Source organism: Pseudovibrio sp. Ad46, assembly GCF_001623065.1.
Taxonomy (GTDB): domain Bacteria; phylum Pseudomonadota; class Alphaproteobacteria; order Rhizobiales; family Stappiaceae; genus Pseudovibrio.
Map to the genome: position 1 here is coordinate 286,588 of NZ_LMCG01000005.1, position 57,671 is coordinate 344,258.

The 57,671-nt window shown below is 52.7% G+C and carries 52 protein-coding genes and 1 riboswitch (1 of these 53 running past the window's edge); of the genes, 30 read left to right on the forward strand and 22 right to left on the reverse strand.

Annotation, left to right across the window (positions count from 1 at the left end):
- From PsAD46_RS02885 to lpdA, 3 genes are all read left to right on the forward strand, one after another.
- Window positions 1–429, forward strand: partial view of a 2-oxoglutarate dehydrogenase E1 component gene (locus PsAD46_RS02885; protein ID WP_057462980.1) — the end only. The gene continues 2,541 nt to the left of window position 1, outside the view; 429 of the gene's 2,970 nt are visible here — the last part of the coding sequence; its start codon lies off the left edge, out of view; it ends in the stop codon at window positions 427–429.
- Window positions 430–495: 66 nt separating this feature from the next.
- Complete coding sequence (gene odhB, locus PsAD46_RS02890; RefSeq protein WP_063294245.1) at window positions 496–2,004, forward strand: 2-oxoglutarate dehydrogenase complex dihydrolipoyllysine-residue succinyltransferase; 1,509 nt, start codon at window positions 496–498, stop codon at window positions 2,002–2,004.
- A gap of 101 nt (window positions 2,005–2,105) precedes the next feature.
- Entirely contained in the window at window positions 2,106–3,509 is a 1,404-nt protein-coding gene (gene lpdA, locus PsAD46_RS02895) for a dihydrolipoyl dehydrogenase (RefSeq protein WP_063294244.1), read from the forward strand.
- 56 nt (window positions 3,510–3,565) lie between these two features.
- Here the strand turns inward: lpdA and PsAD46_RS02900 are convergent, their stop codons facing one another.
- From PsAD46_RS02900 to PsAD46_RS02925, 6 genes are all read right to left on the reverse strand, one after another.
- Window positions 3,566–3,997, reverse strand: a complete 432-nt coding sequence (locus PsAD46_RS02900; protein WP_063306091.1) for a hypothetical protein — start codon at window positions 3,995–3,997, stop codon at window positions 3,566–3,568.
- Between the two features lie 79 nt (window positions 3,998–4,076).
- Window positions 4,077–4,718, reverse strand: a complete 642-nt coding sequence (thiE, locus tag PsAD46_RS02905; RefSeq protein WP_063306092.1) for a thiamine phosphate synthase — start codon at window positions 4,716–4,718, stop codon at window positions 4,077–4,079.
- Window positions 4,702–5,514, reverse strand: a complete 813-nt coding sequence (gene thiM, locus PsAD46_RS02910; RefSeq protein ID WP_063306093.1) for a hydroxyethylthiazole kinase — start codon at window positions 5,512–5,514, stop codon at window positions 4,702–4,704. The genes thiE and thiM overlap by 17 nt, the downstream gene beginning before the upstream one ends.
- A 72-nt stretch (window positions 5,515–5,586) precedes the next feature.
- A riboswitch (TPP riboswitch) is annotated at window positions 5,587–5,689 on the reverse strand.
- A 59-nt stretch (window positions 5,690–5,748) separates the two neighbouring features.
- Complete coding sequence (locus PsAD46_RS02915) at window positions 5,749–6,708, reverse strand: tyrosine recombinase XerC (protein WP_057462974.1); 960 nt, start codon at window positions 6,706–6,708, stop codon at window positions 5,749–5,751.
- A gap of 81 nt (window positions 6,709–6,789) precedes the next feature.
- A complete protein-coding gene (locus PsAD46_RS02920) occupies window positions 6,790–7,875 on the reverse strand; it encodes a phospholipase D-like domain-containing protein (protein ID WP_063306094.1) in 1,086 nt (361 codons plus the stop codon).
- 90 nt (window positions 7,876–7,965) lie between these two features.
- Window positions 7,966–8,700 carry an endonuclease gene (locus tag PsAD46_RS02925; protein WP_063306095.1) on the reverse strand — a complete coding sequence of 245 codons (735 nt, stop codon included), beginning with the start codon at window positions 8,698–8,700 and terminating at the stop codon, window positions 7,966–7,968.
- A 356-nt stretch (window positions 8,701–9,056) separates the two neighbouring features.
- Here PsAD46_RS02925 and PsAD46_RS02930 point away from each other — a divergent pair, with 356 nt between their 5' ends.
- Window positions 9,057–9,653 carry a transglutaminase domain-containing protein gene (locus PsAD46_RS02930; protein ID WP_063306096.1) on the forward strand — a complete coding sequence of 199 codons (597 nt, stop codon included), beginning with the start codon at window positions 9,057–9,059 and terminating at the stop codon, window positions 9,651–9,653.
- Between the two features lie 60 nt (window positions 9,654–9,713).
- Here the strand turns inward: PsAD46_RS02930 and fsa are convergent, their stop codons facing one another.
- Entirely contained in the window at window positions 9,714–10,367 is a 654-nt protein-coding gene (gene fsa, locus PsAD46_RS02935; RefSeq protein WP_063306097.1) for a fructose-6-phosphate aldolase, read from the reverse strand.
- A gap of 237 nt (window positions 10,368–10,604) precedes the next feature.
- Between fsa and PsAD46_RS02940 the strand changes: the two genes are divergently transcribed.
- The 6 genes from PsAD46_RS02940 (at window position 10,605) to PsAD46_RS02965 (ending at window position 17,944) form a co-directional block, all read left to right on the forward strand.
- Complete coding sequence (locus PsAD46_RS02940; RefSeq protein ID WP_063306192.1) at window positions 10,605–12,782, forward strand: primosomal protein N'; 2,178 nt, start codon at window positions 10,605–10,607, stop codon at window positions 12,780–12,782.
- A gap of 214 nt (window positions 12,783–12,996) precedes the next feature.
- Complete coding sequence (locus PsAD46_RS02945; RefSeq protein ID WP_082596855.1) at window positions 12,997–13,557, forward strand: F0F1 ATP synthase subunit delta; 561 nt, start codon at window positions 12,997–12,999, stop codon at window positions 13,555–13,557.
- On the forward strand, window positions 13,557–15,086 hold the full coding sequence (atpA, locus tag PsAD46_RS02950; protein ID WP_063294239.1) for a F0F1 ATP synthase subunit alpha: 1,530 nt from the start codon (window positions 13,557–13,559) through the stop codon (window positions 15,084–15,086). Before PsAD46_RS02945 ends, atpA begins: the two co-directional genes overlap by 1 nt.
- Before the next feature lie 33 nt (window positions 15,087–15,119).
- Window positions 15,120–16,007, forward strand: a complete 888-nt coding sequence (locus PsAD46_RS02955; protein WP_057462967.1) for a F0F1 ATP synthase subunit gamma — start codon at window positions 15,120–15,122, stop codon at window positions 16,005–16,007.
- Between the two features lie 25 nt (window positions 16,008–16,032).
- A complete protein-coding gene (atpD, locus tag PsAD46_RS02960; protein WP_057462966.1) occupies window positions 16,033–17,457 on the forward strand; it encodes a F0F1 ATP synthase subunit beta in 1,425 nt (474 codons plus the stop codon).
- Between the two features lie 79 nt (window positions 17,458–17,536).
- Window positions 17,537–17,944 carry a F0F1 ATP synthase subunit epsilon gene (locus PsAD46_RS02965; RefSeq protein ID WP_057462965.1) on the forward strand — a complete coding sequence of 136 codons (408 nt, stop codon included), beginning with the start codon at window positions 17,537–17,539 and terminating at the stop codon, window positions 17,942–17,944.
- Between the two features lie 133 nt (window positions 17,945–18,077).
- Here the strand turns inward: PsAD46_RS02965 and PsAD46_RS02970 are convergent, their stop codons facing one another.
- From PsAD46_RS02970 to PsAD46_RS02985, 4 genes are all read right to left on the reverse strand, one after another.
- Window positions 18,078–18,293: a hypothetical protein gene (locus tag PsAD46_RS02970; protein WP_057462964.1), complete on the reverse strand. Its 216-nt coding sequence runs from the start codon at window positions 18,291–18,293 to the stop codon at window positions 18,078–18,080.
- Between the two features lie 382 nt (window positions 18,294–18,675).
- Window positions 18,676–20,304, reverse strand: coding sequence for a molybdopterin-binding/glycosyltransferase family 2 protein (locus PsAD46_RS02975; RefSeq protein ID WP_063306098.1), 1,629 nt, complete (start codon window positions 20,302–20,304; stop codon window positions 18,676–18,678).
- 1 nt (window position 20,305) lies between these two features.
- Entirely contained in the window at window positions 20,306–21,364 is a 1,059-nt protein-coding gene (locus PsAD46_RS02980; RefSeq protein ID WP_063306099.1) for an XdhC family protein, read from the reverse strand.
- Between the two features lie 199 nt (window positions 21,365–21,563).
- On the reverse strand, window positions 21,564–23,174 hold the full coding sequence (locus PsAD46_RS02985; protein ID WP_063286424.1) for a phosphoenolpyruvate carboxykinase: 1,611 nt from the start codon (window positions 23,172–23,174) through the stop codon (window positions 21,564–21,566).
- A 424-nt stretch (window positions 23,175–23,598) separates the two neighbouring features.
- On the opposite strand from PsAD46_RS02985, the gene PsAD46_RS02990 reads away from it, so the two are divergent.
- The 10 genes from PsAD46_RS02990 (at window position 23,599) to PsAD46_RS03035 (ending at window position 34,917) form a co-directional block, all read left to right on the forward strand.
- Window positions 23,599–24,297, forward strand: a complete 699-nt coding sequence (locus tag PsAD46_RS02990) for a response regulator transcription factor (RefSeq protein WP_063286425.1) — start codon at window positions 23,599–23,601, stop codon at window positions 24,295–24,297.
- A gap of 78 nt (window positions 24,298–24,375) precedes the next feature.
- Entirely contained in the window at window positions 24,376–26,205 is a 1,830-nt protein-coding gene (locus PsAD46_RS02995) for a sensor histidine kinase (protein WP_057462960.1), read from the forward strand.
- Entirely contained in the window at window positions 26,202–26,696 is a 495-nt protein-coding gene (locus PsAD46_RS03000; RefSeq protein ID WP_063306100.1) for an HPr kinase/phosphatase C-terminal domain-containing protein, read from the forward strand. Before PsAD46_RS02995 ends, PsAD46_RS03000 begins: the two co-directional genes overlap by 4 nt.
- A 108-nt stretch (window positions 26,697–26,804) precedes the next feature.
- A complete protein-coding gene (locus PsAD46_RS03005; RefSeq protein WP_057462958.1) occupies window positions 26,805–27,209 on the forward strand; it encodes a PTS sugar transporter subunit IIA in 405 nt (134 codons plus the stop codon).
- A 6-nt stretch (window positions 27,210–27,215) separates the two neighbouring features.
- A complete protein-coding gene (locus tag PsAD46_RS03010) occupies window positions 27,216–27,500 on the forward strand; it encodes an HPr family phosphocarrier protein (protein ID WP_057462957.1) in 285 nt (94 codons plus the stop codon).
- A 25-nt stretch (window positions 27,501–27,525) separates the two neighbouring features.
- Complete coding sequence (locus tag PsAD46_RS03015) at window positions 27,526–27,978, forward strand: NUDIX domain-containing protein (protein WP_063306101.1); 453 nt, start codon at window positions 27,526–27,528, stop codon at window positions 27,976–27,978.
- A gap of 176 nt (window positions 27,979–28,154) precedes the next feature.
- Window positions 28,155–29,555, forward strand: a complete 1,401-nt coding sequence (gene ahcY / locus PsAD46_RS03020; protein WP_057463237.1) for an adenosylhomocysteinase — start codon at window positions 28,155–28,157, stop codon at window positions 29,553–29,555.
- Between the two features lie 317 nt (window positions 29,556–29,872).
- Window positions 29,873–32,389: a PAS domain-containing sensor histidine kinase gene (locus PsAD46_RS03025; RefSeq protein ID WP_208981636.1), complete on the forward strand. Its 2,517-nt coding sequence runs from the start codon at window positions 29,873–29,875 to the stop codon at window positions 32,387–32,389.
- A 250-nt stretch (window positions 32,390–32,639) separates the two neighbouring features.
- The gene (tsaE, locus tag PsAD46_RS03030; protein WP_057462954.1) at window positions 32,640–34,151 is read left to right on the forward strand and encodes a tRNA (adenosine(37)-N6)-threonylcarbamoyltransferase complex ATPase subunit type 1 TsaE; all 1,512 of its coding nucleotides are present in this window, start codon (window positions 32,640–32,642) and stop codon (window positions 34,149–34,151) included.
- 31 nt (window positions 34,152–34,182) lie between these two features.
- Entirely contained in the window at window positions 34,183–34,917 is a 735-nt protein-coding gene (locus tag PsAD46_RS03035) for a nucleotidyltransferase family protein (RefSeq protein WP_057463236.1), read from the forward strand.
- A 437-nt stretch (window positions 34,918–35,354) separates the two neighbouring features.
- Here PsAD46_RS03035 and PsAD46_RS03045 read toward each other — a convergent pair whose 3' ends face one another.
- Window positions 35,355–35,681, reverse strand: coding sequence for a hypothetical protein (locus PsAD46_RS03045; protein WP_063294233.1), 327 nt, complete (start codon window positions 35,679–35,681; stop codon window positions 35,355–35,357).
- Between the two features lie 371 nt (window positions 35,682–36,052).
- Here PsAD46_RS03045 and PsAD46_RS28035 point away from each other — a divergent pair, with 371 nt between their 5' ends.
- Entirely contained in the window at window positions 36,053–36,217 is a 165-nt protein-coding gene (locus PsAD46_RS28035; RefSeq protein WP_193776900.1) for a hypothetical protein, read from the forward strand.
- Here the strand turns inward: PsAD46_RS28035 and PsAD46_RS03050 are convergent.
- From PsAD46_RS03050 to PsAD46_RS03060, 3 genes are all read right to left on the reverse strand, one after another.
- Entirely contained in the window at window positions 36,207–37,139 is a 933-nt protein-coding gene (locus PsAD46_RS03050; protein ID WP_063294232.1) for an IS110 family transposase, read from the reverse strand. The two genes, PsAD46_RS28035 and PsAD46_RS03050, sit on opposite strands and share 11 nt — an antisense overlap.
- A gap of 272 nt (window positions 37,140–37,411) precedes the next feature.
- A complete protein-coding gene (locus PsAD46_RS03055) occupies window positions 37,412–38,680 on the reverse strand; it encodes a glycosyltransferase (RefSeq protein WP_206599609.1) in 1,269 nt (422 codons plus the stop codon).
- 158 nt (window positions 38,681–38,838) lie between these two features.
- The gene (locus PsAD46_RS03060) at window positions 38,839–39,216 is read right to left on the reverse strand and encodes a VOC family protein (protein ID WP_063294230.1); all 378 of its coding nucleotides are present in this window, start codon (window positions 39,214–39,216) and stop codon (window positions 38,839–38,841) included.
- A 136-nt stretch (window positions 39,217–39,352) separates the two neighbouring features.
- Here PsAD46_RS03060 and PsAD46_RS03065 point away from each other — a divergent pair, with 136 nt between their 5' ends.
- The 6 genes from PsAD46_RS03065 to grpE all read left to right on the forward strand — a co-directional run bounded on the left by PsAD46_RS03065 (window position 39,353) and on the right by grpE (window position 48,604).
- Window positions 39,353–39,793, forward strand: coding sequence for a winged helix-turn-helix transcriptional regulator (locus PsAD46_RS03065; RefSeq protein WP_208981637.1), 441 nt, complete (start codon window positions 39,353–39,355; stop codon window positions 39,791–39,793).
- A gap of 156 nt (window positions 39,794–39,949) precedes the next feature.
- On the forward strand, window positions 39,950–40,639 hold the full coding sequence (locus PsAD46_RS03070; RefSeq protein ID WP_063306106.1) for a hypothetical protein: 690 nt from the start codon (window positions 39,950–39,952) through the stop codon (window positions 40,637–40,639).
- A 97-nt stretch (window positions 40,640–40,736) separates the two neighbouring features.
- Window positions 40,737–43,859 carry a double-strand break repair protein AddB gene (gene addB, locus PsAD46_RS03075; protein WP_063306107.1) on the forward strand — a complete coding sequence of 1,041 codons (3,123 nt, stop codon included), beginning with the start codon at window positions 40,737–40,739 and terminating at the stop codon, window positions 43,857–43,859.
- Window positions 43,859–47,329 (forward strand): double-strand break repair helicase AddA, encoded by a 3,471-nt coding sequence (addA, locus tag PsAD46_RS03080; protein WP_063306108.1) that lies wholly within the window; start codon window positions 43,859–43,861, stop codon window positions 47,327–47,329. The genes addB and addA overlap by 1 nt, the downstream gene beginning before the upstream one ends.
- A gap of 112 nt (window positions 47,330–47,441) precedes the next feature.
- Window positions 47,442–47,762, forward strand: coding sequence for a thioredoxin (gene trxA, locus PsAD46_RS03085; RefSeq protein WP_063286502.1), 321 nt, complete (start codon window positions 47,442–47,444; stop codon window positions 47,760–47,762).
- Window positions 47,763–47,959: 197 nt separating this feature from the next.
- Window positions 47,960–48,604, forward strand: a complete 645-nt coding sequence (gene grpE / locus PsAD46_RS03090) for a nucleotide exchange factor GrpE (protein ID WP_084404312.1) — start codon at window positions 47,960–47,962, stop codon at window positions 48,602–48,604.
- Window positions 48,605–48,694: 90 nt separating this feature from the next.
- On the opposite strand, the gene PsAD46_RS03095 is transcribed toward grpE, so the two are convergent.
- A complete protein-coding gene (locus tag PsAD46_RS03095; protein ID WP_057462710.1) occupies window positions 48,695–49,087 on the reverse strand; it encodes a hypothetical protein in 393 nt (130 codons plus the stop codon).
- Window positions 49,088–49,395: 308 nt separating this feature from the next.
- Here PsAD46_RS03095 and PsAD46_RS03100 point away from each other — a divergent pair, with 308 nt between their 5' ends.
- Both PsAD46_RS03100 and PsAD46_RS03105 read left to right on the forward strand, forming a co-directional pair.
- A complete protein-coding gene (locus tag PsAD46_RS03100) occupies window positions 49,396–50,064 on the forward strand; it encodes a hypothetical protein (protein WP_063294226.1) in 669 nt (222 codons plus the stop codon).
- Window positions 50,065–50,379: 315 nt separating this feature from the next.
- Entirely contained in the window at window positions 50,380–51,018 is a 639-nt protein-coding gene (locus PsAD46_RS03105; RefSeq protein ID WP_063294225.1) for a trimeric intracellular cation channel family protein, read from the forward strand.
- A 101-nt stretch (window positions 51,019–51,119) separates the two neighbouring features.
- Here the strand turns inward: PsAD46_RS03105 and PsAD46_RS03110 are convergent, their stop codons facing one another.
- The 6 genes from PsAD46_RS03110 to PsAD46_RS03135 form a co-directional block, all read right to left on the reverse strand.
- A complete protein-coding gene (locus PsAD46_RS03110) occupies window positions 51,120–52,082 on the reverse strand; it encodes an ornithine cyclodeaminase family protein (RefSeq protein ID WP_063306109.1) in 963 nt (320 codons plus the stop codon).
- Between the two features lie 43 nt (window positions 52,083–52,125).
- On the reverse strand, window positions 52,126–52,356 hold the full coding sequence (locus tag PsAD46_RS03115) for a LapA family protein (protein ID WP_063304296.1): 231 nt from the start codon (window positions 52,354–52,356) through the stop codon (window positions 52,126–52,128).
- A gap of 135 nt (window positions 52,357–52,491) precedes the next feature.
- A complete protein-coding gene (locus tag PsAD46_RS03120) occupies window positions 52,492–52,794 on the reverse strand; it encodes an integration host factor subunit beta (protein ID WP_057462715.1) in 303 nt (100 codons plus the stop codon).
- Window positions 52,787–53,794, reverse strand: coding sequence for a signal peptide peptidase SppA (gene sppA, locus PsAD46_RS03125; RefSeq protein WP_057462716.1), 1,008 nt, complete (start codon window positions 53,792–53,794; stop codon window positions 52,787–52,789). The genes PsAD46_RS03120 and sppA overlap by 8 nt, the downstream gene beginning before the upstream one ends.
- Window positions 53,795–54,016: 222 nt before the next feature.
- A complete protein-coding gene (locus tag PsAD46_RS03130) occupies window positions 54,017–54,328 on the reverse strand; it encodes a chorismate mutase (protein WP_057462717.1) in 312 nt (103 codons plus the stop codon).
- 868 nt (window positions 54,329–55,196) lie between these two features.
- A complete protein-coding gene (locus tag PsAD46_RS03135) occupies window positions 55,197–55,901 on the reverse strand; it encodes an SDR family oxidoreductase (protein ID WP_063306110.1) in 705 nt (234 codons plus the stop codon).
- A 445-nt stretch (window positions 55,902–56,346) separates the two neighbouring features.
- Between PsAD46_RS03135 and PsAD46_RS03140 the strand changes: the two genes are divergently transcribed.
- Window positions 56,347–57,549, forward strand: coding sequence for a GNAT family N-acetyltransferase (locus PsAD46_RS03140; RefSeq protein WP_208981638.1), 1,203 nt, complete (start codon window positions 56,347–56,349; stop codon window positions 57,547–57,549).
- Window positions 57,550–57,671 lie beyond the last annotated feature (122 nt).

Below are 57,671 nucleotides of genomic sequence, written 5' to 3' on the forward strand. Positions count from 1 at the left end.
CTTCACGATGATGCTCAAACGAACCCAGGTTCAACTGTTGAGTTGAAGAAGGATGAAGACATCCGTCGCGTGATCCTGTGTACAGGCAAGGTCTACTATGACCTGCTCGAAGAGCGTGAGAAACGTAACATCAACGATGTTTACATCCTCCGCGTTGAGCAGCTCTACCCGTTCCCGACCAAGTCCTTGTGCGTAGAGATGGGCCGCTTCAAGAATGCAGACGTAGTCTGGTGTCAGGAAGAGCCGAAGAACATGGGCTCATGGTTCTTCATTCAACAGTACATTGAATGGGTTCTGGAGCATGTGAATGCAAAAGTGCATCGCCCGCGTTACGTTGGCCGGCCACCAGCTGCTGCAACAGCAACCGGCTTGATGTCAAAGCACTTGGCTCAGCTACAAGCTTTCCTCGACGATGCATTCGCCGAGTAAGTACCTCGTAATCAGGTAAGTCCGACAGGCCTTTCAGGGGCCCTGAAACGAAAAGAGATAGAGACAATGGCGACGGAAATTCGAGTACCCACTCTGGGTGAATCCGTAACCGAGGCAACAATCGCTCAATGGTTCAAAAAACCGGGCGATGCGGTGAATGCAGATGAGCCACTGGTTGAGCTGGAAACAGACAAGGTAACTGTTGAAGTACCTGCGCCTGTAGCCGGTAAACTGGACAGCATTGATGTGAAAGAAGGCGATACTGTTGAAGTTGGCGCCCTTCTTGGTTCCATCGCAGAGGGCGCAGCTGGTGCTGTGTCCGCTCCTGCTGCCGAAGCTGCACCGGCTGCTAAAGCTGCGCCTGCTGCAGCTGCTGAAACAGTTGAAGTTCTGGTACCACACGCTGGTGAAAGCGTTACCGAAGCTGAAGTTGGCGAATGGTCAGTTAAAGTTGGTGACGTTGTAAAGGCTGACGATATCCTCGTTGAGCTGGAAACAGACAAAGCTGCTCAGGAAGTACCTAGCCCAGTTGCTGGTACTGTGGTTGAAATCGCTCAGGCAACTGGCGCAACTGTTGAGCCGGGTAACCTGCTCTGCAAAATCGCAAAAGGCGACGGCACAGCTGTTGCTGCTGCTGCTCCGGCAGCTGCCGCTCCTGCGCCAACTGTTTCTGGCACAAGCATGCCAGCAGCACCTTCTGCAGCAAAGATGATCTCTGAAAAAGGCCTCTCTGCTGATCAGGTTGCGGGCTCCGGCAAACGTGGTCAGGTTCTTAAAGGTGATGTTCTCGCAGCTGTTGCTGCTGGCGTTTCTGCTGCTCCGGCAGCCGCTCCGGCTCCTGTTGCAGTGCGCGCCGTTTCGGCTCCGACTGACGAAGTGCGTGAAGAGCGTGTTCGCATGACCAAGCTGCGTCAGACGATTGCGCGCCGCTTGAAAGATGCTCAGAACACTGCGGCTATGCTGACCACTTACAACGAAGTGGACATGAAGCCGATCATGGACCTCCGCAAGCAGTACAAGGATATCTTTGAGAAGAAGCACGGCGTAAAACTTGGCTTCATGGGTTTCTTCACCAAAGCAATTACCCATGCTCTTAAAGAAATCCCGGCTGTAAACGCTGAGATCGATGGCACTGACATCATCTACAAAAACTACGCGCATATCGGTGTTGCTGTTGGCACTCCGAAGGGTCTTGTGGTTCCTGTTGTTCGTGATGCAGACCAGATGTCTATTGCTGAAATCGAAAAAGAAATCGGCAACCTCGGTCGTAAAGGCCGTGATGGCAAGCTCTCCATGGCAGACATGCAGGGTGGTACCTTCACCGTTTCCAATGGTGGCGTCTACGGCTCCCTGATGTCCTCTCCAATCCTGAATGCACCGCAGTCCGGTATCCTCGGCATGCACAAAATTCAGGAGCGCCCGGTTGCGATCAACGGTCAGGTAGAAATCCGTCCGATGATGTATCTGGCTCTGTCCTACGATCACCGTATCGTTGACGGCAAAGAGGCAGTGACCTTCCTGGTTCGCGTTAAAGAGAGCCTTGAAGATCCACAGCGTCTGATTCTGGACCTCTGATGTAAACGTGCCCGGCACTGGCCGGGCACATTTGTTTTAAGGGAAATTGGCGCACTTCTCTTCGTTGCAGCCTTCTCCCGCCTACTTACAGGGATTTGCAAATGTCCTACGATCTCGTCGTCATCGGTACCGGCCCAGGCGGTTATGTTTGTGCAATCAAGGCAGCTCAGCTCGGCATGAAAGTTGCTGTGGTTGAGAAGCGTAAGACCCATGGTGGTACCTGCCTGAACATCGGTTGTATTCCATCCAAAGCTCTGCTGCATGCCTCTGAAATGTTCGAGGAAGCAAACCACAGCTTTGAAGCCCTTGGCATCAAAACTTCCAAGCCAAAAGTGGACTGGAAGGCAATGCTGGCGCACAAAGATAAAGTGATCGACGGCAATGTGACCGGTATCGATTACCTCTTCAAAAAGAACAAGATCGACGTTCACTTTGGTACTGGCCGCGTGCTGGGTGCTGGTCGCGTAGAAGTAAAAGCTGAAGACGGCTCAACTTCCATCGTGGAAACCAAGAACATTGTTATCGCAACAGGTTCTGACGTAATGCCTCTGCCAGGTATCGAGATCGATGAGAAAACCGTCGTCTCTTCAACTGGCGCCCTGTCTCTGGATAAAGTGCCTAACCGTATGACCGTTGTCGGCGCTGGCGTTATTGGTCTTGAGCTTGGTTCTGTCTACGCCCGTCTTGGTGCTGAAGTGACCGTTGTTGAGTTCATGGACAAGATACTTGGCCCAATGGATGCTGACGTTTCCAAGCAGTTCCTGCGCATGCTGAAAAAGCAAGGCCTCAAGTTCAAGCTGTCCTCCAAGGTAACTGCGGTTCAGAAAAAAGGCCGTGCTCTGGAAGTGACCGTTGAGCCAGCAGCTGGTGAAGCCGCCGCCGCAACTCTGGATGCAGACGTGGTTCTCGTCGCAATCGGTCGCCGTCCATATACGGAAGGTCTTGGTCTGGCAGAAGCAGGTGTTGAGCTGGACGAGCGTGGCCGCGTGAAGACAGACAACCACTACAAAACCAACGTTGACGGTATCTTTGCTATCGGTGATGTGATTGCAGGCCCAATGCTTGCGCACAAAGCGGAAGACGAAGGCGTTGCAGTTGCAGAAATGCTCTCAGGTCAGGCAGGTCACGTAAACTATGACGTCATTCCTGGCGTTGTTTACACCTCTCCTGAAGTGGCCAGCGTTGGTAAAACTGAAGAAGAACTGAAAGCTGCGGGCATCAAATTCAAGTCCGGCAAGTTCCCGTTTTCCGCAAACGGTCGTGCAAAAGCAATGCTGCACACCGACGGATTCGTGAAAGTGCTGGCTGACGCTGAAACAGATCGTGTGCTCGGTGTTCATATCGTTGGCTTCGGTGCCGGCGAAATGATCCACGAAGCATGTGTTCTGATGGAATTTGGCGGTTCCTCTGAGGATCTGGGTCGCACTTGCCATGCGCACCCAACCATGTCCGAAGCAGTGAAAGAAGCCGCTATGGCAACATTCGCCAAGCCAATTCATATGTAATCTGGAATTTCTGGATTTAGAAAAAGCCGCTTCAGGAAACTGAGGTGGCTTTTTTGCTACTGGCGGACCAGAATGTAACTGCGGGTCTTGTTCGGAATTGTCGGATCATGGTTTTCGGTGCGGACATATGCCTGAATACGCTCTCCCATTGGCCGCAGCTCAATATGCTGTGCTTTGAAGAAACCACCAAACCGGAACGTTAGAACGCCAGAAAAACTAAGCTGACCTGCAGCCCAACCCCATTTGCAATCGCGAGGGGAGCAGCTGGTGAAGGCACGAGCACGCACAACCAGCTGTCCGTCAAGGCATTGGCCTTCAACTTCAATCTGAGAGAGCTCTTTCAAACGTGCTTTGGGATTTTCCCAATCCCCCAGCTCCGCCATTTCTGATTTGCGGACTTCACAGGCTGTTTGAGCTTGAGCAGCAGAAACAAGAAAGGCAAACGTGCAGAAAAACATGCACAAAAATGGTGTTTGTCTAAGTTTCATGACTAAAAGCTCCCCGCCTAGTCCTCTCATATATCAATGTAGATGGGCTCTGCGAGGAGTAAATGCGTGTTTTATCCTATCACCCTAGGTCTTTTACGCTTTTGACGATATCCTGAAGCTTGCGTGTAGCTGCGGATGGACTGGATGCCCCACAGATTGCTGAAATAACTGCAATCCCATCAGCTCCAGCTTTGATCACCTGATCAGCATTCGCAAGCGAAATTCCGCCAATTCCGACCACAGGCAACTGAGATTGAACCGTTAAACCGGCAAAGCTCTGCATACCCATATCAGCCGCATCATCCTTACTGTTCGTCGGGAAGCATGCGCCTATACCAAGGTAATCACAGGCTGAAATGTCCGCAGCATCCAGCTCATCCTGAGTGCTGACCGAAAGACCCAGCAGCTTATCTGAGCCGATCAACTCCCGGGCTTTCGTGGCAACCATATCATCCTGCCCAACATGAACACCGTCCGCATCAACGGCTAAGGCAACATCTACACGATCATTGATGATTAGCGGCACATTCAGCGGTTTCACCGCTTGCATCAACCGCCCTGCCAACTCAATTTGCTCGCGTGTGCTGCCGGTCTTGTCTCTAAGCTGGATCAAAGTTGCGCCGTTTTGTGCAGCTGCAACTGCAATGTCGACGGGATCCTGACCAGGGCAGTCTTGCGGCCCCAGCACCAGATAAACGGAAAGATCAAGCAACGGTTTCATGCATTTCAACCCGTGCTGTTGTGTTGAGGATATCGCTGTTCAGCTGATAGAGGCCGTTAATGATATCCAGCTGCAAGCTTGCTGGTCCTGCTGAATTTTTTGCAGCAATCTCACCAACAACCCCGAGAAAGACCATTGCATCAACAGCAGCATCAAACGGGTCATCGCAAACAGCCAGTGTTGCGCCAGTCAAAGCTGTTGCCGTGCAACCAAGGCCGGTCACATAAGGCATCATCTTATCCCCGTTGGCGACTTCAGCAGTGCGCACACCATCAGTGATGAAATCAACCGGACCAGAGACCACAACAACAGCGCCCGTCTGCTTCGCCAGTTCTTTCGCTCCTGCCAGTGCAGCCTGAGAGCTATCCGTGCTATCAACGCCTTTTCCACCAGCACCCTGACCAGCAAGTGCCATGATTTCAGAGGCATTGCCACGAATGACGCTCGGCTTATTCTCCAGCAATTCACCAGCAAGCTTGGTGCGGAAGGTCAGCGCTCCAACAGCCACCGGGTCCAGCACCCAAGGGCGACCAGCTTTGTGGGCAGCAGCAGTTGCCAGCTTCATCGCCTCTGCCTGAGCAGGGGTAACCGTGCCAACGTTGACCACTAATGCACCTGTAACACTTGCAAGTTCAGGGGCTTCTTCTGGGCCATCCACCATGGCAGGGGAGGCGCCAATGGCCAGCAGGGCGTTGGCTGTGGTGTTCGCCACCACGATGTTCGTCATGTTATGGACGAGCGGACTGTTGTCACGAATTGCAGAAAGAGTTGCGCAAGCGCTTTCGACACGACCCATTTTTATCCTCGGTCTTGTTGTGCGAAAGAGAGCTGGTATCAGGGACTTGGCAAACTGCCAGACAATCTATCCCCCAACACGGCGTGAGTGCTCCCTTCGCTGGAATTATCCAGAGCAGGTTCTTCGAGTATGATCTCAGCCACAACACAAGTGTCGGGCACCCCGTTTCACATCGACGAACCTAGGGGATCTGCTAAGGGAGATCAAGGTGATGTGAGGGAGGGGGACAACCTATCAACGACGCGGGTGTGCCTTGTCATAAGCGTCCAACAGCTGTGCACTGTTCACTTCCGTATAAATCTGTGTGGTAGAAAGGCTTGCGTGCCCCAGTAGCTCCTGAATGCTCCTCAAATCCCCGCCTTCAGAGAGCAAATGAGTTGCAAACGAATGGCGTAAAGCGTGAGGAGTTGCGGTGTCTGGTAGACCAAGAGCACTGCGGATCTTTTGCATGGCCAGCTGGATCATGCGCGCATTCAGCGGGCCACCACGAACGCCGCGAAACAGCGGTGAGCTGCCCGACAGATCATAAGGGCACTGCTTTTTGTAGGCTTCAATAGCTTCAATTACCACTGGCAGAACCGGAACAAGCCGTTCTTTGTTGCCTTTACCGCGAATCTTCAGCGACTTATCCCCCTCCTTCGGCGCGGAGGCCGATGTCAGAGACAGCGCTTCAGAAATACGGAGACCGCAACCATAGAGCAGTGTGAACACCGCTGCGTTGCGGGCTTCAACCCAGGGAGTGTCCTCAAAAGCGAGATCGCTGCTGACAATTGCTTTGGCTTCCTCAACGGGGATAGGCTTAGGCAGGCTGCGGGGAAGTCTCGGCGTACGGACCGCCGCAGCTCCAGCCGCATTCACCTCACCGCGCTCCTCCAGAAACGAGAGGAAAGAGCGGATGCCAGCAAGGCCACGGGCCAGTGTTCGCGTTTGTGCGCCATCCCTTCGGCGGGTTGCCAGAAATGCTCGAAAGTCCTTTGGTTTCAAAGACTCCAGATGCCGCAGGGCAACCGGTTCGCCTTCATAACTGGTCATGAAGCGCAGGAACTGACGGGTGTCGCGCTCATACGCTTCCAGTGTCCGTTCAGCCAGTCGCCGTTCAGAGCCCAGATGATCAATCCAGTCTTCAATCGCTGCGGTAACATCTGGTTTGCAGATGATGAGTAAGTCTTCGCCGCTATCAAGGGAATTTGCCATTCGCAAACTGTAAGCGCCAAATCTGGCTGAATGGTTACCAAAAGATAAACATACACGCCTTTACGAAATGCTTGAGCAAATTTAGTTGATGACGATTGGCTGCCCGTGATCACTGATGATCCGGTCAATTTCCTGCCGAGCGGCCATCGCAAACCGTTTCTGGTTCTCGGTTGGCACCACAGAATCCCCCAAAACGACGATGTTCTCGTCATTAAACCGGTTCGCCGGGCCTGTGTAATTGAAGCTGCCGACAATCATAATGCTATCATCAATTACCATAAGCTTATGATGAAGCTTACCAATTCGGCTTGAACCGCGAACGAAATGCAAATCAGCACCAGCTTCCGCTAAAGGCTGAGTGGCTGCCCAGTCCTGTCCGCCTTGCCGGGCATCAAGCGCACCACGCACCTTTCGCCCTGCCTCCATCAGCAGCAACATGGCATCATCAATGCCGGAGCTTTTGGAGAAGGTGAAGATAGCAAAATCCACTCGTTCCTTAGCTTTTGTCATCTGTTTGGTGACTTCCATCTCTGGTGCGTGGTCTGGTGCAAAGCAAACTTTCACGCGGATGTCGTCAACAATCACTTCTTTCGGTGTGTTCTCGGCCTCGTTCTCATCAACGCTGTATCGGCCAAATCGCCCCCGTTTAATCTCCCTGAATTCCCGTTCAAAGATATCGGCAACTTTCTCATTCTTGATGATGAGAAGATGGTTCAGGTTGCGGTGTGTGCCGGTCTCGGTGAAGTTTGTGGAGCCGGTCAGAACAGAATTGCCATCGCGAATGATAAATTTCTGATGGAATATCCGTGGGTTAAAGTCAGTCCGAACCCATACCTTAGAGCGCAGCAACGCCGCATGAAGCTGGCGGTTCACCTCGTTCTCAACACGAGGGTCGCTTGAGTGCGGGTCGTCTGCTGGCTCATCTACGCTCAGGTAATCCGCCTCGGATACCACTCGCACCCGCACCCCGCGTCGCTTTGCGTTGATAAGTGCGTTGGTTATGCGTTTATTGTCTATTTCTTGAATTGCTATGTCGAGCGAGTGCTCTGCAGCATCAATAAACCCGATAATCTCGCCCTCAAGATCATCCAGCGGATTATCCGGTAAATGATCGAGGACTGTCTTCGGACCAACAAGGAATTTCAGATTCTCAGTTTCAACTGCCATTGTACCCTCCCACCGTCATAACACCTTACCCTAGGGTAGATGATGTGTCGGTACACAATTATGACGGTAGGAAGCGAAAAGAGGACCTGGTTAGAAACCAACTGAGATGAGTGGATTGGTGTTGCCCTGAATTTCCAGGATGCGAGCATCACGCAGCTGCTCGTCTTCAGAGACCGGATCCTCTGCCATCCACTGGTTGAACATCTCGACCTCAGTCTCTGTCAAAGGCATGCCATAGGTGGTCTGCATGTACAGATAGATCCGCGCAATATCACCACGGGTCTCAGCCATCGGCTCGGCAACTTTCCGGCTGCTGTCAATCTCAAAATCACAAGCGCCATAAGTCCGGTCTTCTCCGGTGATAACGGCCATGCGATAATTGGAGCGGTCCCCGTTTAACTCACCAACGGCTGGAACGAGGTTATGGAGATCAGCTTCCATGCGCTTGAAATCCACATCAACTTTAGAGCAGCACCGGCGGCCCTTATAGGATTTGCCCTTCTTGGTGGTGCAGGCGGGGTCACCTTCACTCCAACAGGCGCGTGTTTTGCCAAAACGCGAAGCTGGAACAATGTGCTCCCACTCAATCCGCTTGCCGCGCTTGGCGTTTTTGCGCGGGGTATACCCGCAGCTGTTTGCATCCACCTGCTTTTCTCCATTGTAGGTGCAACCACAATAGAAGGTCTCACGATACTCTTCTGATGGATAAATATGCTTCTCCAACAGACGCTTGGCCTGAGAGAAGCTGGTTGGCGGTGCAGAAAAGGCTGCAGTTGTCCAGATGCAAGCCAAAAGGGCAGCAGAGAATACGATGAGGTTACGCATGAAGAAGTCTTTCGCAAGCGTATCCCTGAAAAGTGGTCTCCGGTTTTCAGGTGAGGATACGCATTAATAAAGATCTTGAATGAGGGGCGTGAATGAAATGCACGCGACATATTCAAGATCACCATCAGAAACTGGCGAGGGAGAGTTAAGAAACCCCTGCCAACACTGTTTGACGCGGTGGATACTGGTTTGTGCCGTTCCACTTTGACCGAATGAATGGGTGTGAACCTTGCCAAGAGTGATGAGGGGAGGGGAAAACACAGGCAAACAAAAAAAGCGCTAAGAGGCTTTGTTTGAGGGCACTTTCGGGAAATACTACCTGCTTCTCATTTTGAATAGGGAGCAGTGAGAGCTAAGTGACGAAATACAATGAATTTTTGCAGAGTGTGATTTCAAAGAACAGCTTGTTGACGCTTCCGCAGATTTATCACCATGTGCGTAACATCCCATATGGATCGACTGGGAACCGTGACCCGAGGATTGTCTATACAAGCAATTTAGGTTCCTGCTCGGGGAAGCACATTTTGTTGAGAGACCTGCTCCGTGAGGCTGGATATCGGGCGGAGATCGTGACGATGTTTACATACTTTAATGAAAGCACGCCTATAGATGACAGCTTCCCGGAAGAGCTTAAAGCAATTGCGACGTATGAACGGGTCCCGGATTTTCATCATTACCTGCGAGTTTTCGAACGGGAAACATGGTTGAATTTAGATGCGACTTGGCACGATGCACTCATGAACTTCGGCTTTAGAGTGAATCATGATTGGGATGGCTCTACCCATACCAAGCTTGCTGCAGTCGCAGAGCAAGAATATCCCGTTACAGAAAACATAATTGATTTGAAGACCCGCCTTGTTGCGAGCCTCTCACAAGACCAGCAAGAATTGCGCGGGAAATATTTCCAGCTTGTGACTGAGTGGATTTCAGAGAACGCAAAGTCGAGCCCATAAAAAACGCGGACCCAAAGGCCCGCGCTTAATATCATCGCGATATGCGAAAAAACAAAGAGCTTAAACGATGCTCTGACCGGTTGCTGCCCAGTCCTTCATGAATGCTTCCAGACCTTTGTCGGTCAGTGGGTGCTTCACGAGGCCCTTCAGTGTTGAAGGTGGGATAGTTGCAACATCAGCGCCGATAAGAGCGCAGTCTTTTACGTGGTTTGCGCTACGGATAGAAGCTGCAAGAATTTCGGTGGTGAAGCCGTAGTTATCATAGATCTGACGGATTTCAGCAATCAGGTCCAGGCCTTCAATGTTGATGTCGTCCAGACGGCCAATGAATGGAGAGATGAAGGTCGCGCCAGCTTTTGCTGCCAGAAGAGCCTGGTTTGCAGAAAAGCAAAGGGTCACGTTGGTCTGCACGCCTTTGTTCGCCAGAACGCGGCAAGCCTTCAGGCCTTCCAATGTCAAAGGCAGCTTGATGCAGATGTTATCTGCAATTGCGATCAGCTCTTCAGCTTCTTTCAGCATGCCTGCAGCGTCGGTTGCGACAACTTCAGCAGAAACAGGACCATCCACAAGCTCGCAGATCTCTGCGATGACTTCTTTCATTGGACGGCCAGATTTCATGATAAGAGATGGGTTAGTGGTAACACCATCGAGAAGACCGGTTGCAGCCAGCTCTTTAATGTCGTTGGTGTCAGCAGTATCAACGAAGAATTTCATGCCGGAAAGGCTCCTGATTTCTTAGTAGCCTCTCGTAGGGTACCGGAGGCCTAGGGGGGAATTCCGGTATGTGTTTAGCCCAGAGTGTATAGAAACAACAAGAGTAAAACCCGCTAAAGCGTATTCCCGAAAACTGGATTTCGGTTTTAGGATAAGAATGCGCGGCAAAACCAGCAAGTGCTCAACAAGGAATGGAGTTTCGTGAGTCAGCAAACTGAGTTTTTTGGCAACGGCCAGATGTGTGAACCAGAGGTTATTGTACCTGTGCTGGTTCCTGTCGCTGTCGCAGGTGCTTATTCCTATAAAGTACCCGCTGACATGGACGTACGCCCCGGTTCCATCGTGCGTGTGCCTCTTGGCCCGCGTGAGGTGATCGGTGCTGTTTGGGATGGAGAACCGGACACAAAGGTTAATCCCAAAAGGCTGAAAAGCATCCTGCATGTCTACGATACGCCCCCAATCGCTGAAGATCTTAGGAAATACATAGACTGGGTTGCCGCATGGACGCTGGGCGCTCCCGGCATGGTTTTGCGCATGGTGCTGCGTTCTGAAGAGGCTTTGGAACCAGAAACGCTGCTCTCTGGTGTGCGCTACATTGATGGCATGCAGCCTGACCGCATGACACCTGCACGCTCAAAAGTCATGGAACTCGTCGAAAATGGCATGGCATGGACACGCCCCGGCTTGGCGGGAGCCGCTGGTGTCAGCTCCTCGGTCATCGACGGCCTTAAAAAGCAAGGCGTGCTGGAAGAAGCAATGCTGCCAGCAACCCCGCCACTGCCTGATCCTGATCCATCTCTTCCGGGCAGAAAGCTGACAGATCTTCAGGAAGGCGCCGCGAATCAGTTGTGTGAGTCCATCGGAAAAGGCTTCAAAGCCTTCCTTATCGATGGGGTGACAGGGTCAGGAAAGACCGAAGTTTATTTCGAAGCCGTCGCCGAAGCTCTCAGAAATAACGAGCAGGCTCTGGTTCTCATCCCCGAAATTGCGCTCACCAACCAGTTTTTGGAGCGGTTTGAGCAGCGATTTGGGGTCAGACCAGCCGAATGGCACTCGCAAGTACCTCCAAAACGACGCGCAAGAACGTGGCGGGGAGTCGCAAATGGCGAAGTGAAGGTCGTTGTAGGTGCGCGGTCAGCACTTTTCCTTCCTTTTCACAGGCTAGGTTTGCTGGTCGTGGATGAAGAGCATGATACGGCCTACAAGCAAGATGATCGCGTTCCCTACAACGCTAGGGATATGGCCGTTGTTCGGGGGCATATCTCTGGTTTCCCTGTCGTGCTCGCCAGTGCAACACCATCTGTGGAAAGTCAGGTAAATGCAAAGCTGGGCCGATACACGAAAATCGTGCTTCCAGTGCGTGCTTCCGGTGCGGAAATGCCGACAATCAAAGGCATTGATATGCGCTGTGATGGGCCTGAACGAGGCAAATGGCTGGCACCTGCACTGGTCAATGAGATTCAGGAAACACTGACCAACGGTAATCAGGTTCTGCTCTTTTTGAACCGTAGGGGTTATGCCCCACTGACCCTGTGCAGAACCTGCGGCCATCGGTTCCATTGTGAAAACTGCTCAGCTTGGCTTGTGGAGCACCGCTTTAAGGGCAAATTAGTGTGCCACCACTGCGGCTATTCACAGCCTATGCCGGATAAATGCCCCGAATGCAGCAAGCCCGATACGCTGGTTGCGTGTGGTCCTGGCGTGGAACGAATTGCTGAAGATGTCTCAGCGTTATTTCCCGAGGCACGCGTCCTTGTTCTCTCCTCGGATTTACCGGGCGGAACAGAGCGCATAAATCGCGAAATGAAGCTCGTTGAAACGGGCGAAGTTGACATTGTCATCGGCACGCAATTGGTCGCCAAAGGGCATAACTTTCCATTAATGACCCTTGTAGGGGTGGTTGATGCTGATTTGGGCCTCGCAAATGGCGATCCAAGGGCAGCAGAGCGCACTTTCCAGCTTCTGGCTCAGGTGACGGGACGTGCTGGCCGAATACACGGAAAAGGCAGGGGATTGCTGCAAACTTACAACCCTGACCAGCCCGTTATAAAGGCGCTTCTCTCCGGAAATCCCGAGGAATTTTACGCTGCGGAAATCGAGTCGCGAGAAAACGCCGGCCTGCCTCCATTCGGGAGACTCGCAGCTTTGATTATCTCTGGAGCGGATAGAACTCTCACCGAAAAATTTTCCAAAACTCTTGCAGTAAATAGTCCTAGTTCGGAAGGCGTTCAAATCCTCGGTCCGGCAGAGGCTGCAATGGCGCTGGTGAGGGGCAGATATCGGTTCCGTTTGCTCGCAATCGCACCCCGGAGTGTTGATTTACAAGGCTTTCTGAGAAACTGGTTGTCTGCCGCTCCCAAGCCAACTGGCGGTATCAGAGTGCAGGTTGATGTTGACCCCCAAAGTTTCATGTAGTGCTGCGCAGAAAGTTTGATACCTCAATGTATGCGTTGGAATACCTACGCCATGTTGCAAGGTGTTCAAGCGTGTGCTATGCGAAGCGCGGCTTTATCGGCACGGTTATCTCAGATTGTGCCATTCAAATTGAATTAGACGCGACTTATCAAGGATTTGGATTTCCGGCGAGCCAGCCGCCAGAATCTTGTATGCGCGGGAGAGCACGGATCCAGTGACTGACAACGTATCTCTCATTTCGGGCGTGGCCTTGCGTTATGCTTCTGCGCTGTTGGACCTTGCTGAGGAGCAGGGTGCGACGGCAGAGGTGGAGAAGGGTCTCGACCAGTTTGAGGCACTCTTGAACGAGAGTGCTGATCTTGATCGTCTTATCAAGAGCCCCGTTTTTAGTGCAGACGCTCAATTAAAGGCGATCTCTGCTATTTTGGAAAAGGCCGGAATTTCCGGTCTGACCGCAAATTTTGTGAAGTTGGTTGCCCAAAACAGGCGCCTCTTTGCCATTCCAGGCATGATTCAGGGTTTCCGTGAGCAGCTTGCTGCAAAGCGTGGAGAAGTTACTGCTCTAGTAACCTCTGCAACGGAATTAAACGCTGAGCATGTCGCAGCTCTTAAAGAAGCACTCAACGCTTCTACGGGCAAGAATGTGAAGATTGTAGTGAAGGTGGACTCATCCATTCTTGGTGGTCTGATCGTGAAGATCGGCAGCCGGATGATTGATACGTCACTGCGAACCAAGCTCAACTCTCTTAAGTTCGCGATGAAAGAGGTCGGTTGATGGATATTCGGGCTGCGGAAATTTCCGCTATCCTCAAGGACCAGATCAAGAACTTCGGCCAAGAAGCTGAAGTGACTGAAGTTGGTCAAGTACTTTCCGTAGGCGACGGCATTGCCCGCGTTTACGGCCTGGACAACGTCCAGGCGGGTGAAATGGTTGAATTCCCAGGTGGTATCCGGGGAATGGCATTGAACCTTGAAACTGACAATGTCGGTGTTGTTATCTTCGGTAGCGACCGTGACATTAAAGAAGGCGACACGGTAAAACGTACCGGCGCTATTGTGGAAGTTCCAGTAGGTAAGGGTCTGTTGGGTCGCGTTGTCGATCCACTCGGTAACCCAATCGACGGCAAAGGTCCGATCGAATCTACTGAACGTCGTCGCGTTGACGTGAAGGCACCAGGCATTCTGCCTCGTAAGTCCGTTCACGAGCCAATGTCTACAGGTCTTAAAGCGATTGATGCTTTGATTCCAATCGGACGTGGTCAGCGCGAGTTGGTGATTGGTGACCGTCAGACCGGTAAAACCGCTATCATCCTCGACACCTTCCTCAACCAGAAGCCTTTGCACGCATCTGACGACGAACACGAAAAGCTGTACTGCATCTATGTTGCGGTTGGCCAGAAGCGTTCAACTGTTGCTCAGTTCGTGAAAGCTCTGGAAGACGCTGGTGCTCTGGAATACTCCATCGTTGTTGCTGCAACAGCGTCTGATCCTGCTCCATTGCAGTATCTGGCACCGTTCGCAGGCACCACAATGGGTGAGTACTTCCGCGACAACTCCATGCACGCTGTGATCGGTTATGATGACCTTTCCAAGCAGGCTGTTGCGTATCGCCAGATGTCCCTGTTGCTCCGTCGTCCACCAGGACGTGAAGCGTACCCAGGTGACGTGTTCTACCTGCACTCCCGTCTGCTCGAGCGTTCTGCGAAGCTGAACGAAGATCACGGCCTCGGTTCTCTGACCGCGCTGCCAGTGATCGAAACTCAGGGTGGTGACGTTTCTGCGTTTATTCCGACCAACGTGATCTCCATCACCGACGGTCAGATCTTCCTTGAAACCGATCTGTTCTTCCAGGGCATTCGTCCAGCGGTTAACGTTGGTCTGTCAGTTTCTCGTGTGGGCTCTTCCGCTCAGATTAAAGCGATGAAGCAGGTTGCTGGCCCGGTTAAGGGTGAGCTGGCTCAGTACCGTGAAATGGCTGCGTTCGCGCAGTTTGGTTCTGATCTGGATGCAACCACTCAGAAGCTTCTGAACCGTGGTGCACGCCTGACCGAATTGCTGAAACAGCCGCAGTTCTCTCCGCTTAAAACGGAAGAACAGGTTGCAGTGATCTTCGCTGGTGTGAACGGCTACCTGGACGATCGTCCGGTTGGCGAAGTTCGCGACTTTGAAGCTGGCCTGCTGCGCTTCCTGCGTGCAGAACATGCAGACCTTCTCTCCGCTATCTGGGAGAAGAAGGCACTCGACGCCGATTTGACTGACAAGCTGAAAGCTGCAGTGGAAGCTTACGTCAAGACCCTCGGTTAATTCGAAGCAACGGGATAAGGAACGAGAGCGCCCATGGCGAGCCTCAAGGACCTAAAAAACCGCATCGCTTCGGTCAAAGCGACGCAGAAAATCACCAAGGCCATGAAAATGGTGGCCGCGGCGAAACTGCGTCGTGCCCAGGATGCTGCAGAAGCAGGTCGTCCCTATGCTGAACGCATGGGGACAGTACTTGGCAATCTTGCAGCTGGGTTCGAAGGTCGGGATGATGCGCCGAAGCTGATGACGGGTACAGGACGGGATCAGACACATCTGCTCCTCGTCTGCACAGCAGAGCGTGGTCTCTGTGGTGGTTTCAACTCGTCGATAGCACGTCTGGCACGTGAGCACGCAGACAAACTTCTTTCCGAAGGTAAGACGGTCAAGATCGTCACCGTTGGTAAGAAGGGGCATGACGCCCTGAAGCGTGGCTACGGTCAGTACATTGTAGAGAATATCGAACTACGCGGCCTGAAATCTGTTGAATTCAGCGACACAAAGCACATCGGCGATCTCGTCATGGAAATGTTCCAGGATGAGAAATACGATGTTTGCACACTGTTTTACGCGCAGTTCCAATCGGTAATCAGTCAGGTTCCGACCGCCAAGCAGCTCATCCCAGCTCAGTTTGAAGCGAAAGATGAAGCTCAGGACGGTTCCTCTGAGGACGCGCTTTATGAATACGAACCAGGTGAACAGGAGATCCTTGAGACTCTTCTGCCACGTAACGTCGCTATTCAGATTTACAGCGCAATCCTTGAAAACGGAGCCTCCGAGCAGGGCGCGCGCATGGCCGCTATGGACAGTGCAACGCGTAATGCCGGCGAGATGATCGACAAACTGACAACGACGTACAACCGTCAGCGTCAGGCACAGATCACGACGGAACTGATTGAAATTATTGCGGGCGCGGAAGCGCTCTGACCGAGTTGAGACGAGGATTTAAGTGATGGCTGACACGAAAGTCGGACAGATCACGCAGGTAATCGGCGCTGTTGTCGACGTTCACTTTCCAGGTGAACTCCCTGCAATTCTGAACGCTCTGGAAACTGACAACGGCGGTAACCGTCTGGTTCTCGAAGTTGCTCAGCATCTGGGCGAAAATACAGTACGTACAATCTGCATGGACGCGTCCGAAGGTCTCGTTCGTGGTCAGGAAGTACGCGACACTGGCGAACCTATCGCAGTTCCTGTTGGTGACGGCACTCTGGGCCGCATCATGAACGTGATTGGTGAGCCTGTTGATGAAGCTGGTCCAATTGAACATGATGCTAAACGCGGTATCCACCAGGAAGCTCCGGCATTTGTAGAACAGTCTACAGAAGCTGAGATCCTTCCAACCGGCATTAAGGTTGTTGACCTTATCGCTCCTTACGCAAAGGGTGGTAAGATCGGCCTGTTCGGTGGTGCGGGCGTTGGTAAAACCGTTCTCATCATGGAATTGATCAACAACGTTGCTAAAGCACACGGCGGTTACTCCGTATTCGCTGGTGTTGGTGAGCGTACTCGTGAAGGTAACGACCTTTACTGGGAAATGATCGAATCCGGCGTGAACAAGGAAAAAGGCGGCGAAGGTTCTAAAGCTGCTCTTGTTTACGGTCAGATGAACGAACCTCCAGGAGCACGTGCACGTGTTGCTCTGACAGGTCTGACCATCGCGGAAGACTTCCGTGATAAAGGCCAGGACGTTCTGTTCTTCGTGGACAACATCTTCCGCTTTACGCAGGCTGGTGCTGAGGTGTCCGCACTTCTCGGCCGTATTCCTTCTGCTGTGGGCTACCAGCCTACACTTGCTACCGATATGGGCGGCATGCAGGAGCGTATTACGACCACATCTAAAGGTTCTATCACTTCCGTTCAGGCCGTTTACGTTCCTGCGGATGACTTGACTGACCCTGCACCTGCTTCCACATTTGCTCACTTGGACGCGACTACGGTTCTTAACCGTGCGATCGCTGAAAAAGGCATCTATCCTGCAGTGGATCCACTGGATTCCTCCTCTCGTATGCTTGACCCGCGCATCATCGGTGACGAGCACTACGAAGTTGCGACCCAGGTCCAGGAAACACTTCAGCGCTACAAAGCACTTCAGGACATCATCGCCATCCTTGGCATGGATGAACTTTCTGAAGAAGATAAGCTGGTTGTTGCTCGCGCACGTAAGATCGAGCGCTTCATGTCCCAGCCGTTCTTTGTTGCTGAGGTCTTCACTGGTTCCCCAGGTAAGCTGGTTGCGCTCGAAGACACCATCAAAGGCTTTAAAGGCCTTGTTGCTGGTGAATACGACCACCTGCCAGAAGCTGCATTCTACATGGTTGGCTCTATGGAAGAGGCAATCGAGAAAGCGGCTAAGCTGGCTGAGGACGCTGCTTAATCTCGGTTCTTTTGAACCGGTGACTTCTTTGGGTGACGCTTTTGGCGTCACTCTTAGAAACGGATAGAGGATGAGCTAAATGGCTGAAGCATTTCAGTTTGAGCTGGTTTCACCAGAGCGCCTTCTGCTCTCGGCAAAGGTTACTGACGTAATCGTGCCAGGCACTGAAGGTGAATTTGGTGTTGGCGCTGGTCACTCGCCGTTCTTGTCAACCATGCGTCCGGGTGTTGTTAAAGCGCTCAGCGAAGATGGTTCCAAGCACGAATACTTCGTGCGGGGTGGTTTTGCTGACGTTTCCGCGTCTGGCATGACTGTTCTGGCGGAACAGGCGATCCCGATGGCCGATCTTGATGCAGGTTACATCGCACAGCAGATTCAAGATGCGAGTGAAGATGTAGCTGATGCTAAGGACGAAGATGCACGTCAGGCTGCACGGCTGGTACTTTCCCAGCTGCAAGAGCTACAGGCAGCTATCAAAGCTTCCTGATTGCACTTCGATGCCAAGAAAAACAAAAGCCTCGGCAGTGCCGAGGCTTTTTTGTATCTGCCTATGCAGAAAGCAGGCTCTTTAAACCGCTAGCGGGAGGAAAGAGCGCAGGATGAACGAGCAGCCCAGTCGCTTAGGCTGCAAGTCTCTTTTTATTTGCTGCTGCGTTTGCAGCGCGCATTTCCTCAGCACGCGCTTTGCGCTGCTCAGGTGTCTCGTAAACAATCGTGCGATGGTGGTCGCAATAAGAGCCATTTTCAGCGCGGTTCTTGCAAGGGAATGTATAGCTCCCGCTGTCACCTTCAGTCCACTTACACTGGCCCGCCTTAGGCATAACTGGTGCTTTCATTTACCTACCCTTGTTCTTTGGAGCCAGTCGATCAACACTTGCATGCACGCGGGAGGAGCGTGAATACCATGCTCGCCGTTGGATCGTTGGAACCATTTTTGATTATGGGATCACCGGAATTTTCTTTTGCTACATTAAAAGCAAACAAATTTACCGGACGGGAAAAAGATTATCTCTCCCCTTTCCAAAATGCCAGATATTTTTAGCTGTGTAAAAATGCTTACACAAGAAAATCTGGATAAAATATTTTTCTGATTTTCAATTGTGCAAGTAAAACAAATAGATAACAGAGTGGATGTGTATGCACCAATATTAACCACCACGTGAATTCTACTGAATTGTTGTGGTTACTGCACCAAATTGATTCATCAATTGTGGCGAATTATGGTTTTTCAGAGTGTCTTCCCAGCACACCACCGGCATTGTGAAGTGCTTCGGGATCATCCAAATCACGTCGCGCCGCTTCTCCAAGCTCCACGGTGTAAACCACCGAAGGATTCTGCTGAATGATTGGTTTGCCGCCAATATCACCTCGCAGACTGAGGAGATCATCAAAAAACGCACGATCCCAAAGCACTGGATTGCCTCGTTTGCCATGCGTTGTAGAGACACCGATCAGCTGATCCTGCTTGGAATCGTGATTCTCCAAAAGTTTGTTGATGTCATCCGTGGATACGAAAGGCATATCACCGAGCAGAATGAGTGCAGCCTGTGATTGGTCGTTGACGCTCTCGATTCCTTTTTTGACGGAGGATGAAATACCTTCATCGTACTCAGCATTATGTCTGAACCGGATCGGCAACCCGGAAAGCGCCTCTTCCACCTTAGAGGCCATCGCACCTGTGACGACAATCAGCTCATTCAACTCACTCGCAAGCGCATGCTCGGCAACAAGCCGGACGACAGGCTTCCCATCAATAAGCGCCAGCAGTTTGTTGTGATCCCCCATGCGAGAGGAGTTACCTGCGGCAAGTAGAATACCGCTGCAGGTGGCTTTGTCAGCCTCCTCAGAGAGAGGATGGTCTCGGGGCTGAGGACGACTATGGATTTCTTTCAAAAGCCCGCCAACCCCCATCGACATGATGTCTCTGCTGGTAACGCGGATATTGGCCAGCAAGCGCTGCAGGATCCAGTCAAACCCGTTCTCTTGCGGACTCCGCGCACATCCTGGCGCACCAATAACTGGGATGCCATTCAGCTCCCCAAGTACGAGCAGGTTGCCCGGATCAACGGGCATCCCAAAATGGATGAGCTCCCCACCAGCAGCTTGAAGGGCAGCAGGAATAACATCCCCTTGATCCACCACGGCTGAAGCGCCAAACACAACAATCAGATCAGCGTCCTGCACTTGCTCTGTGCCAAGCGCATTCGTGAGAGCCTCTTCTTCATGGGGCACACGCACATCTGCAGCAATTGTACTTGCTGCAATGTCCAACCGCTCCTGCAAAACACGAAGGCTCTTCGCAATGACTGTCTCTTTCAGATGCGGAAGCGTCGTGGAAATGACTGCAACCAATTTCGGCGCATAAGCAGCCACGGAGATAGCCTCGGAAATCTTGTCCGCAGCGCTCTGTGCCAGCTTCTGATCAACAGCCAACGGAATAATCTTCGCAGTTGCCAGCATGCGCCCTTCACGAACTTCTGTGAACGGAGGCAAGCAGGCAAACGTGATGGCCGGATCAATCAGATTAGCTTCTGTCACTTTCTTAGCATCTACCTGCAAAATCCCGCTTTGCGAGGCATAAAGGTTGGACCGTCCTGTAAAGGGCGTAGAAGCAGAAACAGCTGCGCCGCAAGCACGGTTGGCCAACAAAGCAGCGGCGTCATCTTCGTGCAGATCAGTTGCCTCAACTTGTGCAACAATAACCTCCGCAAACCCTGCTGCAATCAACTGGCTCACATCCGCATCACTGAGTTGATGTCCTTTGGAGAGGGAGAGGCCATTATGTTTGATGGAGTGGGCAAGGTAACATCCTGCACTCTCTGCGGCTGATCTGCTTCCAAATTTCACGTCAGCCCACCTTCTTCTGGTCTGCCTTGGTCCCACGCAAAGTCACAATGATCTCGGCAAGCACCGCCACCGCAATCTCGGCTGGGTTAGCAGCGCCAATATCAAGACCGATTGGCGCTTTGATGCGGGCAAGGTCCTCTTCGCTCATGCCAGCCGCGAGAAAGCGCTCACAGCGCTTTGCATGGGTCTTTCGGCTTCCTAACGCGCCAACATAAAAGCAGCCTGCTTTCAGCGCTTCCATCAGTGGCACATCATCAATTTTCGGGTCGTGGGTCACAGCAGCAACAGCGGTGAAAGGATCAAACTTCAACTGCGCCAGCACATCCTGGGGCCATTCAGCAAGCAACGGGACCTCAGGAAACCGTTCTTCGGAGGCAAACGCAGTGCGTGGATCGACAATTGTAATGTCAAACCCTGCTGTCTGAGCAATAGGAACCAGTGCCTGCGTGATGTGTACAGCTCCCACCACCACAATACGCGTGGCCGGAACCTGCATGCTCAGGAAATACTCTTCACCATCCTTCGCCTGCACCCGCCCAGATTTGCCACTGCGAACACCGTTTTCAAAAGCAACGGCAATAGCACTATCTTCTGCATCGTCGGCATAAAGCATCACAGAGGACAGGCCGGTTGCCAGGTTGGTTAGTAGCGCTGCAGGTTGGCGTGCAGCTCTGGACGTGTTCAGCAAGCGAACATGCCCGTGATCCGCCTCTGATGTCAGAGGCTCCAGATACACACCAATCTTGCCGCCACAGGAAAGGCCAACACGCCACGCAGTTTCATCGGCGACACCAAACTCAATCTTCCGCGCTTTGCCATCTTCCAGCACATCCATGGCTTCAGCAACCACAGCGCCTTCCACACAGCCGCCGGACACTGATCCCTCGAACTCTCCACTCTCGTCAATAATGAGATGGCTGCCAACAGGGCGTGGCGCTGAACCCCACGTCTCAATCACCGTTGCCAGCACCAGTCTACGCCCTTCTGATTGCCAGCGCTCAGCAACACCAAGGACGTCGAGGTTTTTGGAAAGCTCTTGAGGCAAAGTGGAAACAGACATGACAGGCTCGCAAATAAACAGGGTCCCTAAGCGTCCTCCTATGCGAAAAACCTGAGAGATCTCGCGTAGGACGATGCCCTAATAGAATGAGGAGCCTAGCCTGCTTGTTCAAGGGGATGCAACAACAGAACAGTGTTCAGTAAAACAAAAAAGCGCCGGGGCTTTCGCTCCAGCGCTCTCTTCGGGGGACTGATGATTACTATTCAGCAGCAATTTTGGTGATCGGGCCTGCATGAAGGACCAGATCATCAACGTGATCCTGGAAGATCTGGAAGTTCGCAGCGAACATGTCGACAAGCTTGCTCGCCTGCACGTCATACTCAGCCGGATTGCTCCAGGTGCTCCGTGGATCAAGGATACTGGTATCAACACCTGGCACCGCAACGGGAACCATAAAGCCGAAGTTCTCATCCTTGCGGAATTCAGCGGTGTTCAAAGAACCGTCTAATGCAGCGCGAAGCAGGGCACGGGTTTCTTTGATTGGCATACGGTGACCAACACCATACGCACCACCGGTCCAACCGGTATTCACCAGCCAGCAATCCACGCTGTGCTCGCGGATCAGATCTTTCAGCAACGCACCATATTCTGATGGATGACGCGGCATGAACGGCGCACCAAAGCAGGTGGAGAATGTCGCCTGCGGTTCAGTGACCCCACGCTCTGTGCCAGCAACCTTCGCGGTGTAACCAGAAAGGAAGTGGTACATCGCCTGAGCATCACTGAGCTTTGCGATTGGAGGCAAAACACCAAACGCATCAGCCGTCAGCATGATGATGTTCTTAGGGTTCGGCGCGCGGCCACTTTCACTTGCATTCGGAATAAAGTGAATAGGGTAGGAGCAACGCGTGTTTTCCGTTTTGGAACCATCGTCAAAGTCTGGAACACGAGCCTCATCCAGCACAACATTCTCAAGAATGGTGCCGAAGCGCTGAGTGGTCGCAAAAATCTCTGGCTCGGCTTCTGCTGAAAGACGAATGGTTTTCGCGTAGCAGCCACCTTCAAAGTTGAAGATGCCCTCTGGCCCCCAACCGTGCTCATCGTCACCGATCAGCGTACGAGCTGGATCAGCGGAAAGCGTGGTCTTGCCGGTGCCGGACAGGCCGAAGAAAACAGCAGCATCGTCGTTATCGCCAACGTTCGCGGAGCAATGCATTGGCATCACACCGTCTTCTGGCAACATGTAGTTCAGCATGGAGAAGACGGACTTCTTCATTTCACCGGCGTAGGCAGTACCGGCGATCAGAACGATCTTGTTGGTCAGATCACAAGCAATAACCGTCTCGCTCCGGCAACCATGACGCTCTGGGTCAGCCTTGAAGCTTGGCAGATCGATGATGGTCATCTCTGATTCAAAGCTTTTCAGGTCTTCGCGGGACGGGCGAAGAAGCATGTTGCGAATAAAGTGGTTATGCCATGCCAGCTCGTTATAAACGCGAACGTTCAGCTGATGCGCAGGGTCAGCGCCTCCATAAAGGTCCTGTACATACAGGTCCATGCCTTCAGCGTGGGCCAGCATGTCTTGCAAAAGAACATTGAAGTTCTCCGGGCTCATCGCGCCACTGTTGTCCCACCAGATCGTATCCTCGGTCTTGGTATCACGAACAACAAACTTGTCTTTTGGAGAGCGTCCTGTGTGAGCGCCTGTTTCGGCACAAAGAGCACCGCCAGCGGCGATCTGTGCTTCACCGTTCCTGATAGCATGCTCATAAAGTTCAGCTTCGGTCAGGTTCCAGTACACACTGTTGAGGCCCTTCAGTCCGAAGGTGTCACACCCAAACGCGGAATTCCGTAGTCCGAACTCGTTCATGTTCAGTAGTCCTTAATCGGCTCACTATTTAGCTTGCGTCATTCAATGGCACTGTGCCAGTGAATTTAGCGATAACGCCCCTTGGATGGGGCAGTCATGCTTACAAAAGCAAGACCAGAAATCCTGCGTTTTTCTATTAAACCGATTGAAATACGACCTTTTGCTGGCATAGATTTATTTTGCTTATAAAAATAAACTCTACACAAACTTGGTTTTCACTTTTAAGCGTTTAACGATACACTTCATGAAGAACACGTGGCACTTGGCAGGCGAAACCTTGTCAAAAGTAGCGCTAAATAAGGAATTTTTCCGAGTATCTTGCTAAAACAGGGTTTTGCCTTATTTCGAGGTTAGGGATCGCGCAAGTTAATCTCAAATCCCAACTAAGTAGCGAAACGTGCAAGAGAGGAATAAGGTCTCTGATATGCCAACGATTGCTCTGGTCGATGACGACCGTAACATTTTGACATCCGTCTCAATAGCTTTGGAGGCCGAAGGATATCGGGTCCAGACCTATACAGACGGAACAGTCGCACTGGAAGGGCTTCAGGCCGACCCGCCGGACCTTGCTATCTTTGATATCAAGATGCCGCGTATGGATGGAATGGAGCTGCTGCGCCGTTTCCGCCAGATGTCCGACCTGCCTGTGATCTTCCTTACGTCCAAAGACGATGAGATTGATGAGTTGTTTGGCCTCAAAATGGGCGCTGACGACTTTATCCGCAAGCCATTCTCCCAGCGTCTGTTGGTTGAGCGTGTGAAGGCTGTTCTGCGTCGTGCTGCACCGCGAGATCCTGCAAGTGCTGCGACTGAGACTTCCAAGTTGCTGGAACGTGGCAACCTTGTCATGGACAAAGAGCGCCATACCTGCACATGGCTTGCAAAGCCGGTCACGCTGACAGTGACAGAATTTCTAATTCTCTTTGCTCTCGCTCAGCGTCCAGGCGTTGTGAAAAGCCGTAATGCGCTCATGGATGCTGCCTACGATGATCAGGTCTATGTTGACGATCGCACCATCGATAGCCATATCAAGCGCCTTCGCAAGAAGTTCAAAGTGGTTGATGATGACTTTGATATGATCGAAACACTCTACGGTGTAGGTTATCGCTTCCGCGAGAACTAGTCTTAAGCAGCTCGTACAGGGCTGTCTGAAGGTTGGAAAACCTGAGAACACACGTTCCTGAGAATTCGATAAGAGCGAATGTCGGAAAATAAAGAAGAGCAAAAGCGGGAAGACATCGAAGCAGACGACGCTTCTGATACTCTTGACCCGCAACATACAGGTGCGTTCCGTTGGCTGGGACGCAGGCAAGTACGCCAACGCGTCTTTACGCGCTGGATCTCGCTCGCCGGTATCTATGCCTTTTCTTCTTTGACCCGCCGCATTCTGGTGCTCAACCTCGTCGGTCTTCTGGCGATGGTGATCTCCATTCTGTACTTGAACCAGTTTCAGGCCGGTCTGATCGATGCACGCGTTCAGTCACTGCTGGTTCAGGGCGAGATCATTGCAGGTGCCATCGCGGCGTCCACCACAAGCGATGGCGATTCTCTTATGGTTGATCCGGAGATGCTGCTGCGTCTGGAAGCTGGAGAATCCACCAGTGCTCGCTCAACGCTGGGAAGTCTGGACTTCCCGATCAACCCTGAGATTGTCGGACCTATACTCCGGCGACTGATATCGCCCACCAAAACACGGGCCCGAATCTACGACCCAGAAGGCATGTTGATGCTGGATTCACGCCAGCTCCATGCCCAAAACCAGATCTTCCGCTTCGACCTGCCACCACCGGACGAAAGCAAGGATCCCTTCTTCCAGAAGATGTGGGAGGAGCTGAAACTCTGGATCCGTCGTGGCGAGTACCCGCCATATAAAGAAGTAGGACGGACGGAAGGACGCGAGTACCCTGAGGTCGAGGCCGCTCTGGCTGGTTCCCCTGCATCCGTTGTACGTGTTGGCGCAAAAGGCGAAATGGTTGTCGCCGTTGCCGTGCCAATTCAACGTTTCCGCGGTGTTCTAGGTTCACTGCTCCTGTCGACACAAGGCGGAGACATTGATGATATCGTCGCCGCAGAGCGCAATGCGATCCTAAAGATCTTCCTCGTTGCTGCTGTTGTGGTGATGATCCTTTCCGTGCTGTTAGCCGGCACCATCGCAGGGCCAGTCCGCCGTTTGTCAGAAGCTGCGCAAAAAGTGCAGTCTGCGATCAACACCCGAGAAGAAATCCCTGAGTTTGAAGATCGTTACGATGAGATTGGTCATCTGGCGCGTGCGCTGAGGAATATGACCAAGGCTCTGTATGGCCGTATGGATGCGATTGAGAGCTTTGCCGCAGATGTGGCACATGAGCTGAAAAACCCGCTGACATCCCTTCGAAGTGCCGTTGAAACACTGCCTTTGGCGAAGAACGAGCGATCACGCGAACGCCTGCTTGAAGTCATCCAGCATGATGTAAAACGTCTTGATCGTCTGATCACGGACATCTCTGAAGCATCGCGGATTGATGCGGAAATGTCTCGTGCAGAATCTCACGATGTTGATATGGCAACGCTGTTGCAGGCTGTCGTATCCATTGCCAATGAACGCGCTTGTGATGATATCGCCCATGTCGATTTGAAGTTTGAGCCATCCAAGACTGACAAGAATTTCCAGATGCACGGCAATGACCAGCGTCTCGGTCAGGTCATCAATAACCTGATCGACAATGCGCGCTCATTTGCACCAGAAGGAACTCCTGTTACAGTTACGGCCAAGCGCAAGAGCAACCAGATTATCATCTGGGTCGAAGATTCTGGTCCTGGTATCAAAGAAGAACTCCGCGAACGCGTCTTTGAGCGCTTCTATACGGATAGACCGGAATATGAGGGCTTCGGAAACAACTCCGGCTTGGGTCTCTCGATCTGCCGCCAGATTATCGAAGCACACCGGGGTGAAATCTCGGTCATGAACCGAACCTCTGAGGAAGAGGGGCAAGAGCCGAAAGTGCTTGGTGCCCGGTTCGTGATCAAACTGAGGGCCAAAACAACCTCATGACGACACTGGATCAGAAGCAAAGTGTACAGGCAGCAGAAGGTCAGGCGATACACGCGACCTGTCTGGTGGTTGGCACGAAAGGCATTCTGATCCGCGGTCCCTCTGGAACCGGCAAATCAGCGCTGGCGCTGGAATTGATACAGCGCGCGCATCTTAAAGGCAGTTTTGCAGCCCTCGTTGCTGATGATCGTGTCTACATTGCTGAGAAAAATAGTCGCTTAATAGGGTCTTGCCCAAATCCAATTAAGGGAAAGGCCGAGCTGCGAGGCTATGGCGTTGTCGATGTTCCTTACCTCGATGCTGCAGTAATCCATATGGTTCTGGATCTGAAAGCCCGAGAGGAAATCGATAGATTGCCGGAGGAGCAGGCGCAGACCTGTGAACTTTGCTCAGTCAAATTAATTCGACAACAAGTACCTAAAGAAGATCATTTAGCCGCTCTTCGGCTCGCGAATGCACTTATTTTTACTAATCCAGTGCACAACTATTAGCCCTCTGTGTATGAGCATGCTGATTTTTCTTGCACTGCAGCGTGTCCTTCAACAAAGTAGGATTGGAATAACCTAAGAGTAGACACTCTGTTAGTTCGCGGGAAATATATGATTGGTCTAGTTCTTGTCACCCATGGTCGGTTGGCAGAAGAGTTCAAATCGGCTCTTGAGCATGTTGTAGGTCCACAGGACCGGGTAGCAACCATTAGCATCGGCCCAGATGACGATATGGAACAACGTCGTCAGGACATCCTGCGTTCCGTTGAAGCTGTCAACGACGGCTCTGGCGTTGTCCTTCTTACCGACATGTTTGGCGGTACGCCTTCTAATCTCGCTATTTCTGTGATGGATGGTGGTAGCGTTGAGGTCGTAGCTGGTGTAAACCTGCCGATGCTCATAAAACTGGCAAGCGTTCGAAATGAAAAATCGCTCGCCGAAGCGGTAGAAGAAGCCCGCAGTGCAGGACAGAAGTATATCTCCGTAGCTTCGCAGGTCCTGTCCGGGCAAGGCTAAGAAAATATGGATGAATGCACAGTGTTAGCTCGCGATCTGACCATCGTGAACACCCGTGGTTTGCACGCGCGCGCCTCAGCTAAGCTGGTCAAGCTGGTTGAGACTTTTGATGCCCATGTAAAAGTTTCCAAAGACGGCCAAACTGTTGGTGGAACCTCCATCATGGGACTGATGATGCTTGCAGCCAGCACAGGCTGCTCGATCCACGTTGTCGTAACCGGCAATCAGAAAGAAGAAGCCATCTCCGCGATTGCGCATCTGGTGGAAGATGGTTTCGGTGAAAGAGACTAAATAAGTCAAGCATCTAGAGGATCGCATGAAAAAGCGCCCAGCTTCACGTTTGTTGGTGGTTGATCCTCAAGACCGAATTCTCCTCTTCAATTTCAAGTTCGATAAAGGCCCTCTCAAAGGCCAGGACTATTGGGCCACCGTTGGCGGTGGTATTGAGCCGGGTGAGAGTTTTGAAGATGCCGCCCGCCGCGAACTTCTGGAAGAAACCGGAATCACCGAACCTGTCGGTGAGGTGATCCATGTTGGAAGAGCGGTTTTTCAGACACTATCCGGTGAGATGGTAGATGCCGAAGAGCATTTTTTCTTTGTCACCGTTTCCGACTCGAATATCGACTATTCCAACCACACAGAGATAGAAACTCAGGTAATGAGAGAGCATCGCTGGTGGACGCGGAAAGAACTCGAGACAACATCTTTGACAGTCTTCCCTGATAATATCCTAGAAATTCTAGAGCCTTATCTACCCAGACGCACATAAAGCATTCTGCACGCCTGCATTTAGTTGCATTTTAAGATGATATAAAGAAACCTTTATATCTTTATTGCTTTCTGACTTCTCTGTGATGTATAACAGCATGCAGTGGGCGCTCATTTTGCGAGCACTCATCAATCACGCGGGAGGGGACTATGGGCCCGGGCTTTCAGGAAGATTTAATGACTGCGTCTAACGATTACTACGTCAAAGACATCTCACTTGCAGAGTGGGGTCGTACTGAAATTGAAATTGCCGAAACCGAAATGCCAGGCCTGATGGCTTGTCGTGAGGAATATGGTGCAAGCAAGCCTCTCAAAGGCGCACGCATCGCTGGTTCCCTGCACATGACCATCCAGACAGCGGTTCTGATTGAGACCCTCATTGAGTTGGGCGCAGAAGTTCGCTGGGCATCTTGTAACATCTTCTCCACGCAAGATCAGGCTGCGGCTGCAATCGCGGCAGCTGGTATTCCGGTGTTCGCTGAAAAAGGCGAAACCCTTGATGAATACTGGACATATGCGGACAAAATCTTCGATTGGGGCGACGGCCAAACCGCAAACCTCATTCTGGATGATGGCGGCGACGCAACTCTGATGATTCTTCTCGGCGCAAAAGCAGAGAAAGACCCATCCGTCCTCGACAACCCGTCTAATGAAGAAGAAACCGCTCTCTTCGCAGCGATCAAGCGTCGCCTCGAAAAAGACCCGGGCTTCTACTCCAAAGTTAAGGGCAATATCCAGGGCGTCTCCGAAGAGACAACCACGGGTGTTATGCGCCTTTATGAAATGCAGAGAAAGGGCGACCTGCCATTCCCTGCAATCAACGTGAACGACTCTGTGACCAAGTCCAAGTTCGACAACCGCTATGGCTGCCGTGAGTCTCTTGTAGACGGTATCCGCCGTGGTACCGACGTAATGATGGCTGGCAAGGTGGCTGTTGTTGCTGGTTACGGCGACGTTGGCAAAGGCTCTGCGCAGTCTCTGGAAGGCGCTGGTGCCCGTGTGATCGTGACTGAGATCGATCCGATCTGTGCGCTCCAGGCTGCTATGGACGGCTACGAAGTGAAGACGATGGAGCAGGCCATCGGTGAAGGCGATATCTTCGTCACCACCACCGGCAACAAAGATGTCATCACAGCTGACCACATGCGCGACATGAAAGACATGGCGATCGTCTGTAACATCGGTCACTTCGATAACGAGATTCAGGTTGCTGCACTGCGTAACTACAAATGGCGCAATGTGAAGCCACAGGTCGACCTGATCGAGTATCCAGATGGCAAGCGTCTGATCCTTCTCTCCGAAGGCCGTCTGGTTAACCTTGGCAATGCGACAGGTCATCCATCCTTTGTGATGTCCGCCAGCTTCACCAATCAGGTTCTGGCGCAGATGGAGCTGCACACCAAAGGCGACGACTACAAAAACGAAGTCTACGTGCTGCCAAAGCATCTGGATGAGAAGGTTGCGCGCCTGCATCTTAAGAAGCTTGGTGCAACCCTGTCTGAACTGACTGACGATCAGGCCAACTACCTTGGTCTCGACAAATCCGGTCCGTTCAAGGCAGAGCACTACAAGTACTGATAAGCGTCCATCGCAATTGCTGTTAACGCTAAGGGACTTAGCGTTAACAGCTCCATGAATTCTACTAGGCCCAATAAGCGCACTTTCAATATATTGGGGGTGCGCTTGTTGGGCTTACTACAGATTGTAGTGGATGATTATTTCGCCCACAGAATTTGTTTACTTTTTGTAAAGATCCTCTTCTTCCCAAAAATCAATCAGGTTATGTTGATTGTCGAATCAGTCGTTAAGTTAGGCAGTTGAGCGACTTATTCGCGATTCGTGACACCAATGCGGCGTGTGATGCGAATCTGAGGCGGCGAAGAAAGGGGCACAACATGCCAGCATCCTGGCATAAACACGCGCGTGTTAACGTGCTGTGGCGTAGAAGGTTTAGACTCGTTCTGAACCTGATGGGCGTTGCTGTGTTTGCTCTCCTGGGTGCTGCTGGTTTCTCTCAGGCTATGGATATTCTGCCAGCTCTTTCAGGTAGTTCTGTTGACGCCTTCAAGGTTGTCTGGGTCGCGGCAACGGCCGGCATCGCCTTGTACGCAGTCGCAGCCTCCGTTGTGCTTGTCCGCATCCGCAGGAATGACTCTTTGTCCATCCTGCAATTGCGTCAGGACCGAGCCGATGCGATGGCGCGCATTGACCGCCTTGAAAGCTTGCTGGAAACAGAAGACAGTCTCCTTTTAGTCTGGGATGGTGAGGCCAAACATCCCGGTGTTGCCGGGCATCTACCTGAAAACCTTGAACTTGCAGGCGGCCTTTCGCAGCTCGTCGAGTTTGAGACATGGTTGGACGTCAAATCCGCCGAGGCCCTGCGCGCTTTCTTGGAGCATTTGCGCGGCCATGGTGAAGTCTTCCGGTTAACCTTAACGACCACCGACGGGGTCTATCTGGAAGCATCCGGCCATACAGCAGGTGGATTGGCAGTCCTGCGCCTGCGTGATTTGACCGGAGACCGTCAGCTCAGCGCCCGCCTTGCTGAGCAAAACAAAGAACTGCGCGAGCAGATCTCCTCGCTTCATAGCCTGTTGGATGCACTGCCGGGGCCTGCATGGCAGCGCGACAACCATGGCCAGCTCGTCTGGGTCAACTCAGCTTATGTGGATGCTGTCGAGGCCGAAAGCACCCGCACTGTGGTTGATGAACAGATCGAGCTTCTGGAAGCTAAAGGCCGCAACAAACTCAACATGATGCGCCAGACTGACGGTGTCTATCATTCGCCAATGCCAGTTGTGGCAGCGGGTGAACGGCGCGTCTTTGAGTTGACTGACGTGAATTCTGAGCATGGCAATGCCGGTCTTGCTCAGGACATTTCCGAGCTTGAACGTGTACAGGGGCAGCTTCGCCGCACACTAGAGTCCCATACGCGCACGCTCGATCAGCTTCAAACACCTGTGGCCGTGTTTGGCGCTGATCATCGTCTCCAGTTCTACAATGCAGCCTATCGCTCCCTATGGGATATCGATCAGAGCTTCCTGGAGACCAAGCCGGAAGAAGGCGAGCTGCTCGACGCCCTGCGCGCAGCTCGTAAACTGCCAGAGCAGGCTGACTATCGTGGTTGGAGAAACAAGCATCTGGAATGCTACCACGCCTTGGATGCACAGGCGTATTGGTGGCATTTGCCAGATGGACGGACCCTCCGCGTGATCGCCAGCCCGCATCCGCAAGGTGGTGTGACGTACTTCTATGAGAACGTGACCGAGCAGTTGGATCTGGAAAGCCGCTTCAACGCACTCACCCGGGTACAGCGAGAAACGCTCGACCACCTGACAGAAGCTGTCGCCGTGTTCGGCTCCAACGGACGCATGCGCCTGTCTAACCCGGCCTTTGCCGAGGTCTGGGGCCTGTCTCAGGAGTTCCTCGAAGCAGATCCGCATGTCAATGACCTGCTGGACACCTGCAAGGAGCTGATGGGTGAGTCCGATCGTTGGCAAGAGCTCGCCCGTGGCGTAACAGGCCTGTCCGACAACCGCACCAGCGTTTCTGGTCGCATGGAGCGGATCGACGGGTCTGTTATCGACTACGTCACCGTACCGCTGCCAGATGGTGGAACGCTACTCACCTTCGTGAACGTCACTGATACGGTCAACGTGGAACGTGCCCTCCACGCCACCAATGATGCGCTTCAGGAAGCCGACCAGCTCAAGAACGCCTTTATTCAACACGTGTCTTACGAGCTGCGATCTCCGCTGACCACCATCATCGGCTTCGCTCAGTTGTTGGGTGATGCCAAGTTCGGCGATCTGTCTCCGAAGCAGGAAGAATACACCGACTACATCCTGTCATCCTCGTCTGCTCTGCTGCACATCATCAACGACATCCTTGATCTGGCAACCGTTGATGCTGGCATCATGGAACTCGAAATCTCCGAGGTCGATGTTGCGCAGACGGTATCTGAAGCTGTCGAAGGCCTGAAAGATCGTCTGGTCGAATCCAACATCACGCTCCGCACCCACATGCCTGAGGGTATTGGCCATCTCAAAGCAGATGAGCGTCGATTGCGTCAGGTTCTCTTCAACCTGCTCTCCAACGCAATCAGCTACTCCAACAAAGGCGGCTTGGTAGACATCAGCTGCCAGCGAGAGGAAAACGAAATCCGCTTCCGCATCAAGGATCATGGTGCAGGCATCCCTCAGGAGATGCTGGATCAGGTCTTCTCGCGCTTTGTAGGCCGCGGTGCAGGTGGAAATCGTCAGGGCGTTGGCCTTGGCCTGTCGATCGTGAAAAGCTTTGTCGAGCTCCACGGCGGTAAAGTCGATATTTCCTCCGCCGAAGGGCAGGGCACCACAGTGGATTGCACCTTCCCGCTTGAGCCGCATGTCCATTCGCTGGAAGCGGCGGAATAACTCATCCTTCAGTTTTCGGTCAGATAAATGCCTCTGGGGCTTGAGTTCCCTTGCTGGTTTTGGCAAGTGCTTACTCTTGAGGAATTCCGAGCGCGTCGTGTGTCTGCAAATGAACGCGACCTGCTCTAATAGATTGGTACGTATCCTTGGTAAGTAAGTTCAGTCTTTCTTTAAGGGGACGCTTGGAAAGTATAGATTAGAGCATTCTGCGTGAGCGCGATTATGTGCAGCTGCTCTTGAGGCGAATTGTATGAAGGTACTTCTCGACAATCAGAGAGCAACAGAGCTCTTTGCTGCGGATTTGGCTGAGCTGCTGAAAGAGGGAGACGTACTTGCTCTTTCCGGAGATCTGGGCACGGGCAAATCCACTTTGAGCAGAGCACTGCTGCGGCATCTGGCAGCTGACCCTCATCTGGAAGTCCCAAGCCCCACCTTCACACTCGTTCAAACCTACGACCTGCCGAGAATGTCTGTCGCCCATCTCGACCTCTATCGCATTGAAGAGCCGGAGGAGTTGGAAGAGCTCGGGCTCGACGAATATCTGGAAACCGGCGTCGCGCTGATTGAATGGCCAGAGATGGGAGATCCCTCCTACTGGCCAGAAGCGCTGGACTTGAAGCTGACAGAAGGCACCGAGCCAGACACTCGCGAGATCACCCTCACAGCCAACTGCAAAAGCTGGCAGAACCGCCTTGACCGCCTCGCTGCCCGCCGCGCTCTGCTGCAAAAATCCGGCTGGATTGATGCAGAGCGCGAGCATGTGCAGGGCGATGCCTCCATGCGGACCTATTTTCGACTTCACAAAAACGGTGAGACAGTCGTCTTTATGGATAGTCCGCCAACTGGGCCAGAGCCGCGTCTGCCCACTGGCAAAACCTACGGCGAAACCGTACATCGCGCCAAGGACGTCACTGCCTTCTTCGCCGTCGGCAACGCCTTGGCGGATCATGGGTTCCGCGTACCAAAACGACTGGCCGCCGACCCGGAAAACGGATTGGCGCTGCTGGAGGATTTCGGCGACCAGATCATCACCGAAAACGGTGAGGCGGTCAAAGAGCGCTACGAGCTGGCCATTGATGACATCGCCCGGCTCCACAGCTGCGACTGGCAAACAGAGCTGCAGGCGGATGGTAAACCCCATCAGCTGAAACCCTGTGATTTCGAAGTGCTGATTACGGAAGCTGACCTCTACCTCCAATGGTATCTGCCTTACGCCAGTGGAGAGCCTGCGACTGAACAGCAAGGCCGCGACTACGTTGAAGCGTGGCGAGAGCTGCTGGAGCCAGTCCTCCAGAGTGAACCAACACTGCTTTTACGGGATTACCACAGCCCGAATATCATGTGGTTGCCAGAAGCATCAGGCCTCAATAAGCTGGGTCTTATTGACTACCAAGATGCAATGATGGGCCCCGCGGCCTATGATGTTGCCTCGCTCGTGTACGATGCACGCGTGGACATGCCAGCCGACCTGCAGGAGCATTTGCTGCAGAGATATTGCGACTTGGCAAGAAAACATAAACCCATTTTTGATGAAATGGCGTTTCGGAATGCTGTTGCTGTGTTGGCGTTGCAGCGCAATGCCAAAATCCTTGGCGCGTTTGTACGTCTTGATAAGCAGCTCGGAAAACCTAAATACATGGAGATGCTTCCTCGCATCCGCAATTATGTGCGGCAGTGCTTTGCACAATTAGGGGAAGTAAAACTCAAACCCATGTTCACTGTCATACTCTCGTCAAATGAGACGAGCCAAAGTGGCGACTGAAACAAGAGAACAAAACGACAGAGACAACGAGATGCCTAAAGAAATTTCCTTCCACCCCAAATCGGCAATGGTTTTGTCCGCAGGGCTGGGTAAACGTATGCGGCCCCTGACGGCGACAACCCCAAAACCTCTCATCGAGGTGGACGGTAAGTCGATGTTCGCGCGCGCAGCATCACGTTTGAAGGATGCTGGCCTCGAAACCTGCGTTGTCAACGTGCATTACCTTGCAGACCTTGTAGAGGCCCATGCTCGCAGGTTTGAAGGCTTGGATGTCAAGATCTCAGATGAACGCGAAGAGCTTTTGGATACCGGTGGCGGCATTAAAAAAGCCCTGCCAATTCTGGGCACCGATCCGTTCATCCTGAAAAACTCCGACAGCTTCTGGCTGGAAGGGGTAAAGCCGAACCTGGATCTCCTCGTAGAAACCTGGGATGACCATCAGATGGATATGCTGATGCTGCTCGCACCAGCCGTCAATGCGGTTGGTTATGACGGCAAAGGCGACTTCCTGATGGACGATGAAGGCAAGCTGGAACGCCGCGATGAGCGTTCTGTGGCACCTTTCATCTATTCCGGTACCGCGATGATCCATCCACGGCTGTTCAAGGATACGCCGGAAGGCCCATTCTCCCTCAATCTGCTGTTCGACAAAGCAATTGAAAATGGCCGCCTCTTCGGTGTCGAAGGCGATGGCCTTTGGCTGCACGTTGGAACGCCCCAAGGCCTCGATGACGCCGAGCGCGCCATCGCCAACAGCGCAAACTAATTTAAAAACAGGACAGGCCCGCCAAATTGTGCGGGCCACCTCAGCCAACCTCCCCCATAGCTGATGCGCCAATACTCAATGTATTTGGGAAACTTCCACAAACACCTGGGCTCTGGATACCGGATCACCGCTCCGCTCGTCCGGCATGACGGCAGAGGATAAATCGTGGGACTGAGTGATTTCCATTCAGAAAATGCACCCTCTATGACGTCATCCCTGACTTGATCAGGGACCCATAACCCCTTGAGTTTGCGGATTAACAGAGCACATCCCACAAAGAACATGCCCTAAATCCAATCCCCATCAACGCATCAAAAAACACACACGAAGATGCTGGCCTGCGGGCACACTTCGCCCGGCCGCAGACCAGCAGGACACTCATGAAGGGCTGCGCAAGGGTGGTCGAGGCCAGCCCTTGGAGTGCCGTTCACAGTGATCTAATCAAGAGACACAGTTTTAGAATTGACCAATGTTGGAGAGGCGACGCTGCGTGTCGCGTGACCGGAAAATCCTTTAGGGAAGGACGTGCCAGACAACGCATCAGTCAAAATTCCGCAGGTCTTATTCAGTGCCTCTAGGCGGTCAGATAATGCATGGTGCAAAGTGAAGAGAACGTCACGTTCACTGCTGTTCTTCATCCGCTCGCTCAGCACCAGATGCTGCATATAAGCTAGGTTCTGAAGATCAGAAACAGCAAAGTTCACGTCGTCAATTTCATTCTGAAGAGTATTTGTGGCGCCACAGGCGCATGCAGTGTCGTCCATAATCAAAGCCCTCACGTGGTTGGCTGTTGAATGAACCGCACGATAAACGAGCTTTCGACGGCCCGCTGGCGAGCGGGAGGTTCGAAACCTGACCACGGCAGGCGAGTTTATTCCCTCCCGAAGGAAGTATTGTATTCACCGCCCTCCCGCTCATAGCAAAGGGTTTGCGCCTTTGGAAAAAAGGCACAAAAAATCCGCTAGTTACGGGAGCGGGTACCGCGTGGAAAGAGGTTTCGAAGCCTCACATATGAATGTGGAATGGAACCGCCCACCTGTCAACGAAAAGTTGCAAAAGCAAAAGAACTGTTGCCGCAGGGATACGCTGGACACCAACCAGCTTCTCCCTCGTCATCTCGCACAAGCGCAGCACGATGCAGGACCCAGAACCCCACTCACCAACGCCAGTCCCCTTGGCTCTGGGTACCGGAACTCCGCTTCGCTCCGTCCGGCATGACGGCGATGGTGAGGTTTGGAAAGACACGCACCCCTCCCGCCGTCTTCCCGCACTCGATGCGGCAACTGTGTTTATGCATTGAATGGAACACCATCCCTGAGCAGAGCATTGGCTGTGATGAGTATCTTTCTCGCCAGAGCAATCATTGCCGCTTTGAAGGGCTTCCCTCTTTTGATGAGGGCTTGAGCAAATGAAGCAAAATGAGAATTAGATCGTGCAGCTGTAACCGCTGCCATATAAAGCGCGTTCCGCACGCGTTTGCGCCCACCCTTAATGGCCCGATGGCCGCGAAACTGACCACTATCTACATTGAAAGGAGCAAGGCCAGCCAGAGCGGCAATGGCTTTGGGCGATGCGTGCCCGAGCTCGGGCATCAAAGCTAATAGAGTAGTTGCAGCAACAGGGCCTACGCCGGGAATAGAGCGTAATAGCTTGTTATCATGAGTAAATTCGGCTGTCTCTTTGAGCAGTGTATCTCGCTTTTGCTCAATGAATTTAATTTCTTCATTCAGCCAACTGATATGGCGTGCGATGCTGGCATGTTCCTCAGATAAAGCTTGGGCCAGGCGTTGGCGTTCTTTCTTACGTGTATCAACAAGCTCATCCCGCCGTTTGTGCAAGGCCGCTAGTTGGTCGCGTTCTGGTGCTCGTTGTGTGGTGGCGTCAGGTTTGAGGCATTTGCCCATGTCTGCCAGCATGCGTGCATCTATCTGATCGGTTTTTGCCATCTGCCCGAGGGCTCGAGCAAAATCCCGCGCCCGCGCTGGATTTACCCGGGAAAACCGGATCTTCAAAGTGTGGAGAGCATGCGTCAGCTTCCTGTCATAACGTCCCGTAGCTTCAAAGATAATGTTCAAGCTGGGCATGTCAGGTAATGCAGAAAGCCAGGCGGAAATCGCTTCACTGGTATTTTCTATCTGTAAGTGCTTTGAAGTGCTCTCCTCAAAAATATCCAGATAGGCTTTAGAGATATCGATACCAATATAGAAAGGGTGTAAGGTCATGGAGCCTGTCCCTGTGCTACGTGGTCCGCAAAAGCGGCCACCATCAACTGTTCAGGTTTGGTAATACATGCGAGGCGGGGTCTGGCCGCGTCACGATCTCAAGCCGTGCTGGACTCTGATCTGGGATCCAACGACCTCCGCCTCGCTACCATTCAAGCACAAAACAAACACACAGGGATCCAGAACCCCACCCACTAACACCAGCACTCATGGCACCACATAGCGGACCTCCGTCCCGCCAACACGCACGCAGACAGGACCAGCCAACACCCTCACGTGCTACCTACACCAGCAAGACTGGCTTCAATCTCTGCGACTGCAGTACCCACGCCGTCTTCGCTTTGCAGGTGCAAGGCAAGGTCACTCGCGTTTTTCTTCAGTGAAGCGTCATTGACTGCAAGGTGAATGGAGTGTGCCAACTTGTCAGCAGTTAAGGCTTTGCGGGGCACAGGTGGGGCGCCAACGCCCAGAGCAACACTCTTTTGAGCCCAGTAGGGCTGATCGCCGAAGAAGGGGCACAGAACGCAAGGCACGCCTGCGCGGAAACCTTGAGCAGAGGTTCCCATGCCGCCATGGTGCGCCACAGCTGCCATCTTCGGAAACAGCCACTCATGCGGAACATCAGAAACACTCAGGATATCGTCGCTCTCAATGGCATCAAACCCAGCCCAGCCAGTTGAGAGGACACCGCGAACATTCGCCTTTCGCAGGGCCTCAACAAGAACCTCTTGCAACGCTTTCGGGTCCTCAACTGTCATACTGCCAAACCCAATGTAAACGGGTGGAGGTCCACGCTCGAGGAAACTGCGCAGATTTGCTGGTGGCTCATAGTCCCCGTCAGACTTCAAACTCCAGTAACCGCTCATAACCGCCTCATCCGGCCAGTCCTTTGGCCGGGGAACAACCCACGAGCTGATCGCATGAAGCGTCTTGATTGGTAGGACGCCACGGGGAAACAAAACCTCATTGCGATGCCGGATTGCTGGCAGTTTCAGAGCCTTCGTGCGCAATTGATTGATTGATTTACGAAAAGCCGAATAAGAGAGTTTGACGAGTGCGTACCCCAGCTTGTTGTAGCCCGGTATTGGCAAGCGGGGCATCCCCGCCACAGGGAACTCGTTTGTTGGAACGATCATCGGCTGCAACAACCCCATCACAGCCGGAATGTTCAATGCTTCTGCAATATGAGGCGCAGCCATCACTTTGGGGTGGAAGACTATAAGATCAGGCTGAACGGCTTGGGCAGCCTGCCACGCATCACGGTTGAGCCCATCGTTCAGCCGTCCGGATTTCTTCGCGAGCCGTGTACCTGCTGCAACTCTCTTTAAGAGCCCGGATGATCCCTCCAGCGCCGCAATCCCGTCAGGAGTGGTCATCAGATCAATCGTGTCGTTCGAAAGTGGCTCAAACGCCAGACCGAAACTCTTGACCCAGTCACCATACTTTTCAGCACTGCTGAGTGTAACCGTGTGACCACGAGCTGTAAGCCCGCAGGTCAATGCGATAAAGGGCTCCACATCTCCGCGAGAGCCGTAGGTCAAAATGAGAATCTTAGCAGGCTGCAACATCCGGCAGAGTATAGACCGCTTTCAGTGCAATGCCATCAGGTTAAGCCCCGCCTTGCAAAGCTTACGCTCACCTCAATGGGATACTGGTTTTTCAATTGCCCATTGAGGTAAGCGTGTAATTGGCACTTGTATCACGCAGGCACAGTCAGGTCCTGTGCCAACATCATCGCGTTGCCGTCTGGGTCGTAAAACGTGGCTGTGCTTACCATGCCCTCGATGGTTTCGGTCGCACCGTCAAACTTCACACCCGCAGCTTCCAAAGCACCGCGCGCACTCTCAATATCACCAATGCCAAAAACAGGAACGGTATTGCCGGGGGTAGGCTTTGTCTGTTCACCCAGCCCAAGTGTGACGCCAGCAGTTTTTGTCTTCATCTCACTCCAGCCAGCCTCATCAATGTGATGGATCAACTCAAAGCCGAGCATGGAGCTGTACCATTCAGCGCTCACATGGCGATCACGAACAGAAATGGCGAGGGTAATCGTATTTTCCAAAGAAACTAAGGACATCAAACTTTCCTTTTGTGAAAAAATAAAGTAACTATACTTTATGGACATTGCGACACTTGTCAAGCTCACTTCTCGGGCTTGGTCTCTAAACATTCTGGCCCTATTACATTCAGGGGTTCCCGGCAGGCAGGCTCCGTTGCTGGCCGCATCTGGTGCTGGCCGCACGTCATTCGCGGCCAGTCTTGAGCATCTCACCCAGCTCAAACTCTTGGAGAGGAACCCGGGCCACGGCCACCCACTCCGCCCGGAGTTCCGCTTGACCCCAAAAGGTGTCAAAGCCGCCGAAATCGCCAGCAGGATCGTGGCCGCAGTTCCCGATGAAAAGGAATTTGCCTTACTGCGCAAAAGCTGGACGGTTCCCATTCTGGCACTCACTGCTACCCCCCAGCGCTTCTCGGGAATAAGATCAGACCTGACGACAATCACCGACCGCGCATTGTCAGCCTCGCTGGTTCGGCTGGAAGAGCGGGAATGGATCAAACGCGACATCAACATGTCCGAGCGCCAACCATTCCCCACCTACTGTGCTGCAAACACCGGCATCCAAATCAACCACGCAATTGACCTGCGGGCGTGAGTGAGGCGTGGGATTGGCCCCTGAAAATACAGGGACACAAAACGCATTCCTGCAGTTGCGTATTGGCGATGTGTCATTGCAACATGAATAAATTACAAGCCCTCACACAAGGGCCACCAAGTGATTTAGTTGAATGGATTTCTCGTAGAGACGCGTATGCAACCAATTTTCAGCGCAATATTAAAGGATCAGATTAATTTTCTTCTGTTCCGCCCAATCAAGCCGCCACTGGGCAGGTCTTATTCAGCCTACTTAGCTTGGGGCTTGCTCGTCACCTGGTTGGTGGGCATCGGTCGTTATTGGGATCATCCCTCCGCAGAGCTGTGGCAATATGCAGGCTTAGGCTCGGTTTTGTATATCTATGTCTTGGCTGGTCTGGTTTGGGCTATAGCGCAGCCTTTGAAACCTAAGAACTTCAGCTATAAAAATATCCTTCTATTCATCAGCCTTACCTCACTCCCTGCCGCTCTTTACTCCATTCCTGTTGAGCGCTTTATGTCGCTAGGAAATGCGAAAGTTGCGAACATGCTATTTCTTGCTGTTGTCGCAAGCTGGCGAGTCGCATTACTGGCAGTCTTTTTGCAAAGAGTTGCCAAACTTAGTGGCAGAGCTGTTTTCGTGGCAACCGTTCTGCCTTTAACATTGATTGTGACAGCGCTTGTTGCCCTCAATCTGGAGCACGCTGTATTCGAGGTCATGGGTGGGTTACGTGATGAGACATCGAATGATGCCGCCTATTTCATCATGATTGCAATCAGCACTCTGTCCATAATAGCAACACCTATTTTCGTGATTTGGTACGGCTTCTTGGTTTACTTTGCGCATAAGAAACCAGCTTCACCATGAAACTCGCGGGGATATAAAACCGCGCCGTGCTTTTTGCTGTGTGATCCGCTGAAAACTGAACTAAAAAGGAGCATTCGGTTCTGTTCAGGAGGCTCCGGTGGCGGCCACCCCAAGTATTTTCAGCGTTTCCCCATCCACGCCATTTCTGCAGGCAACTGTGGAAGCCTTGCTCTCTGGGCAATTGATCCCGGGTTTTCAGGCGGATGACGATCCACTGGCGCTGGCCGACGTCACCATCTACGTGCCAACCCGCCGTGCTGCCAGAACCCTGCCGGATGTCTTGCGTAGAGCTTTGGGCTCCAAAGCCGCCTTGCTACCGAAGATCCTGCCACTCGGTGACGTGGACGAGGAAGAGCATATCCTGAAAGGTCATGGAGATGGCGAGGCGCTGCCACCCGCAATGTCCACCATGGAACGTAAACTGGCCATGACACGCCTTGTCTGGGCATGGAAAGGTCAGCTCCGCCGCCAGATCCTTCAACTCAAAGAAGATGATCCTGCCCGCGTTCCAGCGTCCTCCGCTGATGCTGCATGGCTCGCGGGCAACCTGCTCACGCTTATGGATGAAGTGCAGACAGAGGAAGCCAGCTGGGCAGAACTGGGCAGTCTTGTCCCCGATGACCACGCTGAATACTGGAAAATCACGCTCGAGTTCCTGAAGATCGTCACTGATCTGTGGCCTGAGCACCTCAAAGCCATCGGCATGATGGACCCGAAGGAGCGTCGCTCAGCCCTCATCCGCGCAGAAGCCGCCCGCCTGCGCACAACACCGCCACGCGGTCCGGTAATTGTAGCTGGTGCAACCGGTTCCTTCCCAGCCACCGCCGAGCTGATGAAAGCCGTGCTGAGCCTGGAGAACGGAGCCCTTGTCCTTCCTGCACTCGATATGGGCATGGATGACGAAAGCTGGCAGGCACTTGGCAGCCCAACAGAACCACAACGCGTTCCCGGCCACCCGCAATACAGCCTCCGCCAACTGCTCTTGGCGCTGGGCATAAAGCGAGAAGACGTCACGCAACTGGGCGCACCGCAAAGCGAAGCCCTGCGTTTGCGTTGTGAGATCGTCAACGAAGCACTCCGTCCGGCAGAAACAACAGAAGAATGGCAAAACTTCTTCACCTCGCAGCTGGCAGACCACAGAGAGACCGCCTTCGCAGGCACGCAGCTGATCACAGCGCGAAACGAATCCGAAGAAGCGCTCTCCATCGCCCTGCTGCTGCGTGAAGCGGTGGATGCAGGCAAAACAACCGCGCTGATCTCACCAGACAGAACACTGGCCCGCCGTGTGGCTTCAGAGCTGACCCGCTGGGGCATCATCGTGGATGACACCGCTGGCCGCCCGCTGGAGCAAACACCGCCCATGGTGCTTGCCATCCTCACCGCAAAGCTCGCCCTGCAAGGCCTCGATCCGGTCAACCTGCTGGCCCTGCTCAAACATCCGCTCGCCTTCCTCGGCATGAAGGCCAAGGAAGTCCGTTCCGCCGCCCGCGCATTGGAACGCGGTGTCCTGCGTGGCCCGCATCCAAGGCCGGGCCTCAGTGGTCTGCGTGAAGCAGTGGCAGCTGCCCATGATCTGGCCATGGAGAAGGCCGACAGACCAGTTTCCCGCTGGCGCAAGCTGGTGGAAGAAGACTGGGCCGCCATCAACACCCTGCTGGACCGTCTGGAACAAGCCCTCGGCCCTTTGGAAGCCCTGCTGCAAAACCCAAATGAGATCCCGGTCGAAGACATCATCAAAACCCATGTGGATGCCGTCCTGCTGCTTGGGGCTGATGAAAACGGCTCCACGGAAGAGCTGTTCAGTGGCGAAAACGGTAAGGCGCTCGCCGAGACCCTGACGTCCTTGCTGGAAGCTGATGCTGCGGGCCTCTGCGTGCCTGCCAATGAATGGCTCGGCGTGTTCGGCGCTCTCATCACCGGCGGCGCCGTCCGCTCCCGCACACCTGCCGACCCACGCATCCACCTGCTCGGACCCATGGAAGCCCGTTTGCAGCGCTACGACCTCGTCGTCCTCGGTGGCCTCAACGAAGGCACATGGCCGCAGCGCACCCGTAACGACCCATGGCTCAACCGCCCCATGAAAGGCCAGATCGGCCTTGACCCGCCAGAGCGTAAAATCGGCACCTCCGCCCACGATTTCCTCTGGAACCTCGGCGCGCCGGAAGTGGTGCTCTCCCGCTCCGAGCGCGTGGATGGTTCCCCAACCGTGGCCTCCCGCTGGCTCCAGCGCATCGTCACGCTGGCAGGCCAAAGCGTAGAGCAGCAAATGCGCGCCAAAGGCAAGCGCTACACCGAACTTGCCCTTGTGCTCGACCGCTCAGAAACACCAGTCCGCCCAGCCAAGCGCCCTGAGCCAAAACCGCCAGTGGAAGCGCGTCCGGTTCAGCTCTCCGTAACAGCCATCGAAAATCTGATCCGCGATCCGTACCTCATCTATGCCAAAAACGTCCTGAAGCTGGATGAAGTTGACCCAATCGGCGGCGAACCGGGCGCTGCCGACAAAGGCAACATCATCCACGATGCCCTCGCAAACTTCCTTGAGGATTGGGATGGGCCATTCGACGACAAGGCAGTTCGAGCACTAAAAACCGAAGGTGGCCGCCTGTTCCGCCCACTGGATGCCTTCCCTGCCATCCGAGCCCTGTGGTGGCCGCGCTTTGAGCGCATCGCGGAAGAGTTTGTCGCTTACGAAGGTGAAGTTGCGCCGAAGATTTATGACCGTTTCCTTGAGGAATACGGCAAAGTGGAAATGCAGCGCCCGGAGCGCAACTTTACGCTCACAGGCCGTGCAGATCGCATTGACCAGATGAAAGACAACAGCTTGCGCGTGGTGGACTACAAAACCGGCCAGCCGCCCTCCGCCAAACAGGTCGAATCGCTGCTCTCACCACAGCTGCCACTGGAAGTCGCCATGATCCGCCGTAAGGGCTTTGAGGATTTGCCCCACGACATGCCCATCTCCGACATGCTCTACATCCAGCTTAAAGGCGGCAGTGATGCCGTGAAACTGGAGAGCCGTGTACCAAAGGAAAGCACCGCTGAAGAATTGGCAGAAGAAGCATGGAAACGCTTGGAACAGCTCGTCGCCGCCTATGAGAACCCACGCAAAGGCTATCTCTCCAGAGCACGTGTGCTGAAGGAGAGGGAATGGGCCGCCTCCTATGATCATCTTGCCCGCGTGCAGGAATGGTCCCTTGGAGAAGACGGGGAGGATGCATAATGGATATTCCGGCAAAAACCCTCGACAGCCAGCAACGCGCCGCTCATCCTGAAAATTCTGCATGGGTGAGTGCAAACGCAGGCTCCGGCAAAACCTTCGTGCTTGCCCGCCGCGTCGTCCGCCTGCTGCTGTCCGGCACGGACCCATCCCGCATCCTCTGCCTCACCTTCACCAAGGCAGCCGCGGCAGAGATGGCAACCCGCGTATTCGATTCCCTCGCCAAGTGGACACAGCTGAGCGATGCCGAACTGGCTGCTGAGATTGAGGACATCGAGGGGCGTCCAACCTCTACCAAGCAGCTGGCTAACGCCCGCCGCCTCTTCGCCAAAGCACTGGAAACACCGGGCGGTCTGAAAATCCAGACCATCCACGCGTTCTGCGAAGCGCTGCTGCATCAGTTCCCGCTGGAGGCCAACGTTGCAGGCCACTTCTCCGTACTGGATGACCGCCTTGCTGAAGAGCTGCTCAATGAGGCCCGCGCTAGCGTTCTGCACAGCGCAGAGATTGAGCCGGGCTCCGACATCGGGTCAGCTCTGTCCCAGCTTATCGAGTTATTACCGGATTCAGGCGTTGAGAAAGCTCTCTCTGAGTTGATCAGCCGCCGCGATGCGTTCTACCGCTGGGTTGCTCCTTATGGTGACCTGGAAAGCGCTGTTTCCGCGCTATACGCTGATTTCTCCGTCATGCCGAATGATGATATATCTGGCTTTGCATCTGCGTTGCGACGGAATATTTCTCTCTCTGACGACGAAGTAAAAGCGTTTGCGGAGGCCTTACGCGTCGGCTCCAAGACAGATCAGGACCGAGCCGCTGCTCTGGATCAGGCCATCACGCACAAAAACGACGAAGTCTGGCGCATCGCATGGTTGAAAATCTTCCTCACTGGAACCCTTAGCCCGCGCAAGTCTCTCGCCACCAAGAAGGTCCAAACAGCCTTTCCGGAAGTAGTCGAGCGCTTGTTTGCCGAGCAAATGCGCGTATTGGAGGCTCTGCAGCACCTGAATGCCGTCGTAACGGTTTCTGGAACCAAAGCGATCCTCACCCTATCAGATGCGGTTCTACGCTATTACGAGACGGAAAAACTCCGTCGCGGTTATCTCGATTTTGAAGATCTGGTGGTTAAATCTGCGCAGCTCCTGTCCCGCGCTGAGGCCGCTCAATGGGTGCAGTACAAACTGGACCAAGGCCTCGACCACATCCTCGTTGATGAAGCACAGGACACCAGCCCGCGCCAGTGGGAGGTGATCCGCGCGCTGGCAGAAGAATTCTTCGCTGGTGACAGTGCGCGAGAGAAAGTCCGCACCATCTTCGCGGTGGGGGACGAGAAGCAATCCATTTACTCTTTCCAGGGCGCTGTTCCGGCTTACTTCGCTGAAATGCGCAAGTTCTTCGCCCGTCGGGCTGAGGAAGCGCAGAAGAATTTCGAGGGCATCGAACTCAACCTCTCCTTCCGCTCCACACCGGATGTGCTGGGCGCGGTCGATAAGGTGTTTGACACACCGGAAACCTACAAAGGCCTGTCACAGGACAACGTAGCGCCCGTGCATGAAGCCATCCGCCACAATGATCCGGGCCGTGTCGAAATCTGGCCTCTGGAAGAGGCCGTAGAAACGCTGGAACCAGACGACTGGACCCAGCCCATTGATGCCATCGGCACCGGCAACCCCATGCTGCGCCTTGCCACCCGCATAGCAGAGCAGATCAAGGACTGGGATCAACGCAAAATCGCTGGTCCGGGTGATGTTTTGGTGCTGGTCCGCAAGCGCGGCCAGTTTGTGGAAGCGCTCAACCGCGAGCTCAAACGCTTGGATGTTCCCGCAGCCGGTTCTGACCGCTTGGTCCTCACTGACCACATCGCCGTCAAAGATCTCGTTGCGCTGGGCCGCTTTATTCTGCTGCCGGAGGATGACCTCTCTCTCGCCTGCGTCCTCAAAAGCCCGCTCTTTGGCTTGGTAGATGATGATCTCTTCGAAATCGCTCACGAAACACCGGGTGTCCCCAGACCGGGTACCCTCTGGCATGAGCTGCTGAGAAAATCAGAAAACAGCGAGAAGTGGCAGGAAATTCGCAAGCAGCTGGTTGTCTGGCGTGATCGCGCAGACTTCGTTCCACCCTTCGAGTTTTTCGCCAAGATCATGGGAACCGACGGCTATCGCCAGAAGTTCCGTGAGCGTCTTGGCACGGAAGTCGATGACGTGCTTGATGAGTTCCTTTCATTGACGCTCACCTATGAAAAGAGCGGCACCCCCGGCATGGAAGGCTTCCTTGCGTGGCTGGCAGAGGCTCCAACCGAAATCAAACGCGAGCTCAACGCCGCCAAAGGCATGGTCCGCATCATGACGGTCCACGGCTCCAAAGGCTTGGAAGCGCCCTACGTTATTCTCGCTGACGGCTGCAATGCGCCCGTCTCCAGCCTGCATGCGCCGGTGATGGTTGAAAAACAGCGGGCAGGGGATACGCAGGCAGCGCCCGCACTCGTCTGGCTGCCCAACAAAGCACAACGCACCGAATGGCATGAAGAAGCGCTGGAACTGCTGGCAGAAGAGCAGAAAGAAGAATACCGCCGCTTGCTTTATGTGGCTCTCACCCGTGCCAAAGATCGGCTCGTGGTTTGCGGCTGGTCGCCAAAGCGTGGCCCCCATGAGGACTGCTGGTACACACTCACCCGCAACGGTTTGATTGAGGAAGCACGCGAGCAAACAGATGCCAACGGCGAAGTGTCAGCGTGGATCTGGACCAAGAATGGCATAGAAAAGCCAGAGCCGATCCTGCCACAATCTGAGAAGATTGAGAGCCGGAAACAAGCTGTTATGCCGGACTGGGTCTCAACAAATGTCAGTACGCCTGAGCGTATCCGCCGCGTAAAACCATCTGCCGCCTTTGAGGAGATGGAAGCAAAAGAGAACATCGAGCAACAAGACCCGAAAGATGCTCTGGAAGCAGCCCGCCAACCAGAAGACTGGCCGCTGGTCCGTGGCCGCATCGTTCACAGACTGCTGGAGTTCCTGCCCGATCTGCCAGAAGAACAACGTGTGGCATCTGCAGAAAGGTTCCTTGCCAGTTCCCTGCCAGAACGGTTTGAGGACAAAAAAGAACGTCTGCTGGATGATGTGTTGGGTACGCTGGGCAACCCAGAGTTTGCAGAGCTGTTCAGCGCCAATGGCAGAGCCGAAGTTCCAATACAGGGTATGCTTACGGGAGAGGATGGCAAGCCGGTTGAAATCTTCGGTCTGATTGACCGTTTGCTGGTCAATGACGAAGAAGTGATTATTCTCGACTTCAAGACAAATGCCTACGTCCCAAGGAGCGTGCACGAAGTCTCCGAAACGTATGTTGCGCAGCTGGCTGTTTATAGAAAATTGCTTTCTGAGCTTTATCCTGATCGGAGAATAAGAGCGCTGCTCCTCTATACGTCAGGTCTCCATTTGGTAGAAATACCAGTGGAACTGATGAAATCTTTTAAATTCTAGTCGAATGTTGAGAATTCGTTCGCTTGACGCTCGGCACTTGCGTTCTTACTTTCAGGGCAACAGAGTTTGCTCAGTTGGGGCGACTCAACCTGCACTATGAAAAGAGGCAAAAATGGCCACTGTGAATGTTGAAGACGGTAACTTCGAAGCTGAAGTACTCCAGAGCTCGACCCCTGTTCTCGTAGATTTCTGGGCGACCTGGTGTGGTCCTTGTAAAATGATTGCGCCGTCCCTGGAAGAAATCTCTGAGGAAATGGCTGGTCAGGTCAAAGTTGCTAAGTTGGATATCGACAGCAACCAGCAGAGCGCAATGAATTACGGCGTTCGTTCTATCCCAACCATGATCCTGTTCAAGGATGGTCAGCCAGCTGCAACCCTCGTAGGCGCACAGCCTAAGGGCAAAATTGCTGATTGGATCAAGCAGTACTCTTAATTTTGAGGGTATCTGCAACGAAATGCTGAGTAAAATCGGGCATTCTGAGGATCTCCGGTCATGGAAGTGGCCGGAGGTCTTTTGTTTTTGTCAAACAGCGACTAAATAAAGACCGGATAGATTTTTGCGCGGGCGCCTTAGGGCAGCCCTTGCAGTGCTTTGCTCCATGGTAAAAAGAGCAAGTTTTAAGAGACGGGATGACGATGAGCGATCAAAATAAAACTCCGCAGGCAGAAGAGCAGGTAAATCCGGAAGCTGTGGTTGACGAAACTGCGAATGGAGCCGAGCAGGCAGAAGTTGCTGCGGAAGTAGATCCAATCGAGGCGCTGAGAGAAGAAAACGCTGCCCTGAAGGACCGCGCTTTGCGCACCATGGCAGAAATGGAAAACCTGCGCCGTCGGACTGAAAAAGAAGTTAAAGACGCCAAAGCCTACGCAGTTGCAGGTTTCGCGCGTGACATGCTGGTGGTCAATGACAACCTTGGCCGTGCAATCGATGCATTGCCAGATGACGCACGTGAAAACGACGAGAACCTGAAGGCGCTGGTTGAAGGCGTTGAAATGGTAGAGCGCGAAATGCTCAACCACCTGGAAAAACACGGTGTAAAGCGTCTTTCTCCAGAAGGCGATAAGTTCAACCCGCACTTCCATCAGGCGATGTTTGAAGTGCCGAACACAGAAGTTCCAAACAACACTGTGGTTCAGGTTGTTCAGGCTGGCTACGTCATCGGCGAGCGCGTCCTGCGTCCTGCAATGGTCGGCGTCTCCAAAGGCGGCCCAAAAATCGCTCCAGTTGCCGACAAAACAGCAGAGCCAGGCTCCACAGTAGACAAAGAAGCCTAAACACCAAAGCCCTCAAAACACCGAGGGCTTCTCAAAGAATTTCAAAACGGAGGTCGCTATTCGGCCTCCGTTTTTATGTCAGAATCCGCTTTATAGCTTTACCTTTTGGCGGGTATACACAAGATTACCGCTACCGTTGGAGCCAGTTGTCTCCACCATGATTTCGCTGCTGCCATCTATGCGCTGAAACTCCACAAAGCCAACTCCGCTACGAATGCCGTTCGCGCAGTTTGTCTTCCATGAGACCAGACCGTCACTACGCGCTTCCGAAAAACCTTCAAGCTGTCCACCCTGACATAAAGTACCGAGTAGCCTCCGAACTTGTGCAGAGCTAAAACCTGCAGGGTTATATACGCCGCTAAGCGATCCTTCGCGTTCTTTTGCACCAAAGTAATCAGGATTCTTTTTGGAAATACCGGCACTGCTTGAACAGGCGGTTAATGCGAAAGCAATCGCAATTGGAACAATAACTCGAGCAACCATAATACAACTCGCTATTCTCATAACTATATTATTTCTAGGCACAACTGTTGGCTTTTGGAGATTTCGACACCTGCCTTGTGCTGCGCTTTGTCTTATGCATTCAGAGAAGGTGAAGCAATCTAAAGTTGAAAAAAGGTTCAAGTATACGCTATTGCTTGGCCTTACTGACAGACCACTTTACTCTAGGGCTCCGATCAATTGGAAATCTCTCAGCTCTCAAAGGAAGCAAGGCTTGCTTGCAATCTGATCGGGCTTCGAAGATGCATGTAAATAGTTGTAGTTGAATGTATATTTATCTTTGGTGATCTATGTGGAAATGGCCTGCCTTTTTCTGGTTAGCAGCTATCGCTGCTGTGTTGTGGCTAGCTCCGGTATTTGTAGATCACGTTGTTATAGAAGCCTATTTTCCGATGCAGGCTCGCGGCGATAAACTGTTCTATCCGCGCCAAAATGCAGTGTTTATCCCAATTCTTGCTGCAGTTTTATTGTTCGCCATCTGGTTATGGCGGCGGCCATTTGCACCTTTCATCTATAAGTGCGGGCTTTTGATACTTGCCTTAGCAGCTCTTTCTCCATTTCTGCCTCGAGTTGAAACAGATTTTCAGCAGGTTTATTGGATAGGTAAAGCCAGATATGAAATCCCATGGCAATACGCGCCATCCCGAGGAAGTATCCGTCCGGGAGGTGATCTCTTTCAGGTGCGTGTCTCTTTCCCTGATATGACACCTCTATATGAGAGCCGGCAAAAAACAATCACTATCGGAAGAGCTCTGTATTTTCAGTTTAGTATAAATGCCCTTGGGCCCGCCAAACTGTGTAAACCTCTTTTTGGAAAGCTACAGTGCCAGTGGTTGCGTGGAGAGGTCGTGTACAGTGCTACTGGTGATAAAGATCTGTTTCCAGATGATCCTTCAAGCTTGATGACTCCCGTTGAAAATTTGCTTGATAGCTTTCAAGTTCCAGTATCACCGAGGTAACCGCTTTTGTGCTGTGCCAGTCTAGATTGGCTTAACTGGAGGGCCTGGCCCGGATCATCCTTGAATGAGGGTTTCCCAAATAAATTCAAAGCGGAGGTCACTATCCGGCCTCCGTTTTTTGTTGCGGGGATGCCAGAAGCTCTGCAAGAAACGCAGGGCTGATTTGAAGTTCTTGGCGCTGTCCCCAAACCCTTCACAGGATCTAAGGCTATTTAAATCTCACAAATGAAGTAGTGTAGTTCTCCGGTTGCTTTTTTAAGATGGCTGGCTAAAACCACCAGACTTGAAACCAACGAATTTGCGGGCATGACGTAGATGCAATCTGAGATCTGGCAGTATCTGGACTTTTTGGGAGTGGCCGTTTTCGCCGTGACTGGCGGTTTGGTGGCTGCACGTCTGCGTCAGGATTTTATCGCTTTTTTGTTCTTTTGCTCGCTGACCGGAATTGGTGGCGGGACTCTGCGTGACACTCTTCTTGATGTGCCAGTGTTCTGGGTTGAGAACGAGAGCTACCTCTATGTCTGCCTCATCGTCTCTGTCATCATGTGGTTTTACGCGCATAAGGTTGAAGCATGGGGCCGTCCGCTACGCTGGCTGGATGCTGTTGGGGTCGCATCTTACTCAGTCATGGGCGCTGCGAAAGCGATCTCGCTTGGTGACAACGCTGCGGTAGCCGTGCTGATGGGGGTCGCATCGGCAACATTTGGCGGAATCCTGCGCGATATCATTGCTGGCCAGCCCTCTGCCTTACTGCAAAGAGAGATCTATCTGGCAGCTGCGTTTGCTGGTGCGATCACTTACTCCGTCACGCTCATGGCAAGCGGACAAAGCAACCTTGCGGCTGCCCTTGGCTTTGCCATGGCCATGGTTCTGCGCGGTGGTGCAATCGCAAAAGACTGGCACCTGCCCAGCTACACACCACCGAAGAAAAAAGACATGGATGAGCTGGACTAAGGTCCTCAGCTGGAGCGTGTTCCCGAAAAACGGCTCTGATTTGCGGACAAGACTACGCACGCAATAAAGAACTAGAGCTACGTGCCTGCACGCAAAACGCTCTAAACGCGCAAATAAACGTGTCCGGCAACGGCAAGATCAGCCAGAGCCGTGCCTGTTGATTTGAAAAGCGTGATTTGCTCGTAAAAGCGCCGTCCTGCCCGGTCACCCTGACACAACTCCGCCAGATCAGACGCAATGTCCTGCAAGTTCAGAACGCCATCGGCGAGCGGCTCTTTGAGATCACCAGCGGTTGTTGGTGTGTTGTCATAGCTGTCCAGAAACAACCGCGCCTGTGAGATAACCGTATCATCGCACTCACGCTGATCAGCATGCATGGAGCCAACCAGATCCAGATGCGTTCCCTCTTGTAGCCATTCCCCTTGAATGATCGGCGTGTTCGCACTCGTCGCACAGCACACAATATCTGCGCCTCTGACAGCGCCGCCCAGATCCGTTGTCGCTGAAACTTTAAAAGGCTGCCCCCGCATTTGCTCCACCAACTGCTGAGCTGCAGCAGGGCTTCGGTTCCAGACCAGAACCTCCTTGATGGGGCGGACAGAAGCATGCGCATCAATCAGATAAGGTGCAAGGTTTCCAGCACCCACCATCAGCAAACGGGAAGAGTCTTCGCGCGAAAGATAAGAGGAGGCCAGCGCGGATGTTGCAGCTGTGCGCCAATTGACGAGCGCTCTGCCATCCAGAAGTGCAAGCGGCGTCCCCGTTTTGCCAGACTGCAAAAGATACACGCCAGCAACAGCCGGTGCGTCATGCTCCAGTGATGTGGGAAGACAACTTTCCAGACGCGTGCCAATAAACCCGCGCTCAACAGTGTCTTGAGCCGCAAAGTCATGCCATGCAGAAGAGATGGTGAGAGAGCCGTCATCAAGGCCGGTTGGACGTGCAATTCTTTGTGTGTGCGGGGAAGGGGCCACCACACCAACACGAAATGCACGTCTCAGCGTCTCAAGAAGATCGCGAAAGCTCATCACCCCCTCAATGTCCTGAGCTGTGATGATCCGCATTCGCAATCCCCGTGTTAAACGTCAGGGCAGAGTAATAAAGCGGTTAGGCTGCTTTTTTATGGTCTGGTGCAGGCAGGCCGGGTGCAATGTCACCCTGTGCCACCTTACGCAGTGAATCCGCTTCATGTTTAAGTTGGTTCGCTTCGCGTCGTTGAACACGAGCCTCTTTACGAAACCGTCCTTGTCGCATCCAGGTCGCCACTCCGCCAAGCATCACGCCCAGTCCAACAGCGCCAAACAGCAACCAGAAAACCGGGATGTTGAACGTCAACATCGGGTCCTCTGGGTTAAAGGGGTTAAGCGAAATCAGCGTGGAATGCCGGTTCGCAACCGCAAGTACAACAAGTAGAGCTGCTATAGGTATAAGCAGCAAATTCCGAAGGAAACGAGCCAATGTATTACTCCAGGATCAGTCGTCTTCGCCGTGATCCGTACCGTCGTTCAGTCGTTCGCGCATTTCTTTGCCGGTTTTGAAGAACGGAACGAACTTTTCGCCAACTTCAACTTTTTGGCCAGTTCTTGGATTGCGTCCAACGCGTGCCGGGCGGTTCTTCACTGAGAACGCACCAAAGCCACGCAGCTCGACGCGGTCACCGCGCATCAGCGCTTCAGTAACTTCATCAAGAATGGCGTTTACGATATTCTCTACATCGCGTTGATAGAGATGCGGATTACGCTCCGCAATAGTCTGTACTAATTCCGATTTAATCATGCTTTGCCCCCCCAAGTGCTGAGACTGTTGCCGCATCCGGAGCCTGCCAAACAGACACGAGACCGTCAAGCGGTAGGCTTGAATCTACGACACTTTTTGCTGTTTTGAGAAGTGAGATGACCAAATTCTGGTTCTCACTACCCAAAAAGCCTAATAAATTTGCAGGGAACGGGAGTGACCGCTCGTCTGATTCTGGTTTCCAGTCGATTATTTCCAAATCACTGGAAAGTCCTTTTTCGTCAATAAGCCACTGATGCGCGGCCTGCTCGCCACCAATCTCATCGATCAGTTCAAGGTCTTTTGCCTGGTGCCCGGTGTAAACCTGACCGTTCGCCAGCTGAAGTGCACGCTCTTTAGAAAGGCCTCTGCGTTCTGCAACAAGTCCAACGAACCACATATAGGTATCGTCAATCAGTTCCTGCAAAGTTTCCTTCACTTCAGGCGTGGCTGGCTCGTAAAAGTTTGGCTCAGCTTTCAATGGTGCGCTTTTAATCGCATCCATTTCAACGCCAATCTTCTCGAGCAACCCTTTTGCATTGCCATACTGGAAGAGAACACCGATAGATCCGGTCAAAGAGGTGTATTGAGCAACAAGGTGATCACTGGCAATTGCGGAAAGATAAGCAGCCGAAGCGCCAAGCGTCGTGATGGACGCTGTCAAAGGCTTCTTCTCAGCAATCTTGCGCAGCGCATTGTAAAGCGCTTCACCACCGGAAGTGGTGCCACCTGGAGAATTAATGGAGACGATGACACCTTGCACGGTGTCATCTTTTGCGATTGCTTCAAGCATCTCCAACTGGCGGCGATCATAGGTGATCGGTCCGTTGATTTCGATGCGAGCAATATGCTTTTCAGAACGGGCAAGCTCACCAAGGCCAGTTGCCTCAGCGCCTCCCCACAACAGCAAAGCTGCAAGTGCTAAAAAACTAACGACGCGCCAGAACGAAACTTTACGTCTCAGGCGTCTGCGATCAATAAGAACGTCACTGTCTAGACTCATGGGGTCTTCCCGGTCAAACTCATTTAAGCGACTATAGGGAAACAATACCTAAGCTTTTGAATAAGCCAAGTGTTCTTTCTCTGCAGACGGTAAAAACACGACCATAAATTAAGCTTTGTCCCTGCCAAACGGTTAATTTGGGGAAGTAGGCTCTTAATTCTCCGAAAATTTCTGGTTGTAATGCTAGTCGACTAAGATGCCAGAGAAAATGGCGATACTATGTTATTTTGCGTTTTCCTCTGCTTCCATAAGGTCTTCTTCGTGCGTAATCGCACTTTCCATCAGTGCGCGCCACATGGTCTCATAGGTCTGCGCATTCAGGCCATGCGCGCGGGCATGGGCTTTTACGTTGCTGGCAACTTCCTCAACCCGGCTTTCAATGCGGGCAGACAGGCCAATTGGTTTTTTGATTTCAGCGGCGCGTGTGATGTAAGTCCAGCGCTCTGCAAACAGGGAAATCAGCTCGGAATCCAGACGATCAATTTCTGCGCGGATCTGAGTCATATCGTGACATTCGCTAGCAGAGTTCTTCATTAGTTTTTTGCTGCCTATCGGATTGAATGACGTGGCTGGGGAGTGCCACCTTTTGAAATGTCATACCCGAAATAAATGCATGGTCGCAACTAGCATATGTTTATCGCATAAAAAATCCGTTCCGTTCATCAGGAGGTGGGGGGGAGCTGAGAACGGAACGGGATCTGTATGGCCATGGGGCCAGTTGGACTTTTCGTCTTTTTTGGGCCACTGTTTTATCGATTGCTCTGAAAACCGATAGGTTCAGTGATCTTAATTCTTGACGCGAGAACTAGGGGCATAGTTCACCGCGCGCTGTTGGAAACCCAAAGCCGATTGCTGCAAGGACGGCGTAAAACGGGTTTCCAGTTAGCCCTGCGGTTTCGGGCGGACCGCTAGGGCATTCCGAAGTCTTGAAGCTGCCGGACCTTATTTTTGTTATTGGCCTCAACGATGTTTCAAGACAAACAGCACAGTGGAGTTTGAGAGAATGGGATACTCTCTTGCTCGCCATGTAAAGTAATATACAGATGTTACTTGAAGATAAATAGAAATCAGAAATAGAAAATTTCAAAAAGTGACTCTATCCTAGGTGGTGTATAGCAAATTAAAAGTTGTTATCAAAACTTATCATCAATTTACTATTGCTTATCTATTATGTTTATTTTGATTAAAGTGAATTAATATTTACATTAATTAAAATTGAGCACATGTAAATGCTCCATATCACACAATTTGCTTTGTTTCTTTCTGGTGAGGAGGAGTTGTGGCGTTAAAAAAGGGGCGTTTCCGCCCCTTTCTGATCGTACAGGTTTAAGATCTCTCCGATTAATCGAGAGAGAATGGCATCCCGCAAATTGCGACAGATGCCTTCGCAAAATTGTCCAGCCTAAATTGAGCGCGTAATTCCGCCATCAATGCGGATATTTTGTCCGGTCATGTAGCTGGAGGTGTCTCCGGAAAGGAAAGCAATCAGATCAGCCACTTCCTGCGAGGTGCCATAACGCCCCATTGGAATACGACCCCGGCGCTCTTCCTTCTCTGGCAAGCTGTCAATAAAGCCCGGCAGCACGTTGTTCATGCGAATGTTTGAGGAAGCATACTTGTCTGCGAACAACTTGGTAAAAGCAGCAAGGCCAGCTCTGAACACGCCGGAAGTCGGGAAAAGCTCCTCAGGTTCAAACAAGGCATAGGTGGAAATATTGACGAAGCTGCCTTTGCCCTGAGCTTCCATGATTGGGGTAACGATGCGAGTGATACGCACCACGTTCATGAGATAGAAGTCCATCCCTCTCGCCCAATCTTCATCGGTGAGCTCAAGGACCGGCCCTTTAGGCCCATGGCCAGCACTGCTGACAACCGTATCAATACGGCCCCACTTGTCCATCGCAACATCAACAAGACGCTGGAGGTCCGCAGTTTCAAGGTTGGAGCCAGTCACACCGACACCACCAAGTTCCTCAGCCAGCTTCTCGCCTTTGCCAGAGGAAGAGAGGATGGCGACTTTATAACCGTCCCCTGCCAGCTTACGTGCAGCAGCAGCACCCATACCACTGCCACCAGCAACAATCAGCGCAACTTTCAAATCACTCATGAAACCCTCCTGAATTAAATCAGGACTATTCCATTTTCTGCTGGGCAATAAATCAAGTGACGATTTGTCATCACCCTGAGAGAAACCATGCGGAGGAGACAATATTTCTAGAACTGAGGGCCCTAACGGAAATGTGAGAAATTCAAATGCTCAGATTTCAATAAAATACTTCTACTTTTAACTGGTTGAAAATAACTATGTATAAAAATCAGGTGTTAGAGCGTGTTCCGTTTGATTGGATTCAATCAAACGATCAGAATTCGTTCTAACAAAGATTTTAGAGCATGGTGTGTGAATGCGAATGAACGCGACGTGCTCTAGGGCGAGAGCCACGAGATTCAGTCATTTAAAGCATATCGCCGAAAAGTAGACGTCGATTTTCGGACAAAGATACGCAAACTGCTTTAGTCAAAGTCATTTTATGCATCGATAAGGGAGAAGTTTGTTGCAGGCAGATGTTATCACATCAAACGAGCTCGCCTCTGTGCAGCAGGGCTCTGCAACAAAAGCACTTCAAAACCCGTCTGTGCGCGTGTTGCAGTCTGCTGTTGAAGTAGCTGAACTCCAGCAGCAATGGCACCAGCTGGAGCAGGCCTCCAAAGGCAATCCGGTCTTTCAAAGCTATGCCTGGACCATGGCGATGCTTGAAAATCCTGCATCGGTCCAATCAGCCAAAATCTTCGCTGTCTACGACCAGCAAAGCCTGATCGCGGTTCTGCCGTTGCGCATTGAAAAGCAAAAGTCCCTGAAAGCGCTGACTGGTTTAGGAGAGCCTTTTCAGCAGTACTCAGAGATGCTGCTTACTCCCGGCTATAACCCTGCTGCCGTGTTGGATTACTTGAAGCCCCACCTTCAAAAGGCTGGCGCAGATGTTATCCACCTCCGCCAGATCAGAGAGGGCGGTGCACTCTATGAGTATGCCAGCACTCATTTTACCGAGGTCGGAGAAGCTGATGGCGCTCCATGGCTGGATCTGAGTCAGTGGGATAGTTTTGAGGACTATCTGAAGTCCATCTCCGCCCGTTCCCGCAAAACCATCCGCAACCAGCGCAACCGTCTCCACAAATCAGCAGGCCTTTCGCACCGCGTGATCCGGCAGGAAGACCCGGAACTCGAAACCATGCTTCTACGCACCCTAAACGGGCGTGAGAACTGGGTCGAAGCCATGGGTTACTCATCGCGCGCTCTGGAAGGCGATGGCTTGCAGAACGTCCTTTTCTCATTAAGCAAGGGCACGGCCAAAGGCTGCGAACTCATCGCTTTCGAGTTGAAGCATGGTGATCTGCCAATCTCTACCGAATGGGGTTTCCTGTTCGAAGGCTGCTATTCCGCTTACATGGCCGATTGGAACCCGGACTACGAACAATCCAGTCCCGGTAAACTTCACCAGATGGACGTCATCGAGGCGTGTTTTGCGCTTGGGATCGATAAGATCGATTTCCTGAAACCAGCCTCGCGCTACAAGATGACATGGACCTCACAGGTCGCCAGCGTCTTTGATGCCGTCAGCCCGCTCTCCTTCAAAGGACAGCTCTATGCCAGCCTCTGGCTCAAGAACCTGCGGCCCTTAGCAAAGCGCATCGTACTCGCAATGCCAAAAGGTCCGAGAGCACTCCTGATGAGCTCCCTGAAGAAGATCAGGGGCTAACTCTGCCGAGAGGGAGAACTCCCTGAAACAGGACGCTCCAAAGCTCTTTTCAAACATAAGCGCGCAAAAGAATGCGAAACAACGCAAATGAACGCACTCATCAACGCAACAAAAAAGCCCGC

What these genes read in the sequence shown, in the direction of transcription:
- odhB (WP_063294245.1), top strand. Translation starts at nt 496, where the DNA reads ATGGCGACGGAAATTCGAGTACCCACTCTGGGTGAATCCGTAACCGAG.
- PsAD46_RS03120 (WP_057462715.1), bottom strand. Translation starts at nt 52,794, where the DNA reads ATGATTAAATCGGAATTAGTACAGACTATTGCGGAGCGTAATCCGCAT.
- PsAD46_RS02965 (WP_057462965.1), top strand. Translation starts at nt 17,537, where the DNA reads ATGGCTGAAGCATTTCAGTTTGAGCTGGTTTCACCAGAGCGCCTTCTG.
- PsAD46_RS03010 (WP_057462957.1), top strand. Translation starts at nt 27,216, where the DNA reads ATGGATGAATGCACAGTGTTAGCTCGCGATCTGACCATCGTGAACACC.
- ahcY (WP_057463237.1), top strand. Translation starts at nt 28,155, where the DNA reads ATGACTGCGTCTAACGATTACTACGTCAAAGACATCTCACTTGCAGAG.
- PsAD46_RS03130 (WP_057462717.1), bottom strand. Translation starts at nt 54,328, where the DNA reads ATGAAGAACTCTGCTAGCGAATGTCACGATATGACTCAGATCCGCGCA.
- PsAD46_RS03100 (WP_063294226.1), top strand. Translation starts at nt 49,396, where the DNA reads ATGTGGAAATGGCCTGCCTTTTTCTGGTTAGCAGCTATCGCTGCTGTG.
- thiE (WP_063306092.1), bottom strand. Translation starts at nt 4,718, where the DNA reads ATGAAACCGTTGCTTGATCTTTCCGTTTATCTGGTGCTGGGGCCGCAA.
- PsAD46_RS03070 (WP_063306106.1), top strand. Translation starts at nt 39,950, where the DNA reads ATGCAACCAATTTTCAGCGCAATATTAAAGGATCAGATTAATTTTCTT.
- PsAD46_RS28035 (WP_193776900.1), top strand. Translation starts at nt 36,053, where the DNA reads ATGCAGGACCCAGAACCCCACTCACCAACGCCAGTCCCCTTGGCTCTG.
- PsAD46_RS02980 (WP_063306099.1), bottom strand. Translation starts at nt 21,364, where the DNA reads ATGTCTGTTTCCACTTTGCCTCAAGAGCTTTCCAAAAACCTCGACGTC.
- PsAD46_RS03005 (WP_057462958.1), top strand. Translation starts at nt 26,805, where the DNA reads ATGATTGGTCTAGTTCTTGTCACCCATGGTCGGTTGGCAGAAGAGTTC.
- PsAD46_RS03110 (WP_063306109.1), bottom strand. Translation starts at nt 52,082, where the DNA reads ATGCGGATCATCACAGCTCAGGACATTGAGGGGGTGATGAGCTTTCGC.
- PsAD46_RS02940 (WP_063306192.1), top strand. Translation starts at nt 10,605, where the DNA reads ATGTGTGAACCAGAGGTTATTGTACCTGTGCTGGTTCCTGTCGCTGTC.
- atpA (WP_063294239.1), top strand. Translation starts at nt 13,557, where the DNA reads ATGGATATTCGGGCTGCGGAAATTTCCGCTATCCTCAAGGACCAGATC.
- fsa (WP_063306097.1), bottom strand. Translation starts at nt 10,367, where the DNA reads ATGAAATTCTTCGTTGATACTGCTGACACCAACGACATTAAAGAGCTG.
- PsAD46_RS03025 (WP_208981636.1), top strand. Translation starts at nt 29,873, where the DNA reads ATGCCAGCATCCTGGCATAAACACGCGCGTGTTAACGTGCTGTGGCGT.
- PsAD46_RS03135 (WP_063306110.1), bottom strand. Translation starts at nt 55,901, where the DNA reads ATGAGTGATTTGAAAGTTGCGCTGATTGTTGCTGGTGGCAGTGGTATG.
- PsAD46_RS02995 (WP_057462960.1), top strand. Translation starts at nt 24,376, where the DNA reads ATGTCGGAAAATAAAGAAGAGCAAAAGCGGGAAGACATCGAAGCAGAC.
- trxA (WP_063286502.1), top strand. Translation starts at nt 47,442, where the DNA reads ATGGCCACTGTGAATGTTGAAGACGGTAACTTCGAAGCTGAAGTACTC.
- PsAD46_RS03045 (WP_063294233.1), bottom strand. Translation starts at nt 35,681, where the DNA reads ATGGACGACACTGCATGCGCCTGTGGCGCCACAAATACTCTTCAGAAT.
- PsAD46_RS02985 (WP_063286424.1), bottom strand. Translation starts at nt 23,174, where the DNA reads ATGAACGAGTTCGGACTACGGAATTCCGCGTTTGGGTGTGACACCTTC.
- PsAD46_RS02915 (WP_057462974.1), bottom strand. Translation starts at nt 6,708, where the DNA reads ATGGCAAATTCCCTTGATAGCGGCGAAGACTTACTCATCATCTGCAAA.
- PsAD46_RS03050 (WP_063294232.1), bottom strand. Translation starts at nt 37,139, where the DNA reads ATGACCTTACACCCTTTCTATATTGGTATCGATATCTCTAAAGCCTAT.
- PsAD46_RS03035 (WP_057463236.1), top strand. Translation starts at nt 34,183, where the DNA reads ATGCCTAAAGAAATTTCCTTCCACCCCAAATCGGCAATGGTTTTGTCC.
- PsAD46_RS02920 (WP_063306094.1), bottom strand. Translation starts at nt 7,875, where the DNA reads ATGGCAGTTGAAACTGAGAATCTGAAATTCCTTGTTGGTCCGAAGACA.
- addA (WP_063306108.1), top strand. Translation starts at nt 43,859, where the DNA reads ATGGATATTCCGGCAAAAACCCTCGACAGCCAGCAACGCGCCGCTCAT.
- grpE (WP_084404312.1), top strand. Translation starts at nt 47,960, where the DNA reads ATGACGATGAGCGATCAAAATAAAACTCCGCAGGCAGAAGAGCAGGTA.
- thiM (WP_063306093.1), bottom strand. Translation starts at nt 5,514, where the DNA reads ATGGGTCGTGTCGAAAGCGCTTGCGCAACTCTTTCTGCAATTCGTGAC.
- PsAD46_RS03060 (WP_063294230.1), bottom strand. Translation starts at nt 39,216, where the DNA reads ATGTCCTTAGTTTCTTTGGAAAATACGATTACCCTCGCCATTTCTGTT.
- PsAD46_RS02955 (WP_057462967.1), top strand. Translation starts at nt 15,120, where the DNA reads ATGGCGAGCCTCAAGGACCTAAAAAACCGCATCGCTTCGGTCAAAGCG.
- sppA (WP_057462716.1), bottom strand. Translation starts at nt 53,794, where the DNA reads ATGAGTCTAGACAGTGACGTTCTTATTGATCGCAGACGCCTGAGACGT.
- atpD (WP_057462966.1), top strand. Translation starts at nt 16,033, where the DNA reads ATGGCTGACACGAAAGTCGGACAGATCACGCAGGTAATCGGCGCTGTT.
- lpdA (WP_063294244.1), top strand. Translation starts at nt 2,106, where the DNA reads ATGTCCTACGATCTCGTCGTCATCGGTACCGGCCCAGGCGGTTATGTT.
- PsAD46_RS03015 (WP_063306101.1), top strand. Translation starts at nt 27,526, where the DNA reads ATGAAAAAGCGCCCAGCTTCACGTTTGTTGGTGGTTGATCCTCAAGAC.
- tsaE (WP_057462954.1), top strand. Translation starts at nt 32,640, where the DNA reads ATGAAGGTACTTCTCGACAATCAGAGAGCAACAGAGCTCTTTGCTGCG.
- PsAD46_RS03115 (WP_063304296.1), bottom strand. Translation starts at nt 52,356, where the DNA reads ATGTTGACGTTCAACATCCCGGTTTTCTGGTTGCTGTTTGGCGCTGTT.
- PsAD46_RS02970 (WP_057462964.1), bottom strand. Translation starts at nt 18,293, where the DNA reads ATGAAAGCACCAGTTATGCCTAAGGCGGGCCAGTGTAAGTGGACTGAA.
- PsAD46_RS02990 (WP_063286425.1), top strand. Translation starts at nt 23,599, where the DNA reads ATGCCAACGATTGCTCTGGTCGATGACGACCGTAACATTTTGACATCC.
- PsAD46_RS03095 (WP_057462710.1), bottom strand. Translation starts at nt 49,087, where the DNA reads ATGGTTGCTCGAGTTATTGTTCCAATTGCGATTGCTTTCGCATTAACC.
- PsAD46_RS03105 (WP_063294225.1), top strand. Translation starts at nt 50,380, where the DNA reads ATGCAATCTGAGATCTGGCAGTATCTGGACTTTTTGGGAGTGGCCGTT.
- PsAD46_RS02900 (WP_063306091.1), bottom strand. Translation starts at nt 3,997, where the DNA reads ATGAAACTTAGACAAACACCATTTTTGTGCATGTTTTTCTGCACGTTT.
- PsAD46_RS03000 (WP_063306100.1), top strand. Translation starts at nt 26,202, where the DNA reads ATGACGACACTGGATCAGAAGCAAAGTGTACAGGCAGCAGAAGGTCAG.
- PsAD46_RS02925 (WP_063306095.1), bottom strand. Translation starts at nt 8,700, where the DNA reads ATGCGTAACCTCATCGTATTCTCTGCTGCCCTTTTGGCTTGCATCTGG.